Origin of the sequence: Azoarcus indigens (genome assembly GCF_004361735.1) — a bacterium.
Classification (GTDB): domain Bacteria; phylum Pseudomonadota; class Gammaproteobacteria; order Burkholderiales; family Rhodocyclaceae; genus Azoarcus; species Azoarcus indigens.
This window is the reverse complement of record NZ_SNVV01000002.1, coordinates 1-57,671: the sequence shown is the minus strand read 5'-3', so window position 1 is coordinate 57,671 and position 57,671 is coordinate 1. Positions and strand designations below refer to the sequence as shown.

Sequence of the window (57,671 nt, the reverse complement as noted above, 5' to 3'; positions counted from 1 at the left end):
TGGTGCCCAGCTTCAGCGTGCCGCCCTCGACCTTGTTTCCATCCTGCAGCGTCTTCGTCCAGTGCGGTTCCAGGTTCTTGCCGGTGGCGCCCTTGCGCAGCACGCCGTGACAGCCTGCGCAGCGTTCGAAGTAGATCTGCTTGGCCTGCGCGCGCTCCGCATCCGTCATTTCCGGCGCGGCATCCGCCCATGCAAAAGACATGGACGCCGGTAGCGCAGCCAACGCAAAAGTACCCACTAAGGTCTTCAATTTCATGCTTTTTCTCCCTCAAGACTGCTGCTGCAGGTTCATCAATCAAGCAGGGCGGACTCTGTACCCCTACAAAATTTAAGTCTTTAACTTCAGTCAATTTCAGCGGGTCGGCCCGGCTGCTAGAGTCGCCACCAAGCTCTTGCATGAGGGAATCATGGTGAATGCCCGATACCGCGACACCTGTAGCCAGATCTCCGTGCAGGAGACACTCGCCCGCCTCGCCTTCCGGCCGCCGGTCTGTATCCCGAAGGCATTTCCGCTGGCGCCGCCGGCAGCCGGCGGCCTGCCGCACGGCGGCGCCCGCTGCGGCTGGGTGAGCCTGGTCGGCGCCGGTCCGGGCGACCCGGAACTGTTGACGCTGCGTGCGGCGCGGCGCATCGCCGAGGCGGAGGTGGTGGTCTATGACAATCTGGTCGGCAGCGGCGTACTCGACCTCATCCCGGAGGATGCCCAGCGCATCTACGTCGGCAAGGAAGCCGGCCGGCATGCGCTGCCGCAGGGAGACATCAACCGCCTGCTGCTGCGGCTGGCGCGGCAAGGCTTGCGGGTGGTACGGCTGAAGGGCGGCGATCCCTTCATCTTCGGCCGTGGCGGCGAGGAGATGGAAACGCTGGCGGCGGCCGGCGTGGTGTGCGAGGTGGTGCCCGGCATCACCGCCGCCTCCGGCATGGCCGCTTGTACCGGCATTCCACTGACCCACCGGGAACATGCGCAGACGCTGGTGTTCGCCACCGGCCACTTGAAGGACGGCACGGTGAACCTGGACTGGACCGCCCTCGCCCGCCCGCAGCAGACGGTGGTGATCTACATGGGGCTGGGGGCGCTGGAGCTGATCTGCGACGCACTGATCGCCCACGGCCTGCCGGCGGATACGCCGGCGGCGGTGGTGCATGCCGCCTCCACCCCGCAGCAGCGCGTGGTCGGCCAGCCGCTGGCCACCCTGCCGGCGGCGGTGCGCGCGGCCGGGCTCGGCTCGCCCTCGCTGATCGTGATCGGCAGCGTCACCCGCCTGCACGAGGTGCTGCAGCCGGCGATGCCGCAACGGGCGCCGGCGCCGGCTGCGGCGGTTCCGGCCTGAGGGGCTTCAGCTGCGGTTGATGGAGACGCCGCCATCCACCAGCATCGCCGCGCCGGTCATGAAGGAGGATTGCGGCGAGGCGAGGAACAGCGCGGCCTGCGCCAGTTCCTCCGGCCGGGCGATGCGCTTGAGCGCATGCAGGGCAGCGACCGCGGCCATGGCTTCCGGCGTGGTGCTCATCTGCGCGCCCATCGGGGTGTCGGTACCGCCCGGCAGCAGGGCGTTCACTCGCAGGCCCTGCGGGCCGAACTCGGCGGCCAGGGTCTGCACCAGGCCGATCAGCCCGGCCTTGCTGGCCGCATAGGCGGCGGTGCCGGGAAAGCCGACCGTATGGCCGACGAAGGTGGAGGTGAAGATGAGGGAGCCGCCGCCGCGCGCCAGCATCGCCGGGATCTGGTGGCGGGCGCCCAGGAAGGCGCTGGTGAGATTGGTTTCCAGCGTGCGCCGCCAGCCTTCCAGCGAAACCCCGGTGGTCGGCCCCAGTTCGCCCAGCGTGCCGGCGTTGTTGAAGGCGATGTCCAGCCCGCCGTAGGTTTCCTGCGCCATGTCCACCGCCCGCCGTGCGGTGGCCTCCTCCGCCACGTCGCCCGCCAGCGCCACCGCGCGGCCGCCGGCGGCCGCGATCTCCGCCACCAGGGCGGCCAGCTCCGCCTCCCGGCGGGCAACCAGCACCAACGCCGCGCCCTCCCCGGCGAACAGCCGCGCCGCCGCCCGGCCTATGCCGGAACTCGCGCCGGTGATGATCGCCGTCTTGTCGCTCAGCTTGCCCATGTCTGCTTCTCCTTCGAATTCGGGGAGAAAGCAGTTTCGATGCTGGGGAAGGACGGGGGAAACCCGCTTCTTGCGGTCGAACTGGGAGCACGGAGAGCCCGCGCCGGCCGGGCTGGCCGTGGCCGCTGCCACAGGGGGGCAGCCCTCAGGCGCTGAGCGCCTCCAGCCTGCCGTCCACCGCCCACTCCTCCGGCGGCCGCGGCCGGCCATAGGCGTAGCCCTGCAGCAGCACGCAGCCCAGCTGACGCAGCAGCGCCGCCTGCTCGGCCGTCTCCACGCCCTCGGTGACCACCGCCAGCTCCAGGTCGGCGGCCATGGACACCACTGCGCGCACGATCTTCTGGTCCGAGCCGTTGGTGAGGATGTTGCGCACGAAGGAGCGGTCGATCTTGATGATGTTCACCATGTAGTTCGACAGGTAGCCCATGGAGGCGTAGCCGGTGCCGAAGTCGTCGATGGCGATGCGCACGCCCTGATCGCGCAGCCGCGCCAGCGCCTGAGTGACCGCATGCACGTCGCCCAGCAGCATGTCCTCGGTCACCTCCAGCACCAGCCGGTCCGGCGGCACGCCTTCGGCAGCGAGGATCTCGACCAGGCGGGTGGAGAACTCGTCCGCATAGATGTCGCTCACCGACACGTTCACCGCCAGGTAGGGCTGGCCGTGGGCGCACAGGTGCGGCACGAAGGCGCGGCAGGCGGCGCGCAGCACCAGTTGGGTGAGCTGGCCGATGCGGCCGGATTCGGTGGCGGCGCGAATGAACTCCACCGGCGGAATGGGGCCGAGGTCGGCATGGGTCCACCGCGCCAGCGCCTCGAAGCCGGCGGTGCGGCCGCTGTCGCTATCGACGATGGGCTGAAAATGCACCCCGATCTCGCCGCGCTCCAGCGCCAGTTGCAAGGCAGCCTCGATCTGGAACTGGCGCACCGCGCGTTCATGGATGCCGTTGTCGAACAACACCACCTGGGCGCGGCCGGAGCGCTTGGCCTCGTACATGGCGGTATCCGCCTCGCGCAGCAGGCGCTCATGCTCGTCGCTGCCGCCCGGGGCGATGCTCATGCCGAAGGCAGCAGAAACCGGGATGCGCCGGCCCTTGATCATGAAGGGCTCCACCAGCATCCTGCTGCAGCGCTCGCGCACGCCCTCCAGCGCGCCGTCGCTGTCGCAGCGGGTGACGATGACGAAGGCGTCGCCGCTGAAGCGCACCAGCAGCTCATCATTAATCAGCCACTGCTTCAGCCTCAGCGCCACCGCCGCCACCAGTTCATCGCCGAAGGAGTGGCCGTAGGTATCGTTCACCAGCTTGAAGCGGTTGAGATCCAGCATCACCAGCGCCAGGCTCCCGCCCTCCGGCGCGCGCGCCGCCAGGTGTTCCATCAACCAGCGCCGGTTGGGCAGGCCGGTGAGTTCGTCATGGGTGGCCTGGTAGCGCAAGGCGGCCTGGCGTTCCGCCTGCATGCGGCTGCGGAACAGCAGGGCGATCAAGGCCAGCAGCAGCAGCGCGACCACGGTGGAGAAGGCGATGAGCTGGCCGCGGTATTCCGGGTCGAAGAGCGAGGGCGGCGCATTGAGCAGCACGCGGCCTTCGGGCAGCTTGCGGGTGGGAATGCCCAGCCGGCGCAGCTCCTTGTAGTCGAAGACCAGCGCCAGCGGCGCGTCATAGACGTAGGGGATGGCCGCCGGGTCTTCCCCCTCCAGCACCCGGATGGCAAGGCCGGCGGTGACGCGGCCGGTTTCCAGCCCGCTGTTCATATAGCCGCCGACGGCGCCGAAGCCAACCGTGCGGTCGAGGTCGGAATACAGCGGCAGCGCGGTGCGCGCCCGCAGGTAGGCCACCACCTCCTCCGGCCCCAGCGTGCGACCGCCGGCGGTCTCCGGCATGGAGCCGAAGGCGAAGATCAGCGTCTTCTCCGGCAAGGCCTTCAGGCGGGGCGCGATCTGCGCCAGGTTGTCCACCACCCAGTGGTCCACCGGCAGCTCCACCTGCATCGCATCCAGCGCCCGGCGCAGCGTCTCCCGGATGCCGGCGCCGGTTTCGTCCGCCGCGGTGAGGAAAAGCAGCATGCCGGCGTCCTCGTGCAGCGCGCGCGCCAGCCTCAGGGTGCGTTCCAGGTCGAAGTGCTCCGCCACGCCGGTGACACCGGCCCGGCCACCGACGATGGGCACGGGATCGCCATTGACGCCGCAGAACACGATGGGCGTGCCGGCGAGGAGTTCGCTGTCGTGCAGGGCGAACTCCAGGGCGTTGTTGTCTACCGTGATGACGAGATCGAAGGGCTGGCCGCGGTACTTCTCGCGCAGATAGCCGGCGAAGCGTTCGCGCTGGGCGGCGTCGGGATAACGCCGGGAGTCCATCCATTCCACATGGAACACTGGCCGCTGGGCATTGCCCACGCCATGCCACTCATCTATCCCTTTCAGGATAGTGTCCTCCCAGCTGTGGCCGTGGTGGTACGACATGAGCACCAGCACATGGGCGCGTGGCGCCGTTCCTTCCACGCGTGCCGCCGGCACCGCCAGCGGCAGGGCCAGCAGCAGCCAGAATATTGCGAGGCGGCCGGCGAGGCGCGGAAAAAAACGAAAGAACACACCCGTCATGATGCCCCGCGAAGTGACCGTCATTGCGGCCATTCTTGCACAGGACAACGGCAAGAGGTTGTCGCGCCGCAGCAGATGCGCCGGGCGGAAACGCCGGGCGGCGGCGCCCGCTCTATCACCAGTGGCGGAGCGGGTGCAAGGCCGGATGCGGGGCGGCGGACCACTGCCGCCGTGGTGCCGCCGCCCTCGCCCCGGGCCCCTGTTTACAGGCCCAGTTCGCTCAACCCCGGGTGGTCGTCCGGCCGGCGGCCCTGGGGCCAGTGGAACTTGCGTTCGCTCTCCTTGATCGGCAGGTCGTTGATGGAGGCGTGGCGGCGGCGCATCAGGCCGGCGGCATCGAACTCCCAGTTTTCGTTGCCATAGGCGCGGAACCAGTTGCCAGCGTCATCCCGCCACTCGTAGGCGAAGCGCACCGCGATGCGCTCGCCCTCCGTCGCCCACAGTTCCTTGATCAGGCGGTAATCCAGTTCGCGGGCCCACTTGCGGCGCAGGAGTTCGACGATCTGCGCCCGACCGGTGACGAATTCCGCGCGATTGCGCCAGCGGCTGTCCTCGGTGTAGGCCAGCGCCACCCGCTCGGGATCGCGGGAATTCCAGGCGTCTTCGGCGAGGCGGACCTTCACGATGGCACTGTCGTGGGTGAAGGGCGGCAGGGGCGGGCGGCTTTGTTCGTTGGCGCTCATTTGGGAGACTCCTGGTCGTGGTGAGACCCGCGGGCGGGTCTGCGGCGGGGAACATGGAAGTGAAGCGGAAGTGGTACAGGCTGGCCGGGCCGAGGTACGATACAGACCTGTCTACACTCTTATGTAGACAGGTCTGTCTGTCAACGCCTTCAATGTTCAAGCCTGCCCGATGACCGCCGCCACCCCTGCCCTGCCCGCCCGCCAGCGCATCCTGGATACCGCCTGCCGCCTCTTCTATGGCGAGGGCCTGCGGGCGACCGGCATAGACCGCATCATCGCCGAGTCGGGCGTGGCCAAGATGTCCTTCTACCGCCACTTCCCGTCCAAGAACGACCTCATCCTCGCTTTCCTGCAGCTCCGCCACGAGGCCTGGATGGCGCGCTTCACCGCCGCGGTGGAGACGGCTTCCGCGACGCGCCCTGGCCTGGCGGCGCTGGCGGACGCGCTGGGAAACTGGTTCTCGGACGCCGACTACCGCGGCTGCGCCTTCATCAACGCGGTTGCCGAGAGCGGCGTGCCGGCGACACCGGAAGTCGGTGCCATCGCCGCCGGCCACAAGGCGGAATTGCGCGACTGGATCGCCGCCTATGCCGGCCGCTGCGATCTGCGGGAACCTCACCAAGCGGCCGACGAGGCGATGCTGGTGGTGGAAGGCATGATCGTGCGCTTCCAGATGACCCGGGACGCCGCCATACCGGCCCACGGCCGCCGGCTGCTGGAACTGATCGCCGCCGCGCACCGGGGCTGACCCCGCGGCCCCCCCCTGAGGCCACCCTCCGGCCACCCGCGGGCCGGAAATGAGGAAGCCGCCGGACTCCTCGAGTACCGGCGGCTTCATCGTGTGCGGCTGGCTGCGCTAGGGCCGCAGGTTGCTGGCGATGCGCAGCAGCACGTCGCGCAGTGTCTCCAGCTCGGCGGCCGGAATGCCCTCCAGCGCCGCCGCCTCTATCGTCAGCGCCCGCATCAGCACCAGGTCGAACACCGCCCTGCCCTCAGGCACCAGGAAGATGTTCACCGAGCGGTTGTCCTCCGGGCTGGGTTCGCGCCTGATGTAGCCGCGGTTCTCCAGGTTCATCAGCGCGCGCGACAAGGTGGACTGCTCGGTCACCGTCGCATCCGCCAGGGCACTGACGCTGAGCCCGTCCTGCTCGGCGAGGAAGGCCAGCACCCGCCAGTGGGTCAGCGTCAGGCCGTAGCCGTCCAGCACCTTCTGGAACTCGACGTTGAGGAAGCTGGTGACGCGGTTGATGAGATAGGGCAGGAAGTGGTGATGGCCGGGATAGGCCGGGTTCGGGGCGCGGTTCATCGATGGTTACCATGGCCGACCAGCAGGCGGTTGCGCACCGCCACCAGGGCGGCGTTGAGGAGCAGGCCGATGGTGGAGATGGTCACCAGCGGCACGAACATGTCCACGATACGGAAAGAACGCGCGGAGCGGATCAGCAAATGCCCCAGGCCGTCGGTGGAGGAGATCATCTCCGCCAGGAAGACGGTGACGCAGGAGATCAGCAGCGCGATCTTGCAGCCGGTGAGGATGGAGGGCAGCGCCGAGGGCAGCACCACGGTGAAGATGGTCGCCCGCCGGCTCGCCCCTGCCGCCCAGGCCGACCACAGCAGCTTGGGCTCCACCGACCGCGCACCGTGGAAGGTGGCGAGCAGGATGGGGAACACCGCGTCCGCCACCACCAGGGCGATCTTGGACGCATGGTCGAAACCGAAGATGAGCACGAAGGCGGGATACAGCGCGATCTTGGGAATCGGCGCCAGCACCCGTATCACCGGCTCCAGCAGCCCGCCGCCGCCACGGCTGGCGAGCAGGCCGATGGAAACGCCGGCCGCCAGCGCGATGGCAAAGCCGGACAGCAGCCGGATCATGGTCTGGGCAACGTGGTGCAGGAAATCCGGATCGGGCAGCAGCGCTATCCAGCGCAGCAGCACCACCGAAGGCGCCGGCAGCAGCGTGGGCGCCACCAGGCCGGCGCGGCACACCGCTTCCCAGGCCAGCAGGATCACGGCCAATGGCAGGACGGAGGCGGCGGTGCCGCGCAGCCGCTCGCCCGCGAAGATGTTGCTTGCGCTCATGACTCCCCCTTCACTGCGCGATCCGCCTCCCGCGGGCGGGAGAGCGCCGCCCGCGGAGGTACGTGCAGAAGCACTCATACTCCACCTCCCGGAACCATCGCGTCCTGGCGGGATTCCGCCCAGTGCACCAGGCGGCGGCGCACCCGCTCGAACACCCAGTCGAGCACGAAGCCGATGGCGGCGAGGATCACGATCATTGCATAGACGTCGCCGTACAAAGCCATGTCCAGCGCGTTGAACAGGAGGTCGCCGGCGCCGGACTGGCGGGCGATCATCTCCGAGCTGATCATCACGATCAGCGCCATCGCCAGGCCGACGCGGCAGCCCAGCAGCACGTCCGGCAGCGCCGAGGGCAGCACCACCTTGAACAGCCGCGCCACCGGTTTCATGCCCATGGCCATGGCGGACCACAGCAGCTTCTCGTCCACCGCGTGGGCGCCGTGGAAGCTGTGATAGATCAGCGGCAGGCTGACGCCGAGGAAGATCACCAGCACCTTGGACAGGTCGCCGACGCCGAACCACAGCATGATGATGGGCATCAGCGCCGCCTTCGGGATCGGGTAGGCGGCGGTGAGCACCGGGTTGAGGGCCTGGGCGATGCGCTTGTTGCGGCCCATCGCCAGCCCCACCGGCACGGCGAAGCACAGCGCCAGCGCGCCGCCGAGGAACATGCGCCACAGCGAGGCACCTATGCTGGCCAGGGATTCGCGCTCGCCGAGAATCAGCGGCACCTGCACCAGTGCCTCGGTGGCCGGCGGAAAACCGTCGATCTGCGCCAGCCGGGCGAGGATCTCCCACAGCACCAGCAGCGCGCCCAGCGACAGCACCGTGCTGGCGGCCGGGCCGAGCTTGCGTAGAGCGGACTTCATGCGCCGGCGGCCTCCAGGTGTACGTCCTCGATGAGCTGCTCCAGCTCGACGATGTACTCCTGGTAGCGCCGGTTCACCAGCAGCTCGGCGCGCACCCGCGGACGCGGCAGGTCTATCTCCACCACCTTCTTGATGCGGCCCGGCGCCCGCGTCATCACCACCACCCGGTCGGACAGGAACACCGCCTCGTCCACCCCGTGGGTGACGAACAGCACCGTCTTGCGGTCGCGCTCCCAGATGCCGAGCAGCTCGTTCTGCAGCACGGTGCGGGTATGGGCGTCCAGCGCGCCAAAGGGCTCGTCCATCAGCAGGATCTGCGGCTGATAGGCCAGCGTGCGGGCGATGGCCACCCGCTGGCGCATGCCGCCGGAGAGTTCCTTGGGATAGAAGTCGGCGAAGTCCTTGAGGTGCACCATGTCCAGCAGCGCGCGGGCGCGCGCCTCCGCTTCCGCCTTGGAGACGCCCTGCTGGCGCAGGCCGTACATCACGTTCTCCAGCACCGTTTTCCAGGGGAAAAGCGCGAACTCCTGGAACACCGGGCCGCGGTCCGGGCCGGGGCCGGTCACCGGCCGGCCCTGCACGGTGATGGCGCCGGAGGACGGCGCCACGAAGCCGCCCACCATGTACAGCAGGGTGGACTTGCCGCAGCCGGACGGGCCGAGGATGGAGACGAACTCACCCTCGGCCACTTCCACGTTCACATCGTCTATGGCCAGGTGCCTGCGGCCGTCGGCGGTGGAGAAACGCTTGGTGAGGCCCTGGATGGCAATCATCGGTTCTGACATGGTGCCGCTCTCCTGCCTGTCTGCTGTCTTACTTCACCGGCGCGACGACGTCGTCACGACGGAACTGGTCCACCTTCAGCGGCTTCTTGATCATGCCCAGCTCGGTGTACATGTCGAACATGGTCTGCACCGCGGCGAAGTCCGGCTTCATCGTCGGATCGTGGGCGAAATCGTTGGCCTTCAGCAGGTAGGGCTCCAGCGCGGCGGCCGGCGCACGGGTCACCTCGGAGACGACCTTGATGGTTTCATCGCGGTTGTCCAGCGCCATCTTCATCGCCGCCGTCATGTCGCGGGTGTAGAGCTTGGCGGTCTCGACGTTGGCATCCACCCAATCCTTCTTGCACACCTCCATCACGTGCACCGTGTTGGGCATGAGATCGGACAGCGCAAAGAGCTTGCGCACGCCGCCCTTGGCTTCGGCGCGGGAGGCGAAGGGCTGGACGAACACGCCGACGTCCACCCGGCCGCCGCGCAGCGCCGCTTCCGAGCCGGGGAAGCCGGTTTCGACCAGCTTGATGTCCTTCTCCGGGTCGATGCCGTTCTTCTTCAGCAGCATGGCCATGCCGCCATGCACGCCGGAGCCGTAGACGTTCACCCCCACCGTCTTGCCCTTGAGGTCGGCGATGGACTTGATCGGGGAATCTTCCGGCACCGCCCAGTACACCGAGAAGGAGCCCGGCTTCTCGCCCACGTGCTGGGCGAGGATGTAGGCCTTGAGATCGCTGGCCGCGGCGCCCTGCCCCAGCGACAGCGGCGCCTGCGAGGAGCAGTCCAGCGCGCCGGAGAGCATGGCCTGCACCATGGGCGCGGTGCCCTGGAACTGCACCCACTCGATCTTGTACTTCTTGCCCAGGTCCGGGAAAGCATCCGGCCGGCGCATCATCCAGTACTTGGCTTCCTCGGCAGGAATCGTCCAACCCACCCGGATGGTCGGCACGTCCGCCGTGGCAGGCAGCGAGGCCGCCAGCAGGCCGGCACACAGCAGGCGCTTGAAGGACCCGGAAAACGTCATCATGTTCGTCATCTCCATCGTTGAGGGGAACTGCGGGGACTACACGTTTCGTTTCTGTTCTGTACTGCGGCGTTGCGAAGGGAAATGCGCGTTCAGCCCCGCCTTTCGCCATCGGGCGGCAGCAGCTCGTTCATGCGCAGCAGCTCGGTGAGCCGCGCCAGCGCCTGGCGGCGGTAGGCGGGCTGGTCCACCTTGCGCCAGTCATAGAAGCCCTCGCCGGTCTTGAGGCCGATGTTGCCCTCGGCCATCTTGCGTTCGACGATGGGCGGGCAGGCGTAGCGGCTGTCGTCCAGCGCCTTGGCCAGGTAGCCGCTGGCGTAATAGAGGATGTCGGCGCCGCCGAAGTCGATGAACTCGACCACGCCCATGGCGGCGTAGCGGATGCCGAAGCCGTAGCGGGTGGCCTTGTCGATGTCCTCGGCGGTGGCCACGCCCTGCTCGATCATGCGGGCGGCCTCGTTCATGACCAACGATTGCAGGCGCGGCACGATGTAGCCGGGCTGGGCAGCGCACACCACCGGCACCTTGCCCACCGCTTCCAGCATCTCCGTCATGCGGCGGGTCGCATCCGGCGCGGTGCCGGGGTGCGGCGACAGTTCAACCAGCGGAATCAGGTAGGCCGGGTTCAGCCAGTGGGCGTTGAGGAAACGCTCCGGCCGCGTCACCAGCGCCGCCAGCTCGGTGGAGAGGATGGTGGACGAGGTGGAGGCCAGCAGCGCGTCTTCCGGCAGGAAGCGGCAGGCGTAGTCGAAGGCCTCGCGCTTGGCGTCCACCGTTTCCGGCACGCCTTCGAACACCAGGCCGAGGCGGCCCAGCCAGGCCGGCGCTTCGTCGCGGCCGACGATGCGCACCCGGCTCACCACCGCTTCCACCACCTCCGCCTTCACCACGCCCAGTTCCACCAGCGTGGCCAGGCTGGCGCGCAGTTCCGCCTCGGCTTCCGCCTTCAGCTTCGCCAGCGCCTCGCGTTCGCGCGGCTTGATGTCCAGCAGCACCGCCTCGCGCCCGGCCAGGGCGAAGGCGAGAACGATGCCGCGCCCCATGCGGCCGGCGCCCAGCGCGCCGACCAGGGCTTCCTGCGGCGCCCCGCTCATGCGGGCAATCCGTCATTCAGCAGCTTGGCCATCTCTTCGCGGCTGAGGCCGGCCAGGCCCAAGGCTTCCAGCGTGCGCGGGCCCTTGCGCAGATCCTTGCCGCAGACGCCGGAGGCGATCGCCAGCAGGCCGCTCGCGGTCAGCACCTTCACGCCGGCCCAGTCCGCCACCGACACCAGCAGGGCGAGGCCGTAGTGGATGTCCTCGGTCATGTAACGGTGGGCGGTGAGGTCGATGCGCTCGCGCCAGTCGCCGCTGTCCACCAGGCGCTTGTGGGCATCGCCATACATCCACTGGTCGTTCTCGTAGTGGTCGCTGAGCGGGAAGTGGGAGGGCTTGTAGCCCAGTGCCTCGCGCACCGCGATCCGCTCGTGGTCCAGCGCGGTGGTGACGCGGCGGATGGAGGGCTGGGTGCCTTCGTTGTGGATGTCCCAGGCCTCGAAGTGCTCCAGCGGGCCGGCGTTCATCATGATCAGCGGCGGGTGGATCACCGGGCCAGCGTTCATCAGCGCGCCGGACAGCGCATCCTCGATCGGCTCCACCGACGGGTAGGCGGCGCGCAGCACGCGGAAGGCATGCTCGCCGTTCTTGGCCGGGAACACGCCAGTGGGCAGGCGGGTGGCGCGTATGGTGATCGCCACCTCGGCCGGACCGTGCTTGCGGGTAAGGTGCGGCAGCGTGCCGGTCTCGCCGATGGTGATGTCGGCCTTGCAGCCGGCGGCACGGAAGGCCTTCATCATGGCGAAGCTGCCGAAGGTGCCCGGCGGCAGGAAGATGACCTGGCCGTCTTCCATATGGGGCGCCATGGCGCGGGCGATGTCCTCCTGCGCGAAAGCCGGCGTCGGGATCACGATCAGCTCGGCGCCGCGCACCGCTTCACCGATGTCGGTGGTCGGCTTGGCGATGGTCACCTCGCGCTTGCCGTCGATGTCCTTCACCGTGATCTTGCCGCTCTTCAGCACCGGCGCCAGACCTTGGGCATCCCGCCGCCAGAAGCGCACCTCGTGTCCGGCCTCCGAAAGATCGACCGCCGACGCATAGCACCCGTTACCCCCACCCAGCACTGCAATCCGCATGGTTTGCCTCCCGTTCAATTAAATGTATGAGCACGCATTTGCGCACGCAAATAAAGCGTGTCGATGGAAATGATCCGAGGCGGCATCAGCGATTTCGAGATGAAGCACCGCGCTCTGTTTTTCATTAATGCATGCACATGCATGTATGTCAACGGAGCCCAAGTCGATCAAATGGCGGAATTGCAAGAAGTGGATAAACGTCTGTTCAATCGCACGAAGATGGGGCGTCAATCCCCAAATTCGTGCGCACATCACTCTGAAACTAAAGCATTTTCACGCTCTAGGTGCATTACGCACCGGAATTGCGCAGGGTCATGCCGCGCTATTGCCGATGCTGCATTGCAAGATTCCTGCCGGTCCGGCGGCGGGGCGCTGTTGCGGCGCAAAGCGGGCAGCTGGAATTGGAATGGAGATTTGTACAATTCGTCTTAATTGCCTTCTCGAATTGATTCATTCAGCAATTCGAATTGGCCACTTTCCAGCCAGCGCAATACATTTGCGGCGGAGCCTGGTGCCCGCGACGGGAAGCAGTTCCCTGCTGCCTGCGGTCGGAGAAATACCATTGGCACGGGAGGCGAAGCCGGTATCGGGAGAGGGTGGAAGGGGCTGCCATCGCGCCGCATCAAGCGTGTTGCGCAAGCACATGCCCCACGGCGGTGCGCCAAGGCGGGAGCGCGGGGTGGCGTGCATGGTCGCGGTGCGGCGCGCGGGCAGCGCCGGGCGCGGGGGATGGATGGGGGGCTTGTCTGCCTTATGTCCTCGCAGCGATAGGCGGCTGCGCCTGGGTTCAACACGGGCACCCTGACGCGCCCCCCCCTCTCCCCCTCCCCCGCCAGGGGGAGGGGGAGAACCTGCGGGGCGGCTTGGCCGCCGGAACTCCCGCGCGTCGTTGATCTTGCCCTGCCGATCCTGTGCCGTTCAGCCTCCGCCACTGACCTTGCGCCACTGATCCTGCGCTGCGGCTCCTGCTCCTCAGGTCTTTCACACAGGTCCGTGCGCCCGCTTGCCCACACAGCCCGCCGCTATATGCCCCTGGACCCGCAGCGCGGCCGCCGTAAACGGCAACAGGCGCGGCCGACACCCGAGAGGTCGAACCGCGCCTGCGCCCTGCCCGGCTTCAATCCACCGGATAACCGTGCTGCTTCATCTCCGCCACCAGCTTCATCCGCACGTCGGCCGCGTTGGACAGCCAGTTGGCGCGCACCTCGGCGACTTCGGCTTCGGTGTAGGGCTGGTAGCCAGCCGGGCGTTCGGCGGGACTGAAGTTGTCCATCATCCAGTTCAGCACCCTGGCGGTGGCGGCATGGTCCAGCGGCGAATTGGCGGTGCCGGGCACGCGGATGAGGTAGTCGCGGCCCTCGGCGCTGCGGGCGAAGTAGCCCATGCGGCCGACCAGCGAGGGCACGCCGGCGTGCGGGGCGCCGCTGCCGTCGGGGCGGTGGCAGCCGGAGCAATGCAGCATGTAGTCCATGCGCGGATCAGCCTGGGCCGGCTGGGCCATGCCCAGCAGGGCGAGCAGCGCGGGGAGCGCTATGAGGTGGGCGCGGCGCATGGTCACTGCCCTGCCGCATCCAGCTGCGTGCGCAGCTTGCGGTTTTCCGCGCTGCTCGCCGGCTTGCCGCGCCAGGCAGCGAAGTCGGCGGCGGTGAGTGGCGCGAAGTCGGCCGCCAGCGTGTCCTTGTTCAGGGTGCCCAGCAGGTAGTGGCTGAGCGCCGCCAGTTGCTCATCGTGCAGTTGCGGGAAGGGCAGCATCATGCCGTTGAACTTCTCGCCGCCGGCGACGATGGCGCCGGACAGGCCGCCGAGCAGCACCCGCGGCAGGTACTCCCGCCCGCCGGGCGCGCTCACCCGCTTGCCCAGCAGCGAGGCCAGGGCCGGCGCCAGGCCGGGAGCGCCGACGCCGCCCGGCTGGTGACAGACCGCACAGTGCTGATTGAAGAGCGCCTCGCCCTCCTCCGCCGCCTGCGCGCCGCCGGCGCCTGCCACCAGCAGGGCCGACAGCGACAGCGCGGCAGCAATACCGCAACGCTTGCTGCCGCGCTTCCTCACGCTTCGCCCTCCGCCAGGCCGACCACCAGCGCGGTAGTGCAGTGGAACACCGAGGTGTCATTGGCCATGCACCAGTTGATGTCGTTGTGCAGGCCGAGACGGTAGCCCGGGCGCTCGCGCTCGCTGGTGGCGCACATGCAGCGGCCGCAGCTGGTCTTGCCGCAGCAGTCGTTGTAACTGATGAGGTAGTCCTTGCCGTCGTCCGGGTTGCGGCAGGTGCCCACCCAGGAGACCTTGGAGGCTTCGGTGCCCGGCGGGCAGGTGGTGGCGGAGCCGCCGCAGCAGGCGCACAGGTAGCCGTCCTGCGCGCAGTAGCGCCAGTAGTCGCAGCGGGTGTCGTCCTTGGTCTGCTTGCGTTTGGCGTCCTGCGCGGCGAAGGCCTGGCCGGTGCGGTCGAAGGGCAGCACCGGCAGCACGAAGGCGCTGGCGACGAAGAGCTTGCCGATGCGCACCAGCGCGCCGCGGCGGGAACTGCGCTGGGCGACCTGGCGGGTGCCGCGCTCGAACAGGCGGTCCAGCAGTTTGATGAAGAGTGTGAACACGGTTTTTCTCCAGCTAATCCTTGTTGAGGCGGCGGGCGCTCAGGCCTTCTGCTCGATGAACTGCTGCACCGAGCCCACCGCCAGTTCCTTGGCGGTGAACAGGCTCTCCAGCTGTTCACGGGAGTTGATCAGGCCCTTGGCGCCGATGCGGCCCTGTTCGTCGATCAGCACCGCGTAGGGCAGCTTGGCGATGTGGTAAGTCATGCCCAGCTCCTGCGACAGCAGGTAGGGGAAATCGCCCAGGCCGGCGCGCTGGATGAAGGCGCGGTGTTCCGGCTCTTCGCCGTCGGAGGCCAGCACGACACGCAGCCAGTCGCCTTCGGCCTTGCGCGCACGCTTGATGATGGGCAGCAGCTTCTTGCACACCGGGCAGGTGGGCGAGAGGAAGAACAGCAGGGTGCTGCGCGGCGCGGCGCCGCCGATCTCCACCTGGCCGCCGGTGAGGGTGGGCAGGGAGAAGATGGGGGCGACGTCGCCGGTCTTGGGGCCGGTGTCCATCATCAGCGCGCCCATGGGGGCGACGCGTTCGAACAGGATGCCGACCTGGCGGGCGAGCGCCAGCACGGCCAGGACCAGGGCCAGGATGACGACCCACGAGACGATGTTGGATACCAGCAGGGCTTCAGTCATTTTCTTAGCTCCGGAGTGCCTGATAACGGGGTTGGTTGGCGAGCAGCTGATTGGTGGCGGCATAGAGGCCGAGCAGCGCGAGGGCGAGCGCGACCACGGTGAGGTAGTCGATCCACACCAGTTCGCGGGCGCTCACGGCGAGGCCGGCGATGGCGGCGGCGAGCAGCAGCACCGCGTTGCGGCCCAGCAGCGCCCAGGACAGGCGCGGGTGGGAATCGCCGCCGCCGCAGCCGCAGTCGATGTTGCGGCGGCCGCGCAGCAGGTTGACCAGGATGCCGGCGCTGGCGAGCAGCAGCACCGCCACCGCGGCGGCCCCGCCGATGGCGCCCGGCGCCAGCAGCACCAGCGCGCCGGCGAGAATCTCCAGCAGCGGGAAGACGCGGGCGAACAGCGGCGCCAGCGCGCGCGGCAGCACCTCGTACAGCTCCACCACCGCCTCGAACACCGGCAGGTTGAAGAGCTTCTGGCCGCCGCCCACCAGCAGCAGCACCGCCACCGCGGCGGCGCAGCCGCGCGACAGCACCGGGTCGATCAGCAGGGCGTCCATTACTGCAGCTCCAGGTGGATGGGCGTGTTGCCGATGGCCGGCATGCGCTTGAACAGCTTCGGCTTGGCGCCGAGGTCGTAGGCGATGAGGTCGTTGTTGGTGGCGTCCAGCAGGTAGAGGCGCGGCTTCTCGCCCCGGCTGGTGGCCATGGACACCGCGTTGTGGCCGGGCATGCGGGCGATGCGCTTGTGGCTGGCGAGGTCGATCACCCAGATCTCCTTGGCCGGGTTCTTGTGCGAGCCCTCCTCGCCCTTGTCGTGCATGGCGACGTAGAGGCGACCGGCGGCGCGTTCGGTGGCGAGCAGCTGGTAGCCGCCCGGCCGCCAGCCAGCCTTGGCATCCGTGGCGCCGACCAGCGACCAGCCCGGCTCCACGCTCGCCATCTCGCCGGAGAGGTCGGCCTGGTAGACCTTGCCGTGGAAGGAGACGAAGACGAACTTGTCGCCGTTGCGGTCGTACATCGGGAAGACCGGATCGCTGTCCGGATCGAAGAAGGGCGCGCTCTGCTTGCGGGTGGCGACCTGGCCGGCCTCGTCCAGCGTCAGCGTCAGCATGGAACCGTTGCCGCACATGGCGGAGAAGCGGCTGGCCACCGTCGGCGAGGGATAGACGGCCCAGCAGCCCGGCGTCGGCACCTCGGCCAGCACCTTGCGGTTGCGCAGGTCCACCACCGTCACCGAGGTGGCCGGGGTGGCGTTCTGCACGTAGAGCAGGCTGCCGTCGAAGGAGGTCTGGATGAGGGTGCGGCTGGCGGTGCCCTGGGCATGGCGCGGCGGAATCACGATCTCTTCCTTGCGCGCCAGCGTGGTGGCGTCGTGGATGTCCACCACGTCGGTGCGCTCGCCGTGGTTGAGGCGGGCGTAGTAGGTGGTAGCCACGTACAGCTCGGAGCGGTCCGGCGACAGCGCGGACAGGCCGGAGAAGCCGGTGGAGACCATGCCGAGGTAGCGCATGTTCTGGCCGTCGATGACATGCATGCGGCCATCGACCAGGCTGCTGAAGTTGGGATCGGCGATATAGACGCGGTAAGCATCGGCCGGCGCCATCCTGGTCACCGTGAGCACATCCGGCTCCAGCGCATGCGCCTGCATGGCGAAACCGGCGCACAGCCCGAACAACAGGGATTTCACCCGGAAACTCTTTTTCACCTGGTTCTCCAGATTGATTGCGTTGGGTTGAATAGCGGTGGATTGCTGCGTGAATTGAAAGGCCACGGGCAATGGTCCGATTTGCGTAATTGCGATTGGCGCAGTGCTTTTCATTCGCCGCGGCAATTCGAATACGCGACAAATGGCAAAGCGGAATACCTTTATTTCCTGAATAGCTGAAAACGATTCTAGCGATCGTTCAAAAGCGGGCGTTATCCCAAAACGGCAAATCCGGCTGGCGATTCATTGTTGTTGCCATCCGCCACAAAAGCGCTGGAATGGCAGCCCTCCGGCGCAGCCGGGCCTGGCACGCATCCCGCGCCCCGCCTGGCAGAACCGAGGTGGCGAAAAAAGAAGGGAGGCCGGGCGGACCCGCCCTCCCTTTTCTCAAACACCACGCTCGGAACCCCCGCCCGCATTGCTGCGGGCGGTCACTGCGAATACGTCGCAACAGCTGCGCCGCATCGAGTTCATTTCAAGTGCCATTCACGGCGGCGATGGACGGAATCGGCAATTCATGTCCACGCCTTTGCGCCGCCGCCCTGCCCTTTTCCATCAATTCAAAGCACTCACTGCAGCGGCAATACGCCGCCGCGGGAAAACACCGCGACCTTGCCGCTGGCGGTGGCGACCGCGGCGGTGAGCGACAGGCGGTCTTCCCGCTGGCTGGCGTGGAAGCTGCGGCCCTGGTCGCTGCTCTCCAGCGTCACCCCGTCCAGCCCGACGGCGACCACCTTGCCGCCGGCCAGCACCAGGTCGGTGATGGAGCTGAAGGGCGTGCCTTCCACCTTGCTCCAGTGGGCGCCTTCGTCGCCGCTGCGATAGACGTTGCCGCGCAGGCCGGCCAGCAGCACGCTGCCGTCGTCCAGCGCCAGCCCGCTCCAGAAGGAGCCGCGATAGCCGGTCGGGCGGTAGTCCCAGCTCTGGCCGCCGTCGGCCGAACGCAGCAGGGTGCCGCGCTCGCCGGCGACGTAGAGCACGCCTTTCGGGCCGCCGAAGATGCGCATCAGGTTGGCGTCGGCCTGGCTCTCGCCCGGGGGCGCCGGCAGCGCCACTTCTTCCCAGCGCTGGCCGCCGTCGCGGGTTTCCAGCATCAGCGACCACAGGCCGACGGCGATGCCGTGGCTGGCGTCGAGGAAATGCACCGAGAACAGCGGCCTGTCCTCGCCGGTGTCCAGGCGCTGGCGGCTCCAGTTCTCGCCGCCGTCGCTGGTATGCAGCACCACGCCCCAGTGGCCGACCGCCCAGCCCTGCCTGGCATCAGCGAAGGAGACGCCGGTGAGCGTGGCCGCCACCGGCACGCTGGCGGCCTGGCGCCATTGCTTGCCGCCGTCGTCCGACAGCAGCACCACACCGCGCTCGCCCACCGCCACCAGGCGGTCGCCGGCGCGGGTGGCGTCCAGGATCATGCTGCGGGTGGCGTTGGCGCTGTGCGCCGCCGGCCGCAGGCTGAAGGTCTCCGCGCCGGCTTCGGCCTGGGCGTGGCAGAACAGCGGCGCCAGCGCGATCAGCCCGGCCAGCGCGTTCGCCAGCCGGGCGGAGAAGCGGCGGGCGCGGGAATGCGAGGAACGCGGAGCAGGCGTGTTCATGAGGTTTCCGATGAGCATGTTCATGTGCCGGATGAGTTGGCCAGTTCAGTGGGCCGGATCAGTGCGCCAGGATGCCCGGCGCCCGCACCGGCTTCCTTCGCGGGAAGAGTTTTTCCAGCCACACCGCGAAGGCGGGCAGCGCGGTCATCGCCATCACCATGTTCACCATGAACATGAAGGCCAGCAGCCGGCCCATGTCGGCCTGGAACTTGAGTTCGGAGAACATCCAGGTGGCCACGCCCACCGCCAGGGTGACGGCGGTGAAGATGGTGGCCATGCCCACCTCGAGGATGGCGTGCTCCAGCGCCTTGACGATGGGCTGGCCGTTGGCGAGGTGCAGCTGCAGCCGGTTGTAGATATAGAAGGCGTAATCCACGCCGATACCCACCGCCAGCACCATCACCGGCAGCGTCGCCACGGTGAGGCCGATCTGCAGCTCCTTCATGAACCAGTAGCCGATGAAGGTGCCGACTGTGAGCGGCAGGCAGCAGGCGATGACGGCGCGGAAGTCGCGGTATACCGCCGCCACCAGCACCACGATGGCGGCATAGACGTAGAGCAGCATCGGCATTTCGGAGCGATGCACCTCTTCGTTCACCGCCGCCTGCACGCCGGCGTTGCCGGAGGCGAGGCGGATATGCACGTCCGCCACCTGGTCGGCCTCGCGGAAGGCCTTCACCGCGGCGATGACGCCGTTGATGGTGGTGGCCTTGTGATCGGCGAGGAAGAGGTGGACCGCCGTCATGCTGCAGTCCTTGTTCATGAAACCGCGCACCCGGCCGACCTCGGCGGCGAGGCCGGCGTAGTTGCCGGCGTCGATGGGCACCACCGCCATCTTCGGGTTGCCCTCGTTGTAGCCCTCGTTGTAGGTGCGCAGCTGGCCGGAGAAGGACAGCGCCGAGAGCACGCCGGGCACGTACTGCATGGCGGCGACGAAGCGGTCCTGGTAGAGGCCGACTTCGACCCGCTCGCAGGAAGCCGGCGGCGCCTCGAAGATCACCGTGAGCCAGTCCAGGCCGGTGTCGTAGTTCTGCGAGATGGAAACCGCGTCGCGGTTGAAGCGGGCGTCGGCGCGCAGTTCGGGCGCGCCCGGCTCCACCGTGCCCACCACCCGGTCGGCGCTCTGCCACACAGCGAGGCCGAACACCACCAGCGTCACCGCGATGGTGATGGCGGCGTTGCGCGGCTCCGCCACCCGCGCCAGCGTGCGCAGCCAGGCCGAGCGCTTCTCGCGCTTGAGCACCGCCTTGTCGGCGTAGCTTTTGTCGAAGTGGAAGCAGGAGGCGGCCAGCGGCAGCATCACCAGGTTGGTGATGATCTTGTAGCCCACGCCCAGCGAGGCGGTGATCGCCAGCTCCCGCACCATCGGAATCGGGATCAGCGTCAGCGTGATGAAGGAGACGAAGGCGGTGATGAGCGCCAGCGTGCCGGGAATCAGCAGGCCGGAGAAGCTGGCGCGCGCCGCCTCCTCGGTACTGCGGCCGTGGGAGAGCTCGCGCACGATGAAGTTGATCTGCTGCACGCCGTGGGACACGCCGATGGCGAACACCAGGAAGGGCACCAGCACCGCCAGCGGGTCCAGGCCGTAGCCCAGCAGCTTCAGCGTGCCGAACTGCCACACCAGCGAGGTGAAGGAGCACACCACCGGCAGCAGGGTGAAGCGCAGCGAGTGGCAGTACCAGTACACCGCCAGCGCGGTGAGCAGCAGCGCGATGGCGCAGAACTCCAGCACCGCCGAGGCGCCGTCGGCGATGTCGCCGATCTGCTTGGCGAAGCCAATGATCTGGATTTCGTAATCGGCGTCCTCGAACTTGGCGCGCAGTGCTTCCAGCAGCTTGTTGTAGGCGACGTAGTCGATCTGGCGGCCGTCGCGGTCGCGCTCGGCCAACTCGGCGACGATCATCGCGCTGCTCTGGTCGCGCGACACCAGGGTGCCGACGAAGCCGCCCTGGCTGGCGGCGCGCTGGATGCCGGCGATGGTTTCATCGTCCAGGTCGGCCGGCGACACCGTGCCGGGGATCAGCGGATCGGCGCGGAAGCCGTCCTCGGTGATCTCGTTGACGAAGGAGTTGGGCGTCCACAACGACTGCACGCCCAGGCGATCGACGTTGGGCAGGAAGCCCACCGCCTGCGTCACTTCGTACAACCGGGTGAGCGCCGCCTTGTTCCAGATGCTGCCCTCGCGGACGCGCACCACGATGTTGAGGCGGTTGGCGCCGAGCACGTCGTCGCGGTACTGGTTGAAGGTCTGGATGTATTCGTGGCCCACCGGCATCTGCTTCTCGAAGCCGGCATCCATGCGCAGCTGCAGGGCGAACCAGCCCATGACGACGGTGAACAGCGCGAGCGCGACCAGGATGGCGCCGCGCAGGCGGAAGCAGAAATCCTCCAGGCGGCGCAGGTTGCGGGTCAGGAAGGTGTCGACCTGATCGACACTGAGGGGATTGAGCACGGTGTGACCTGAAGAATGGAGGGGCGGGCTGCGTGGGTGTTGCCGCCGGCCGCCGCGCAATCCGCGGCGGGCGGCTGAGGATCAAGCCGGCGGCGAGGCTTGCGCCCGCGCCGGCAAGCGCTGCATCAGAAGTTGCGCGACAGGAAGCCGCCGATGAAGTCCCTGTCCTCGTTGAGCGAGCTGGTGGGTGTGTCGCCGCCCCAGAACTTGGTGTAGTTGATGCCCGCCTGCCAGGTGGAGGGATTGCGGTTGAACAGCACGTAGAAGTTGGCCGACTTGGCGCCCTCCATCCAGTTCTGCATGAAATTGGGCGTGTTGCCGCGCACCGCGTGGGACACCGCCACGCCGGGGATCACCTGCCAGCCGGGGATCAGCGAGCCGTCGTAGGTCACGCTGAAGTCGAACATGTAGCCCCAGGAAAAACTGTCGCCCACGCCCACCGAGTTGCCGGCGCCGTCCAGGTAGGTCCAGTTGCCGGCGGCCACCTGCTGCTGGTAGGTCACGCCGTTGTTGCTGCGGGTATAGATCTTTCCGGAGTGCACATTGGGGTAGGAAATACCCACCACTTCGCCGAGGAAGGTGCCGGTCTGCGCGCCCACCGCGTCGAGGAACCAGCCGTGCTCGCTGGGGGTGAGGCTGAGGATGCCGGTGAGGTGGAGCTGGTAGCGCTCCTCGTCCACCGAGCCGCGGCATTCGGCGCCGGCGGCGATGCCGCTGCCATCGACGTTCACGCACGCACCCAGCGACACTGCGTCCTTCGGCCGGTAGGAGAGTTCCGCGCCCACCGCCCAGTTGCCCAGCGAGGTGTTGGCGCTGATGCCGTACAACTCGCGGTTCTCTTCGTAGTAGTAGCCGGTGTGGCCCATGCCGGCGGACCACAGCAGCACGTTGGGCGTCTTGTCGTGGTAGCGCTGGTAGTAGAGGCCGACGTCGGCATCCAGCGCATCGACGCGGAATTTCAGCGATACGCCGTACTGGCCGCCGCTGCGCGGCTTGTCGTCGTTCGCCACCGGGATGGCCTCGCCGGCGGCCAGCATGGCTTCGCGGGCGGCGGCCAGGCTCATGCCGTAGAGGGAGTCGCCCGGGGTGCGGATGCGGCTGGCGGCGTCGGCGGTGAAGTACATCAGGCGGTCGCGGCCGGCGCCGAAGGTGTCGCTCACCGAGAAGTAGGTGCCGGCCGGCGGAAAGGAATACGGCTTCCACTCGAACTGGTAGTAGGCCTCGGCGTTGATGCCGTTACCCAGGCTGGAGGCCAGGCTGAACATCGGCGCCGGCAGGTAGGCTTCCTTCAGCTGCACGCCCGGCGAGGACAGGCGCTGCATGTCCATCGCCACGTTGGAGTTGATGCCGCCGAACATGAACAGGCTCTCGCCCCAGCTCACCACCTGGTTGCCCAGGCGGGCACGGGCGCGCTGGCCGGCGATGTCGAATTCCTTGCTGACCCAGAAGTCGTACAGCCGCACGTAGTTGCCGACTTCGTTGGAGGCGCTGGCGCGCAGGTCGGTGCGGGCGGTGTCGTCGGCGGCGAAGTCGTGCAGCCAGCCGACCCGGCCCATGAACTTCCACTGGTCCGGCAGGTTCAGCAGCAGTTCGTGCGAACCCTTGATGTGGGCGGTGAAGAAATCGCCCTTGTCGTAATTGAGGTTGCCGTCGTCGCCGTTGCCCCATACCGCGGTATTGGCATTGCCGCCACAACTCGTGGAGACATCGCCGATGTGGTTGCAGCGCTGGTCTTCCACCCGCTGACCGAAACCGACGGTGAGCGTGGAGTCCAGCGAGCCGCTGAAGAATTCGTTCTCGAACTGGAAAGCCTGGGCCGCGGGCGTACCCAGCCCGGCGAGGGCGAGCGCCACCGCCAATTGCTTGAAGCGAATTGTCATTGTTATCTCCGGAGGGAAGGCGCCGCCGCGGCTGAGACGCGGCGGCGGAGAAGGTGCGGGCTTAGCGCTGGCTGATCGCGCGCAGGTTGTCGGGGGTGTAGAAGCTCTCCTGCAGCTTGGCGTCGTCCGGCTCCACCGACCACTTCAGGTCCTTGCCGGCGCCCACGCTGCCCTGGTCGTGCAGCACGCGGCCGGAGTTGAGGTCGTACTGGACGAAGGCCGGGTTGTCGCAGGAACCGGTTTCGGCCACCGGGATGACAAAGCTCTCGCGCACCTTCCACAGCTTGCCCTGGGCGTCGTAATCCTCCGCGCCCATCAGCGCCCAGGAGTCCTCATCCACATAGAAGCGGCGCTTGGGCGCGACGTGGCGCACGCCCTCCTTCACCGTGGCCTCGATCACCCACACCCGGTGCAGCTCGTAGCGGGTGGCGGCGGATTCGACGCCGTCCGGGGTGATGACCTTGTGGCGATCCACGTTCGGGTCATACATGCCGAAGGCGTTGTAGCCGACGTACATCTCCTTCTTGCCCACCAGCTTCCAGTCGAAGCGGTCCGGCGTGCCGTTGAACACCCGCGGCTCATCCACGGTGTACTGGTTCTCGAAACCCACCTGCGGCGCGTCGTAGGAATAGCTGGGCATGCGGCGCACGCGGCGCTGGCCGGGGAAGTAGTAGAAGGTGTCGCTGCCCTTGTTCAGGTAGGCGGTGGCGATCAGCGCCTGGCCGGCGAGCGCGGTCGGCGAGGTGTAGTCGAAATAGGTGTAGTACTCGACCTGCGGCAGGTCGGCGAGCTTGCTGCTGCCCTTCTTGCCCCAGGGGTAGAAATAGGTCTGGCTGGATTTGGCTTCGATCCAGTCGCCGCCGCTGGCGCGCGGCGACAGCATGATCCACAGCGCCGGCATGGTGAGGCCGACCCCGGCGTATTTCATCTTGGCATTCCACAATACCTCGATGCCGCTCTTGGGGAAGGGGAATGGAATGCCCGGCACGGTGGCTTCGGCAAGGCTCCATCCATCGCTGCCGATTTTCGCCGTACCGACGTTTGCCTTCGTATTCTGCTGCACGAAATCCGGCGCGGAACAATGACGGCGGCTGGGGTAGACCGCAATGCGGTAATTCTTGAAATTACGCAGCAGCGCGAGCTGACCTTCACTCAGCTTATTCGCATATTTATCGGCATTGGATGCGTCGATGGTGAATAGCGGCTTGTCATCCTTGAATTTGAAGAAATCGGCGCGCGGCTTGCCGGGCGCCCATCCGGAATTCAATGCGCCCGCCTGCCAGGCGGGAATGCTGCCATCTGCGTTGGCTGCGCTTTCGCCGCCCAGGGGCGTCAGATTGCGGCCCAGTGCGGCGGCATCGTCCGCCGCCAGCACGGGCTGCGCACCGAGGATTCCGACCGCCGCCAATACGGACGCCAATGGCCGCAGCCTTTCCGAAGCGAATTTACTCATTAACGACCCCTGAGAATTATTAATAGAAGCTGAATAGAAAAACCCCGACGTGACATGGAAAGGATCGCGGCCCTGGCGCTAAAACCTTCGTCGAGTCGGGGAAATTCTAGGAAGCACTTTCGGCGGGCCGTTATCCGAAATCAGCAATTCGCAATAAAAAACATCGCACCAGCCTTGTGCGCTGCAAATTGCAATGCACGCGCCGGGTGCCCCATGATGCGAATAAGGAGGAGGGAATTCCCGACAGAGAGAGGGAAGTCCCGACGGCATGGCTTTTGCTAAATGTTGAGGTGCATTCACCTCAATGACGCTTTGGGGCCAAACAATAAATGAACACGGATACGTGTATTGGCAAGGCTCCCGCCTTTGCCAGCGGCAGTACTTCGCATGTACGCATCACCCACCGGAACACCACCGAAGTGGGCGAAATGGCGGCTTACGTACAAGGCTGGGAGCAGATCTACGACCAGCTCACGCCCGGGCCCTTCGTCGGTGATTTCACCGAGGTGTGGTTCGACGGCATCCAGATCTTCCGCGAGCAGACCACCCAGTCGCTGCAGGAACACTGCAGGCCCTGGCAGGGCTGCCTCACCGTCGGCATCCCGCTGCGCATGGACGGGCGTGTGGTGTACGACGGCTGGGAGGTGGACGAGCACACCCAGATCACCATCAAGCCAGGCGAGGAGTCGCTGCTGCGTACCTCGCCGGCGCTGGACCTGATCGCGGTGGCGCTGCCGATGGACGAGCTGATGGAGTTCACCCGCATCCTGGAAGGCAACGACGCCGCCGAGGCGCTGGTGCGCGCGCCTGCCGCGCTGCGCGATCCGGTCGGCTCCACCAAACTGAAGGAATTCCTGTTCTCGGCGCTGTCCAGCATCATCTCGGCACCGCAGCTGCTGGAACATGAGCAACTGCGCCGGGCGATGAAGCACGCCATCTACGAGAGCACGGTAGCCAGTTTCGGCAAGGCGGCCGCCGCCAGCCAGTCCCCGCGCACCAGCTCGGGTCGCCGGCAGGTGGTGCATCGCGCGGTGGCTTACATGCGCGAGCATGTGAACGAACCGCTGTCGGTGGCCGACCTGTGTGCCGAGCTGGGCGTCTCCCGCCGCACGCTGCAATACTGCTTCGAGGAAGTGCTGCAGCTGAACCCGGTGGGCTACCTGCGCGCCATCCGGCTCAACGGCGTGCGCCGCGACCTGCTCAACAGCGATCCGGAAAAGACCATGATCCAGGACGTGGCCGCGCGCTGGGGCTTCTGGCATCTGTCGCGGCTGGCCACCGAATACCGCGCCATGTTCGGCGAACTGCCCTCCGCCACCCTGCGCGGCGCGGCTGCCCCGGCACGGCACCTGAACGCGTGAGCCTGAAGCCGGCCTGCCCCGCAGCGCCGGCCACCGCCCGGCTGCAGGCCTATATGGATGCCTGCCTGGACACGGTGGGCAGGGTGAGCGCCTGCGACCATCGCGCCTTCTACCTGGTCGGGGGCAATGGCGACATCGCCGGCTTTCCCCGCCCGGCCGCACTGCCCGAGGTGCAGGCCGCCTACAGCGCCCACTACTGGCGGCACGATCCGCTCTACCCGGCGCGCGGCCTGCGCTGCGGCGCGCCGGTGCAGAGCCTGCGCGGCCAGGCCGGCGGCAGCGCCATCTACCGCAATTTCCTCAGCGACCACGGCATAGGCGACATCGCCGAGATCTACCTGCGGCTGGACGATGGCCGCGCGGTGGCCGGCATCTCGCTGATACGCCGCAGCCACGGCCCGGCCTTCAGCAGCGGCGAGATCGACGTGCTGAAAGGGCTGATGCCACTGCTGGAATTCTCCGCCGCCAGCTCCGGCGCCTTCGCCCCCGCCGCGCCGGAAACCGCCGCGCTGACGCCGCGCGAGGGCGAGCTGGTCCGCCACCTGCGCCGCGGCCTCAGCAATGCGGAGATCGCCGATGCACTGGGCATCTCGCTGGCGACGGTGAAGACCCACGTCAAACATGTGCTGGACAAGGCGGGGGCCCGCAGCCGCACCGAGCTGCTGGCCAAGCTGTTCATCCACCCCGGCGCCTGAGCCTCCCCCCGTCTCGAACCTTCGCGCCGAGGCCGCCTCCCCCGCGGCGCCATCCCGGCTCCGCGAAGCCGCCGCCCATCATCCTTAGGGATGACGACAGCCCTTCTCCACCTCCCTAGCATGACCTGGCAGTCCACTACCGGCGGGCTGCATCCCCTCGTCATCCAGGAGCCTTCCCCATGGCAGAGACGCCGGATTCCAGCCCGAATCCATCCGCCAGCCTGAGCGCAAAGGAAAAGAGCGCGCTCGGCTTCGATACCCGCATCACCCGCCGCGATTTCCTCGGCGCCAGCCTGCTCGGCGCCGGCGGCGCCCTGCTCGGCATGGCGGCCCCCGGCCTGATGCGCAACGCCCAGGCGCAGACGGTGCCGGTGCCGCTCACCGGCCTGACGCGCGAATGGAGCGGCTGGCGCAGCGACGCCGGCATCGGCATCGGCGACTATGCCCGCGCCAACGGCAACACCTGGAACGTGGTGAACGACGCCAAGGCGGCGCTGCGCAACCGCGAGATGGATGGGCTGATCGCCGGCGCCGCCGACTCAGGCGAAAGCTACGACCTCATCGTCGTCGGCTGTGGCATCGCCGGCCTCTCCGCCGCCCACGTCTATCACAAGGAAAGGCCAGGCAGCAGCGTGCTGATGCTGGACCAGCACGCCATCTTCGGCGGCGAGGCCAAGCAGAACGAGATCGAGGTGGACGGCACCCGGCTGATCGGCCCGCAGGGCTCCACCGGCATGGTGTTCCCGCTGCAGCGGGCCAAGGCCTTCGGGTTCTACAGCGGCTTCTACGAGGAACTGGGCTTTCCCGAAGCCTTCGACTTCCAGGAGCCGCAGAACCTGCGCAGCGACATGCTGATTCCGCGCGACGTCTGGTCGCCGATGCACATCGGCTGGGAGCAGTCGGACATCGGCTATTTCTTCGAAGGCCAGGGCTTCGTCAAGAACGCCTGGCACAACGGCTGGAAGGACGCGCCGCTGCCGGAAGCGCAGAAGCAGGACCTCACCCGCCTGGAGCTCAGCCACACCGCGCCCCGCCGCACCGACTGGGCGCAATGGCTGGACTCCATGACCTACCGCGACTACCTGAGCAAGGTGATGGGCCTGGGGCCGGAGGTGAGCAAGTACATCGACCCGGTGGCGGCGGCCATGGGCTGCGGCCAGGGCGCGGACACCATCTCCGCCTTCTCCGCCTACAACTTCATGCAGCCCGGCGTGGTGAACTACAACCGCGATCCCGCCCAGGGCAAGGGCGATGGCACCGACGACCTCTACCTGGTGAGCTTCCCCGGCGGCAACGCCACCATCGCCCGCCGGCTGGTGAAGTACCTGATTCCGGATGCCTTCGCGGGCGAGCGCCTGAGCGAGCTCATCCTCGGCAAGCTCAACTGGAATGCGCTGGACCGCGCCAACCAGCCGGTGCGCATCCGGCTGTCATCCACCGTGGTCGCGGTAAGCCACGACGGCCCGGCGGACTCGGCCAAGGGCGTCACCGTCACCTGGCTGCGCGAAGGCAGGCTGTACAAGGCCCGCGCCCGGGCGGTGATCATGGCCGGCCAGCAGCACGCCAACAAATACGTCTGCCGCGATCTGCCGCGCGCCTATTACGAGGCCATGGCCACCTTCCACCACGCGCCCATGCTCACGGTGAACGTGGCCCTGCGCAACTGGCGCTTCCTCGACAAGCTCGGCATCGCCTCCGCGCGCTGGTTCGAGGGCTTCGGTTGGTGGACCAGCCTGCGCCGCAACGTGCTGGTGGACGGCCGCGAGACCATGCCGCTGGACCCGGACAAGCCGGCGATGATGGTGCAGTACAACCCCTTCATCGTGAATGGGCTGAACGATGTCGCCCAGACCTGCACCGCCGCCCGCATGCAGCTCTTCCACCTGCCCTACGCCGACATCGAGGCCGGCGTGCGCAGCCAGTTCCAGAAGATGTTCGGCGCCGCCGGCTTCGACGCCAGGCGCGACATCGCCGGCATCGTCGCCAACCGCTGGGGCCACGCCTACGTCACCGCGCAGCCGGGCTTCTTCTTCGGCAAGGACGGCCAGCCGGCGCCGCGCGAAATCATCCGCACCCGTTTCAACCGCATGGCCTTCTGCCACGCGGAACTCACCGGCGCCCAGATGTGGGAAACCGCCGCCGAAGAAGGCGACCGGGCCGCCAAGCAAATCCTGGAGATCATCTGATGAAGCACACGCTTTCCCGCGTTTTCCGCGTTTTCCACCCTCCCCGCCTCGTCGCCAGCCTGCTCGCGGCAGGCCTCCTCGCCACCGCGCTGCCGGCCGGCGCCGCGTCCGCCACCGCCACCGCCGCTCCCGCCCCAACGGCGAGTGCCGAACTGAAGGCCTTCAAGGCCGCCATCCGCTCGCTCTACGACCTGAAGGAAAAAGCCTTCGCCAGCCAGGATGCGGACGCCATCGTCGACCGCTTCTACGCCCCGGATGTGGTCTCCACCGGCGAGGAAACGCCGGTGAAGGTCGGCCGCGAGCAGTTGCGGCCGATGTACCGCGAGCTGGTGAAGTACGGCGATGTGCGCATCGAGTCGGTCTACACCAAGGTCAGCGGCAACATGGGCTGGGACTGGGCCAACTTCCATGTGACACCGCGCGACCCGGCGGAGAAGCCCTTCACCTTCCGCATCCTGTTCCTGTGGGAGAAGGTGAACGGCAAATGGATGTCCGCCGGCGACATGTATGTGCACGGCACCATGCAGGACCGCCCCTGACAGCGGAGCGGGCCCGGCCGGCCGCGCCTCAGAGCAGCGCCGGCCGGCGCGCCTGCACCCAGCGGGTGGCCTGCTCGTAGGCATGGCCCAGCTGCAGCACGGCGAGGTCCGCCTGGGCCTTGCCCATCACTTGCACGCCCATCGGCAGGCCCTGGGCATTGAAGCCCACCGGCACGTTAAGGATGGGCAGGCCGGCCAGGGTGCCGCCCGTCACCACCTCCATCCAGCGGTGGTAGGTGTCCATGCGGCGGCCGGCGATCTCTGCGGGCCAGTGCTGACCGGCATCGAAGGGGAAGACCTGGGCCGAGGGCAGCACCAGGTAGTCGTAGCGCTCGAACAGCTTGCGCAGCGCCTCGTACCACTTGCTGCGCTGGGCGGTGGCGCGCCAGACGTCGGCACCGGTGAGATTGAGGCCGCCCTCTATCTCCCACACCGCCTCCGGCTTCAGCAGCGCGCGCTTGGCCGGGTCGTTGTAGAGCGGCGTGGCAAGCCCGGCGACCAGCCAGTGGCGCAGCGTGAGCCAGGTCTGCCACAGCTGCTCCATCGGGTAATCCGGCATCGCCTCTTCCACCGTGCAGCCCACGGCCTCGAAGCCCCTCAGCCCCTGGCGGCACAGCTCCAGCACGCCGGCCTCCATCGGCAGGTAGCCGCGGAAGTCGCCCAGCCAGCCGATGCGGGTGCCGCGGAAATCCCGCTGCAGCGGGCCGGCGAATACCGCCGGGTCTTCGCTGAGGGACATCGGCAGCCGGGCGTCGTGGCCGGCCTGCACCGACAGCAGCATCGCCAGATCCCGCACCGTGCGCCCCATCGGCCCCTCGTAGCCGAGTTGCTGGAAGAAGACCTCGCCGCTGGGGCCGAAAGGCACCCGGCCCTGCGACGGCCGGAAGCCGAATACGTTGTTCCAGGCCGCCGGATTGCGCAGCGAGCCCATCATGTCGCTGCCATCGGCTACCGGCAGCATGCGGGTGGCCAGCGCCACCGCCGCGCCGCCGCTGCTGCCGCCGGCATGGCGGCTGGGGTCGTAGGCGTTCAGCGTGGTGCCGAAGACGGCGTTGTAGGTAGCCGAGCCGAGGCCGAACTCCGGCGTGTTGCTCTTGCCGATGAGAATGGCGCCTTGCCGGCGCACCCGCTCGACGATGATGGAGTCCTGTCGCGGCACATAGTCCTTGAACAGCGGCGAGCCCTGGGTGGTGGGAATGCCGGCGGTGGCGGTGAGGTCCTTGGGCGCCTGCGGCATGCCGTGCATCCAGCCGAGATATTCGCCACGGGCGAGCTGGGCGTCGCGCTCGTCCGCCTGCCGTAGCAGGTCACCACGCTCCTGCAGCGACACCAGCGCATTCACCTTGGGGTTGATGCGCTCGATATGGTCGAGGAAGGCGCTCATGACTTCACGACAGGAGACCTTGCGCGCCTTGATCCAGGCCGACAGCGCCACCGCGTCCGCCATCACGATGTCGGACGGCGGCTGGGCGGCCATTGCATTGCCGGCCACGCCCAGGCCGCCGGGCAACAGCGCCGCCGCGCCCAGCAGGCCGGCATTGCGCAGGAAATCGCGCCGGCTGCCGGCGGCCGGGTCATGGGGCTGGTTTTCAGGCTGGGGAAAACTCTCGGGAAACAGCTCGTCGCGCGTCTGCATTTTGTTTTGGTCTCACCGGATTGGGGTGAGGACGATTCTAGGAAAGCGCCCGCGCAGGCGTTAGCCGAAAACAGCAAGGCGGGGAAAGAGGTTCGGCGTGGTGGGTTGGCGCGGTGCCTGGCGTGCGTTTCCCGGCCTTGCTGGATAGTTGATTCAGGAGCAGGTGCGGGCGCGGGGGGACAGGAATGCTCCTGCTTCCCTTCCATCGCCTGAAGCCTGCAGGTGGAGACACGGTCCTTCCTTCGCGCAGTGGATTGGTCAGCGGGGCGGAAGGCCAGCGCCCGAAGCCTGGAGGGGTGATCTGATCCATCAGTGCCCTTGCGGGCGCCTCCCCTCCTCCCCAGCCCTCCCTTGCCAGGGGAAGGGGCGAAACCCGTCGCGTAATAACGAACGGCCCGCGGGGAAAACCGCTGCATATGCACCATCGGCCACCTACCACCTGCCACAAGTCCACGCCCCGGGCCCCCCAACCGCCTGGCCGGATTCGGCAAGCCCTTCCACCCAGCCACAGAAATCCCAGCCCCCCTCCCGCCGTCCGCTCCACCCCGACACCACCAGATATCCGCCCTCATCCGGGGCACCACAACAGCGCCAAGCACCGTTTGAGGGCGCCGCAGCTCCCCGTTCAACGCCTCCCAACCAAGGGCAACAAACCTCCGCTCAGCCTCAATCCCGCACGAACACGCGCTTTCCGGCCGCCCTCACCAGACAGGCCAGCAATTGGCACAGCTTCTGCTAATACCGATCTGACTGGTCAGACCAGTCCGAACTGTCAGACCGCAAACGAAGGCCCCCATGCCCAGCATCTCAGCCATTGCCGCCCAGGCGCTGCAGCGCCGCATCGCCGAGGGAGAATTCCCCAGCGGCTCGGCCCTGCCCTCGCAACGCGAGCTGTCGGACCAACTGGCGATCAGCCGCGCCTCGCTGCGCGAAGCCATCTCCACGCTGGAGGCGCTGGGGCTGGTGCGTTCGCAGCCGGGCAAGGGCGTGTTCGTGACCGCCGGCAGCCGGCCGGACCCGGCGCGGCCGCTGCCCGGAGCCGGCTCGATGACGCCGCAGGCGCTGATCGAATTCCGCCTGGCGCTGGAGCCGGCCTGGGCGGCGCTCGCCACCCGCCACATGAACGCCGAGGGCCGCCAGGCGCTGGAAGACATCCAGCGCGGCATGGAAGACGCGCTGCGGGTGGGCGACCTGGTGATGGCGGCGGACTGGGATCTGCAGTTCCACCTGCAGCTGGCCGAGTCCTCCACCAACCCGGGCTTGATCACCATTGCCCACCAGTTCCGCGAGCAGATCGGCCACAGCCTGCGCCTGCCCTTCTCCAACCCGGGCGGCATCTGGGAACCGGCCGACGAACACCGCGAAATTCTCGCCGCCATCGATGCCGGCGATGCCGCCGCCACCGCCGCCGCGATGCGCCGCCACCTCGCCGCCGCCGCGCGGCGAGTCGGCCTGGAATTGCAGATCGAATGAGTCTTTGAAGAAGCACACCGTACTCAGCAGACCGAACCGCAGACCGCAGCACAGCCCGCAATAACCCACCTCTACCCACTTCCTCCCGGAGATCCGCCATGACCACTACCCGCCGCCCCTTCCTCCGCAGCCTCTGCGCCCTCGCCGCCGGCCTTGCCGCCAGCGCCACCCTGGGCCTGGCCAGCGCCCACGCCGACGTACTCGCCAACGTGCACAAGAACGGCACGCTGCGCGTCGCCGTGCCGCAGGATTTCCCGCCGTTCGGCAGCGTGGGCACCGACCTGAAGCCGCGCGGCTACGACATCGACATGGCCAACCTCATCGGCAAGGAACTGGGCGTGAAGGTGGAGCTGATCCCGGTGACCAGCACCAACCGCGTGCCCTTCCTCACCACCGGCAAGGCCGACCTGGTGATCTCCAGCCTAGGCAAGAACGCCGAGCGCGAAGCGGTGATCGACTTCTCCACCGCCTACGCGCCCTTCTTCAACGGCGTGTTCGGCCCCACCGACGTCAAGCTGGCGCAGGCCGGCGAACTGGCCGGCAAGACGGTGGGCGTGACCCGCGGCGCGGTGGAAGACCTGGAGCTGACCAAGATCGCCCCGGCCAGCACCACCATCAAGCGCTTCGAAGACAACAACGCCACCATCTCCGCCTACCTCACCGGCCAGGTGCAGTTCATCGCCACCGGCAACGTCGTCGCCGCCGCGGTGAATGACATGACCAAGCTGCGCCGCCTGGACGCCAAGTTCCTGATCAAGAACTCGCCCTGCTACGTCGGCATCGCCAAGGGCGAAACCGCGCTGACCGCCAAGGTGAACGAGATCATCGCCAAGGCGAAGCAGGACGGCAGCCTGGACGCCATCGCCCAGCGCTGGCTGAACGCGCCGCTGCCGAAGGACCTGTAAGCGCTACCGCCCCGCCGCCGCCCTCGGCGACCGCGGCGGGGCAGCCGCCTTGCATTCCTGACGCCCTGCTCGCCCCGACCCGACGCCCGCGCGAAGGCAACACCGCACCGGCGCGCCCCCTCCCCACAGCGCCCCGCGCAGCCACGAGCCGCCCCGGCGCCGGCCATGGAGACCCTGGATGGCCTATCAGTTCGACTTCGCCCCGGTACTGCAGCACAGCGACCTGCTGCTCACGGGCGCCGCCTTCACCCTGGCGCTGACCGCCGTCGGCGCGGTGCTGGGCATCGGCCTCGGCATCGTCGGCGCGCTCTGCCGCGCCTGGAAGATCAGCCCCTTCGACCGCCTGTTCGGGCTGTACGTGGAGGTGATCCGCAACACGCCCTTCCTGGTGCAGCTCTTCTTCATCTTCTTCGGCCTGCCCTCGCTGGGCGTGAAGATGACCGAGTGGCACGCGGCGGTGCTGGCCATGGTGATCAACCTCGGCGCCTATTCCACCGAGATCATCCGCGCCGGCATCCAGGCCACCCCGCGCGGCCAGATCGAAGCCGCCTCCTCGCTGGCGCTCACCCGGCTGCAGACCTTCCGCCACGTCGTGCTGCGCCCGGCGCTGACCCGCGTGTGGCCGGCGCTGGTGAGCCAGGTGATCATCGTCATGCTGGGCTCCTCGGTCTGTTCCCAGATCGCCGCGGAGGAACTCACCTTCGCCGCCAACTTCATCCAGTCGCGCAACTTCCGCGCCTTCGAAACCTACTTCGTCACCACGGCGATGTACTTCGTCATGGCCCTGCTGATCCGCCAGCTGCTGATGCGGCTGGGCCAGCGCTTCATCGTCGGGAGGCCGCGCTGATGTTCGTCCAATTCACCACTTGGGACATCGTCCGCAACCTGCTGGAAGCCGGCAGATGGACGCTGGCGCTGTCGCTGATCGCCTTCGTGCTCGGCGGCCTCGTCGGCCTCGCCATCCTGTTCGCCCGCATCTCCAAGAACCGCCTGCTGCAGGCGCTCACCAAGGGCTACATCGAGGTCTTCCAGGGCACGCCGCTGCTGATGCAGCTCTTCATCGTCTTCTTCGGCCTGTCGCTGCTCGGCGTGGATGTGTCGCCCTGGATCGCCGCCGCCGTCGGCCTCACCCTCTTCACCAGCGCCTACCTCGCCGAGATCTGGCGCGGCTGCGTGGAGTCGGTGCCGCGCGGCCAGTGGGAGGCCTCCGCCAGCCTGGCGCTGTCCTACACCCAGCAGATGCGCTACGTGGTGCTGCCGCAGGCGCTGCGCATCGCCATCGCCCCCACCGTCGGCTTCTCGGTGCAGGTGGTCAAAGGCACCGCGGTGACGTCCATCATCGGCTTCGCCGAACTCACCAAGACCGGTTCCATGCTGGCCAACGCCACCTTCCAGCCCTTCCTGGTGTTCGGCCTGGTCGCCGCCGGCTACTTCATCCTTTGCTACCCGCTCTCGCTGTACGCCAAAAGCCTGGAGAGGAAATTCCATGTCGCTCGTTAAGATCACCGGCCTGCACAAGCACTTCGGCGCCAACCACGTCCTCAAGGGCATAGACCTGGAAGTCGCCCAGGGCGACGTCGTCGCCCTCATCGGCCGCAGCGGCTCCGGCAAGAGCACCCTGCTGCGCACCATCAACGGCCTGGAAACCATAGACAAGGGCGAGCTGGTGGTGGATGGCGCCGCGCTGCACGACGGCAAGGGCGACCTGCGCGCCCTGCGTCAAAAGGTCGGCATGGTGTTCCAGCAGTTCAACCTCTTCCCCCACCTCACCGCCGGCCAGAACGTCATGCTCGCGCCCACCGTGGTCAAGAGCACCTCCAAGCGCGAGGCCGAAGACATCGCCAAGGAAATGCTGCTGAAGGTCGGCCTCTCCGACAAATTCAACAGCTTCCCCGACCAGCTCTCCGGCGGCCAGCAGCAACGCGTCGCCATCGCCCGCGCCCTGGCGATGAAGCCCAAGGTGCTGCTGTGCGACGAGATCACCTCGGCGCTGGACCCGGAACTGGTCAACGAAGTCCTCGCCGTCGTCCGCCAGCTCGCCAGCGAAGGCATGACGCTGATCATGGTCACCCACGAAATGCGCTTCGCCCGCGACGTCGGCAACAAGCTGATCTTCATGCACCAGGGCCGGATACATGAAAGCGGCGATCCGAAAACGGTATTCGCCGCGCCGCAGACACCGGAACTGGCGGGCTTCATCGGCGCGGTGCAGGAAGCCTGAAGGCAGTTGTTCCGCTGAATGCAGATCGGGCCGCGGCGAGGAAACTCGCCCCGGCCCGATTGCTATTGAAGAACGCCAGCCGGTATCCCAGCGCCCCGAGATTGATCAGTCCCTCATTTCGCCTGCGACATCGGATAAATCAGGTAGCGACAAAAAACGTCAGTACAACTCGCGATCAGCGTGGTGAACAAGAAAACCCGGGAAGCTTCAGTAGATGAGCCTAATGAGCGCCAGGATCGCTGAGGGGGACCGGAACCCAGTTTTCATTCGGTTGCTGGACGGACAGTCAGGTGGAGCCAAAAGGCTCTTCAAAAACCGGTTAAGCATAGCCCATATAGCTATCCTCCCGAGATGGATCACGGCGCGAGCCTGCCGCTGGGCGGTGTCGGACGATGCAGCCGAATTGCGGACATGAAAAACGGGCCTTTCGGCCCGTCCGCGTTCAAGCACCCGCTTCATCACAGCCGCCCCCATCGGGGGTCGCCACGTCTTTCAGCCCAGGTCCAGCAAGCGCCCCAGGTTGTCCAGCGAGAACATCTGCGCGTACAGCCGGCCCAGGGTGCCGGTGCGGATGAGCATGCGCAGGTCGTCGGCGCGCAGCTTGTCCAGGCGGCCTTCGTCGCCGCGGAACAGGCCGGTGATGTTCATGGTGTCGCCGCTCTTGCTCACCGCCTGGGCGGAGAACGGTACCAGCAGGCCGAACTTGCTCAGGGTGTCGCACATGCGGGCGGTGCGCAGCAGGTCGGCCTCGAATTCCTGGGTGAGCTTGAGGCGCTCTTCCCACCAGGCTTGCGGCTTGCCGGATTCGTCTTCCAGCGCGCGGCCGCCGTCGCCTTCGGCCAGCGCGCCGCGTTCCACGCACACCACGCGCTCATCGCGCTGCTGGCCGTTGTCGGTGACGGAGGCCATGCAGAAGGGGTAGCGGCGGACGTAGGCGGGCACATACCAGCCTTCGCGCCAGCGGCCGGCGTCGTCCACCAGGCGGTTTTCGCCCTGGCGCAGGCCGAGCAGCGCGATGACGCCGAAGCGCTTGCCATCCGGCGTACCGCTGAAGGCGATGGGGTAGTCGCGCGCGGCGCGGCCCATTTCGCTCATGGAAATCGGCACCGCCTGCACCTTGCGCAGCGCGGGTGCGACGATGCCGTCCTCGACCGCCACGCGGTGCTGCTTCAGCAGCGGCACGATTTCGCCGTAGGCGAAGGGCGGCGTGACCTTGACGCCGCCGCTGGCGGCCTGGGTTTCACTCATTGTTCATCTCCTCGAAAAAAAGACCGCCCCGTTGCCGGGGCGGTCCTGCTGCGACTTGCGGGCCGACGCTCAGTTCTGGCCGCGGTTGCGACGGTTCTCGTCGTCGTCCGCGTTGGCGCCACCACCCTGCTCACCGCCACCGTTCGCGCCGCTACCACTGCCCGCGCCGTTCTGGCCGGCACCGGCAGCGCCGCCATAGACGCCCATGTTCACACCGTCGCCCGCGAGGAACAAGTTGCCGCCCAGCGGCGTGGTGCCTTCCGGCGGGATGCCGGTGGTGACGAGCGCCAGCGTGGTGTCCGGCGCCCTGCTGACGGTATGCAGCGAGTTGTCGGTGCGATCCACGTAGCGGTCGATGCTCACCTTCTCCGCACGCGGCACGTAGATCGCGGTGCGGCCGTTCGGCACGCTCCACGGGCTCATACCCTGGTCGTGGTAGTAGGTGATGCCGGTGGTGTCGAACACCATGGCGGTGCTGGCCAGCACGATGTTGCTGGAACCGGCGACGTGGATGTCGGCGGTGTGCTGGGTCACATCGGTCCAGTTCGCCATGTCCGGGATGCACCAGTCGGAGCCGTTCGCCCAGTTGCTGCGGTCGAAGCTGCCGCCGATGCGGATCTCGGCGCCGTAGCCGGCGAACTTGTTCAGCGTGCCGGTGGTGTAGTTCACCCCGATGATGGCGTCGTGGTCGCGGGCGGAGTTCACCCCGATGATCTTATTGGTGCTGAACGGCGCCAGCTGCACGCGGCCGTTGCCCTGCGACAGCTCGGCGGTGCCGCTGTAGTTGAGCTTGTCGGAGACCAGCACGATGTGGGCTTCCTCGTTGGCCGAGTCGGCCTTGGACACGAGCTTGCCGGTGACGATGAGGTCGCCCGCGGTGGCGAGGCCGATGCCGGCGCTGCCGCCGACGGAGTGGGCGGTGGTAACGCCGTTCACCGCGATCCTGCCGGCATAGGCAGCCAGGGTGGCGTCGCCGTTGCCAGCGGTGCTGGCAGTGACATTGCCGTCCAGTTGGACCTGCGCCTTGCAGCAGTCGCCCGCCTTCATGTAGATGTCCGCGTCACCCGCGTTGCTGCCCAGGCTTTCCGCCACAACCGTGGCGCCGGAGGCCACCTTGATGTGGGCGGTTTCGCCGATGGTGATGAGTTGGACATGGGAGTTGCCGCCGTTGGCGCGGGCCAGGACATTGCCGCTGACTTCGATTCCGGACTGGGCAGCCATGCTCAGCGCGGCAGTACCGCTGCCGGCAAGCGCTGCGGCATTACCCAGCAGCACGGAACCAGCCACTGCGCCGAACCCGACTTCAGCCGCGCCGGTGCCGCTGTTGGTCGCGCTGAGGTTGGCGCTACGGGTATCGACATTGCCGGTGTAGGCGACGCCGCGAATCGCGCCCTCCTGCCCCTGGGCAATCACCACGCCAGTCCCGTTGAACACCAGGCCATTGGACGCCAGCGCCGAGACACGGGCGGAGGCGCCCAGGCTGCGGACGTCGAAGTTGGCCACACGAACCTGTCCGCCAGTAACGTTCAGCGTCGCGTCGTACTGCGTGGCCAGCAGCGTCTGGGAGCCGCCCAGGTCGATGCCGGCGAGAGTGCCGCTGCCATCGATGATGAGTTCGGCACTCCGGCCGGTAACGCCGATGGTGCCGTTGGCGCCTTGGGTGAGCGAAGTGACGATGTCGTCGATGCTGACCTTGGCCTGGGAGCCTTGCGAGGAGGCTTGCACCGCGCCGTTGAGCGTCAGCCGGTTGGCATCGTCCAGCGTCACGAATGCACCGCCGGTGGAAGAAGTGGCGAGCAGCTGGCCACCCTGGGCGACCGTGATGTCGCCGCCCTGCGGCACCAGAGTCACCTCGGCGCTGCCCGACAGTGCCGCCGCCTTGACCAGGCCGGCAACCTGCACACCGGCACCGCTGAGGGTCACAGAGCCGATGTCGCCGTCGGCGACGATGCTGCTGGCGGCGCCCTGCGCCACCCCCGTGGTGCCAGTGATGCTTACCTCCGCGCTGGCGAGGGCATTCGCCTCTACATCGCCATTGATGGTGGCGTTGCCACCGGCGGCCAGCGTCACCGAAGCATTGCCGGTGGGCGCGCTGGCGCTGATCCCGGCGCCGTTGCCAACCAGCAGGTTGCCGGCGGCGGTGACTTCTACCACCGTGTTGCTGGCGGTACCGTTACCGGTGACATTGACTTCATCGACGAAGCTGACGTTGCCGGCGTTGCTGATGACCGTGAGCTCGGCGAGGCCGTTGGCGCCAGCGGCAGCCAGATCCACCTGCCCCAGCGCGACGTTGCCATTCGCATCCACCGCCATGCTCACACCCGCACCATTGCTGGTGCCGGTGTTGGCGACGTTCAGCGTGGCGGCGCTGGCGTCGAGCGCGCCCACGGTGGCGATCGACAGCAGGGCGCCGGTGCTGCTGGCGCTGTTGCCGCTCACCGTGCCGGAACCATCCAGCACCAGCGTGCCGGCGGCATTGTTGCCGCTGATGAAGGCGGAAGCAGTGCCGGAAGCGCTGCTGACTTCGAAGCCGCCCACGCTGCCGGAAGCGCCGATCAGGTCCAGCGTGGCGGAGCCGCTGGCGGCCACCGCCCGGAGCGTGCCATTCAGATCGAGCACGCTGTCGCCGGCGTGCACCTCCAGCAGGCTAACGGTGGCGCTTTCGGCGCGCAGCGCGCCGGCCGCGCCCTGCGAAAGCGTGCCGCCATCCGCTTCGACCGAGAGCAGGGCGCCGTTGTTGGTCGAGTTCGCCCACAGCACGCCATCGAGCACGCCGCCCGTGGCCGAGCCGCTGGACAGGGAAGCAAAGCCGTGGCTGTTGGCCAGCACCAGTGCATCCGCGAGCACGTTCACGCTGCCGTCGGCGGAGCCGAGGGAGACGGTGGCGGTGCCGCCGGTGGCGAGCGAGGTGGCGGTCACTTCGCCGCTCACCGTCAGTCCATCCGCGCCGGACAGGTTGACGGTGACGGCGCCGTTCGTGCCGTCACTGCTAACGCTGAGGTCGCTGATGGTTGCGGTGCCGGTGGCGGCCAGCGTTGCGTTCGCATGGGCGGACGACAGCGTGCTCTGGTTACGCACCTCCAGGGAAGCCGCGGAGGTGTCGAGGTCGCCGGCCACGCTGGCGGACAGCCCGGCGAAGGTACCCACGCCGTTGCCGTAGACGCGGCCGATGCCATTCAGCGTCAGATCGCCACTGGTGGTGGTGAAGCTGGCCGAGGCCGCGCCATGGTCGGAGCTGACGGTGAAGTCGGTCACCGTGGCATCGCCGGCGCTCAGGATGAGGCCGGCGGTGGAGCCGGAGCCGGTGGCGCCCGCGGTCGTCACCGTGATGTCGTCCAGGGTCACAGAGCCGCCGGCCGTGATCTGGGCCCGGGCGGCGGTGCTCGCCGTGGTCGAATTGTTGCTGACGGCGATGACGGCGCTGGAGGCATCCAGACCACCGGCAGCATTCACCACCAGCGCGGCGCTTTCGCCGGCGGTAGTCCTGTTGCCGGTCACCGTCAGGGAATCGGCCAGGGTCAGCGTGCCATCGGCGTCCTGGGTGGTCAGCGTGGCAGTGGCGGTGCCCGCGGAGGCGGTGCTGGTGAGGACGTCCACCGTGCCGGAGCCCACGTTCATCGCCAGGTTGGCACTGGTGCCGCCCAGCGCCTGCACGCTGCGCAGATCCACCGAGCCGGTCGCCGCGGTGTTCACGTTGGCGGTCGCGGAGGCAGCCTGGGCGCGCGCCGTCTTGCCGGCGAGTTGCACGATCTCGCCGCCGGCATTGGTGCTGTTCAGCGTGACGGTGGCGGCGGACACGCCGGTCGCCAGCACGTCTTCATTCAGCGTCAGCAGGTTGCCGCCGCCCACCACGGTGGTGGCGCTGGCCTGGTTGGTGATGCTGGTCGCATCGCTGCGGACCACCGCGTTGATCTCGGTGGCGCCGTCGCTGGAGAGCTGGACGGAGGCGCTGGTGCTGCCGAAATTGTCGCCACCGACAGCGGTCGCGTTGCTGGTGCTGCCGGAGGTGGCGCTGATGACGTCGTTGACGGTGAGGTTGCCGTCGCTGCTGATGGTGATGCTGGTGGTGGCGTTGCCGGTGTAGGCGCCGTTGGAGGTGCCGTTGTAGCCGACGCTGTTCGCCGTCGCCGTCACCGTGTTGTTCAGCAGGAGGTCGCCGCCGCTCGACATCTGGATGACGCCACTGGTGATGGTGGTGTAGGGGTAGTTGTAGTACGGGTAGTAGGGGCCGAGATGCCCGTAGCTGGCGGCATCCACATCCACGGTGGTGGTGCCGTTGATGGTCATGTCGCCGCCGCTGGCGAAGGTGATGGAGGCGTTGGTGCTGGACCAGTCGCTGGTGTTGCCGGCGCCGTCCGCCACCGCGCTGGTCGCGCCGTTGACGGTGAGGTCACGCCCCGCATCGACATCGATCACCGCGGACACAGCCGACTCGGAGCGCACCGCGTCTTCCAGCGTGATGTCGCCATCGGTCGTCTGCAGTGCAATGCGGCTCAGCGAGTTGTTGGTGCCGGCGGCTTCATGGGCGGTCAGCGTGCCGGCCACGGTGATGTCGTCCAGCGCGGTACCGGTGAGCTGTGCATTGTGGCCGGCGGCGACGCTGATGCTCTGCAGCAGCAGGCTGCCGGCGGAGGCTTCCAGCGTGGCATCGGCATCGCCGGCGGTGTAGCTGTTGTTCACCGTGATGCTGGTACCGGGGGCCTGCACGACGTTGCCGTCCAGACTGGTCAGGGTGAGCGCCACCGGATTGGTGCTGTCGCCGCCGCTCACCGTCACGTTGCCGTTGACGTTGATGTTGCCGCTACCGCTGTTGCCGCCGTTCTGGCCGGCAGTGACGGTCATGGTGGCGCCGGCCAGCGCGGTGTTCAGCGGAGTGAACTCGGTGAAGCTGGCGGAGGTGTTGCTGTTGCCGTTCAGCGTCACCGCCTGGTTGTCGCCGGAGCTGATGGTGGTGGTGGCGGTGGAACGGGCGGCGGCCCAGCTCCTGCTGAAGCTGTCGCTGTAATTGACCTCGCGCGCGCCGCTGACGGTCGCGCCGACGTTGCTGGAGTCCTGGTGGCCCCAGTTGGCGTCGGAGTACGAGGTGGAGCCGGTGCTGGAGCGATTGACGATGGCGACGTCCAGGCCGTTGGTGGTGACGCTGCCGCCCGCGTTCACATTCAGCGACGCGGTAACGCCCGTCTGCCCGCTGTAGCCGAGCTGGGTGGAGGCACTGTCGCCATGGCTGTCGGTCTGGTTATTGGGATACGGCGAGTAGCTGGCGTTCAGCGGAGGATCGTTGTAATTGAAGCTCCATACGTACTGCCCGGTCGCAGAACCTTTTACGTTGTTGATCGTGGTGTCGTAAGAAGTGCAAGTGGGGTTGCAACCGGTGGAGACGGTCTGGGTGCGCGTGGTGTAGTTGTACTGCAACACCATGTCGTTCCAGGACTCGACCTCGCCGTAGGAGGCGGTGGCGTAGCCGTCGGCCTTCACCGTGGTCAGGCCACCCAGGCTGACGTCGCCGCCGGCGGTCACGTTGGCGGTGGCGGTGGCCGCCGTCGGGCGCCAGAAGTTGTGCGTGGTCGAGGTCGCGGTCTGGAAGTAGCCGCCTGCGTTGCCGCCGGTGAAAGCGGTGTTGTTGTCGGTGGCCGTCACCGTGGTGGTGCCGCCGACGCTCAGGTTACCGCCCGCCGCCACGTTGAGGGAGCTCTCGATCTTGTGATCGCCCTGGTCGACCAGGGTCCAGGGATCGCTGCGGTCGGCATAGGTGCTGTAGTAGCTGGTGGCCGCGCTGCCCGGGGTCGTGTAGTTGTAGTGGTAGTAGCCCACGCCGGTGGCGCTGGAAACCAGGTTGCCGGTGATGTTCACCGCGCCGGCGGCCTGCAGGTCCACCGAGGTCTTGACGCCCGCGGCGGATGTATTGCTGACGATCAGGGAAACGTCGCCATCCACCGTCAGGTCGCCGGTGGTGGCGTCGGCGTTGATCGCGTAGGCAGCGTTGCTGCCGTTCGCCGCGCTGTTGGCGACGGTCAGGTTGCGGGTGGCGATGCTGCCGGCGGTGAGGTCGATGTTGCTCTTCGACGTCAGATTGCCGACGTCGATGGTGCCGACGCCAGCGCCCGCGCCCACGGCGTTGCCATCGGTGACGGACAGCACCAGGTCGCCGCCGATGTTGATGGTGTCGCTCTTGTTCTGGAAGGTGATGCTGCCGGTGGCGCCGTTCTGCGCATTCACCGCCAGCGTCAGGCCAGCGGTGCCGGTGCCGGTGAGTTCGCCGTCGCTCAGCGCTTCCATGGTGATGGAGGCGGTGTTGCCGGCGCCGGTGTTGCTGGCCTGCAGCACCACGTTGCTGGTGCCCGCCAGCGCGGACTCCAGGTCGGTTTCGTAGAAGGTTGCAGCGTCGCCGGTGCCGCTGCCGCTCTTGATAGTGATCTCGGTCGGATCGACCAGCAGCCAGCCGGCGGTGCCCGCCACCGCGGTCAGATCCAGCAGGCCGCGGTAGACCACCTTGTTGCCGGACAGCTCGACGAAGCCGCCATTGCCGCCTTCCGCACCGCCCTTGCCGACGATGGTCGCGCCACTGTTGAAACGGTTGGTGCCGTCGGCCCAGGTGTAGACGCTGCCGGCGCTGGAGTTGCCGGTGGCGGCGCCGCTGATGTCGATCACGCTGCCGGCGGCATGCACGATGTCGCCATCGGCCACGATGTCTACATGGCCGCCCTTGGCGCCGGCCTGGGCGGAGACGTCCACCTTGCCGGCGTTGGCCACGCTGCCGCCCTCGCCCACCAAGTAGACGATGCCGTCGCGCTCGACGGTGCTCTGGGCCTGCACCAGGCCGGTGTTGTTCACCACCATGGAGGCGAGGTCGCCCGCCACCTTGGCGGTCATGATCACCCGGCCGCCGTTGGCGAGGATGCTGCCGGCGTTGTCCACGCCGGCGAGGTGGGCCACGGTGGCTTCATCCACCGCGTAGCGCACCAGGCTGTTGCCTTCCAGCTCCAGCGTCAGCGCGTTGCCGGAGGCCAGCAGTGCGGTGCCCAGCTGGGCATCGACCACGCCGCCGCTGGCGTTGGAGACATAGTCGCCGGCCAGTACCACGTAGCCGCCGTTGCCGGCGTTGATGGTGCCGGCGTTGACTACTTTGGCATCGGTGCCGCCCTTGACGAAGCGGTAGTTGCCGGCGAGGAAGTCGGCGTCGCTGATATTCAGCGTGGTGGCAACGATGCCGGCCACGTTAACCACCGCGCCAGCGCCGAAGAAAATGCCGTTGGGGTTCACCAGGAAGACCTGGCCGTTGGCGGACAGGTTGCCCAGGATGGAGGACGGATCGGCGCCCACCACCCGGTTCAGCGCGATGGCGCTGCTGCCCGGCTGGATGAACTGCACGTAGCCGTTCTGGCCGATGGAGAAGCTGTCCCAGTTGATGATGGCCTTGCCGGTCGTCTGCTGGATGACGGTATGGTTGGCGTCCGGCGCGGTGATGGTGGCACCGCCGGAGACGACGTTGCCGCCGGTGGGCATCTGCGCGAAGGCAAGCGCCGGGATGGCGGCGGCGACGCCGGCCAGGGCCTGGGTCACCGGGTTCAGGCGAAAGACGCGGACGGCCGGGTGGGTTTCTTTTTGCATGTTTGTGCTCATTGCGGAATTCCTTGCGGTCGTGCGCGCGTCAGAACGCGCCGTTGAGGCTCACCCAGAGACGACCGTAGTTGCGGTCGTCACCCGGGTCGGTCGACGTGACGGGCACGGCGGCCATGATCTGGGCGTTGAAATGCTCGCTCGGCTGGATGGTGAAGCCGACGCCGACGCTGGCGAGGTTGCGGGCTTCGGCAGTGCCGGCGGCGGCGTACTTGCGCGCGGTGCGGCCGCCATCGACGAAGGCGGAGACGAAGCCGGGGGCGGTGCCCAGGCTCACCCGGTAGCGCGCTTCCACGCTGCCGAAGATGCCGCGGTCGCCGAGCACGTCGGCGGCCGGGTAGCCGCGCACCGAGGTCGGGCCGCCGAGGCTGAACTTCTCGGCGTCGATCAGCGCATCCGGCGACCACAAGCCGGCCCCGGTCAGCTTCAAGTCCCAGTTGGTGGCGAGGGGCATCAGGTGGGTGGCCTCGCCCTCGATCTTGAATTTGTGGGCGTCGTTGCGGGTGCCCTTGTCGCTGTCGCGGAAGTTGCTGCTCACCCGCATGCTGGCGGCGGAGTAGCTGAAGTCGTCGTGGATGCGGTTCCAGGCCACGCCCAGTTCCAGCACGGTGACTTCGCTGTCGGACAGGCGCAGGTCGTCGGTGTATTGGCGGCCGGAGAAGCTGCGTACCGCCACGGTGCCGAACAGGTTCTCGCGCTGGCTGCGCAGGAAGGGGTGCAGCACGGTGGCGGAGGCGATCTCGCTCTTGCCGTTGAGGTCGAGGTCGCGCAGATCGCCGCCGATGCGGTAATCCACCGTGGTGTAGCTGAGCGCCAGGCGGGTGCCGTAGATGTTCAGCGGCAGGCTGTAGCTGGCGCCGTACAGGCGCAGCAGGCCGCCGTCGGAGTAGCTGGTGCGCACGCCGATCTGGTCGCCGATGCCGAAGGGGTTGTTCAGCGCCAGGTTGGCGTCGATACGGCCCTCGCCCACTTCCTTGCGGCCGTAGTTGTTCAGGCTGACCTGGCCTTCCACCGGCTTGTCGTCCACCTGCACCGCCAGGTTGGTGCCGCCGTAGAGGGCGCCCTGGGTGAGCACCGCGGAGGCGCTCACGCCCGGCAGGTCGTCGATGGCGAGCATGCGCTCTTCCACCGCGTCCAGCTTCACCGGCTTGCCGATCAGCGGCGCGGCCCAGCGTTGCAGCAGGGATTCGCTGTAGGTTTCGTTGCCTTCGAAGGTGACCGAATCGGCACGGCCTTCGATGATCTCTATGGTCACCGCGCCGCCTTCCACCTTCTGCGCCGGCAGCACCGCGCGGGCGACCGGGTAGCCGCGCTGGCGGTAGTAGGCGGTCAGTTCGTCGGCCACCTTCTGCAGTTCGAAGAGGTTGTAGGACTTGCCGACGCGCTCGGCGATCACGCCCTGGAGTTCGGCGGCGTCGATGGCGGAGTTGCCGGTGATCCTGAAGCTGTTCACCGCGAAGCGCGGCGCGTTCGGATCGAGGTTGCGGGCGCCTTCGGCCGGCGTCACCTGCACCGGCGCATCGCGTCGCGGCTGGGGAATCTGCGGCGCCTCCTTGGGCACCGTTTCCATGATCGCGCCGGGCGTCAGCGTCGTTTGCGCCTGCGCCAGGCCAGCTCCCAGGCTACCGAGCGCCGCAGCCAGCACACCCAGGCGACATCCCACACTCCTCGACTTTTGCTTCACAACGAACCTCTCGCCCTTTCCCGATCCGCCGGGCAAGAGGCAGGATTCAGGAGATTGTTAACAAACGGTGGGCGATTGTAGGAAGCGGGTCGGGGCGAAAAGCTGTCAACTCCTTACATGAGGCGTGCTAAATCGAGCAGCAACGTAAACAAAGTGGGAGGGGGAGATCCGCCTTCAAACGCTTTCGATGAGTTCGGCGGTGAGATAGCCGCGGCCGTGCTCGGTGCGGATGGGCAGTTCGTGGCCGGCCTCCTCGCGGCAGCGGCGGCGCAGGCGGCTCACCAGGGTGTCGAGGCGGCGCAGGTCGTAGGAGAACCAGTCCTCGCCGAAGGCTTCCACCACTTCGCGGCGGGTCACCACACGGCTGCCGCCGCGGGCGAGCAGCGCGAGGAAATCGAATTCGCGGTTGGAGAGCACCAGCTTGGCGTTGTCCGGCGCGTACAGGCAACATTCGTGCGCCACCAGCCGCCAGCCGGCCGGCAGGCGGCGCAGCAGCGCAGCCACGTGGGCGCTCAGTTCCGGCAGCTTCACCGGCTTCACCAGGTAGTGGTCCGCTCCGCCCTGCAGGCCGGCGATCTTGTCGTCCACCGAGCCGCGGGCGGTGAGCAGGATGATGCCGGTGGTGGGCGAGTTGCGGCGCAGGGATTCGGCCACGGCAATGCCGTCGCCGTCGGGCAGCCCGCGATCGATGATCGCGATGTCCAGCCGGGCGCCGGCAGCCGCCAGCTCGAAGTCGGCAATGGAGCCGGCAGTGAGCACGGTGTGGCCGGAAGCGGACAAATGGGCCTCGAGCTCTTCACGGAGATCGGTTTCGTCCTCCAGCAGCGCAAGCAAAGCCATGGGCAGGTGTCTTCCTTGTAGTAATCGTGGTTTCTCGGCCGATAATACCTGCCCTGCGGCGACGGACGGCCATTCCGCCCGGCCACCGCGCGCCTTCGGCGTCCTTCCCGGCTCCTTTTCCCCGTCTTCTTTCGTCCCCTACCACCGTCGCGCACCCCGCCCTCCACCGACGATGCCCTCCGCCCTGCTCCGTTTCCTGATGCTGTTCTGCCTGCTCGCCACCCTGCCCGGCGGCGCCAGCCTCGCGGCGCCGGGGGAACGCGCCGGGCAGATCCCGCTGGACGGGCATATCGAGATCCTGCGTGACCCCACCGGCCAACTCAGCGTGGAGGAAGTGGCGCGCCAGCCTGCCGCGCTGCGCCCCACCTCGCCCACCTTCAACCTTGGCTACATCCCGGACGCGGTGTGGCTGCGCCTGCGCCTGGACGGCATAGAGGAACTGCCCCGGCTGCTGCTGCTGGAGGTGGATTTCCCGCTGGTGGACGACGCCCGCCTCTACCTGCCGCTGGCGGAAGGCGGCTTCCGCGAGCTGCGCCGGGGCGAGAACGTGCCGGCGGATGAATATCCCTACCGCCTGCGCAACCCGGTGTTCCAGATCGAACTGGAAGACGGCCTGCTCGACGGTGCGCCACCCACGCTCTACCTGCGGCTGGCCTCGCGCAATTCGCTGGCGGTGCATCTGCGGCTATGGGAGCCGCTGGCGCTGCTGGACTCCAGCAGCACCATCTCCGGCCTGCTGGGCACCTTCGTCGGCATCGCGCTGGCGCTGTGCCTGGCCGCCAGCTTCGTCTGGTATTACACCCGCAACCCGGCCATCGGCTGGTACCTGGCTTATGCGCTGCCCAGCGCGTATTCGGTGATCCACAGCCTGGGGCTGTCCACCCCCTTCTTCCGGGTAGACCTGGCGGACACCGGCGACGCCCTGCTGGGCATCTCCATCGCCCTCTCGCTCGCCGCCGGCGCCTCCTTCGGCGTGCGTCTGCTCAACATGCGCAACTACTTCCCCAATGCCGCGCGCATCTACGAGTACAGCTCCTGGACCGCGGCGGCGCTGGGCTGCATTGGCTTCGCCCTCGGCGAGTTCGGCCGGGTCATGCCGGTGATACAGGCCGGCGCGGTGCTCAGCATCACCTTCATGCTGAGCGCGGCGGTGCGGCTGGCGGTGCGGCGGGTACCGATGGCCGGGCTCTATCTCTTCGCCTTCGCCATCCTCTACGGCGCCATCTACGGCCGCCTGCTGATGAACCTCGGCCTGCTGCCCAGCCATCCGCTGTTGGAGCATGGCTACATCGTCGGCGCCGCCATCCACCTGCTGCTGCTCAGCATCGGCTTCGCCAAGCGCTTCCACGACCTCCAGGTGGAACACAGGGAAGCGCAGCGCGCAGCGCTGGAGGCGGCGCTGTCGGCGGAGGCGACGCTGGAGCGCCGGGTGCGGGTGCGCACCCGCGAGCTGAACGAGGAAATCGCCCACCGCCTGGCTACCGAGCAGGCGCTGCGCGAGAGCAAGAACCGGGTGGAAACCGCGCTGCAGGTGGAGCGCCAGGCGCGCGAGGAACAGCATGAGTTCCTGATGATGGTGTCGCACGAGTTCCGCACCCCGCTCGCCATCATCGACGCCAGCAGCTACATGCTGCGCGGCACCCAGGCTAACCTCTCGCCGGACAACCTGCGCCGGGTGGACAAGATCCAGGCCGCCTCCGACCGCATGGCCGACCTCATCGAACGCTTCCTCAGCAACGAACGCATCCTGATGGAGGAGCGCGAGCTGCAGCCCAGCACCTTCCCGGTGGACCGCTTCGTCGCCGACTCGCTGGACGCCATCGACCCGCAGCGCGAGCGGGTGGAGGTGGAACTCGCCGGCGCGCCGGAAACCCTCACCAGCGACCGCAGCTACCTGCGCATCGTGGTGGACAACCTAGTCACCAACGCCCTCAAGTATTCACCGGCCGGCGCCAAGGTGGGCCTGCGCATCGCCAATGGCGACAGCACGGTGGAGATCAGCGTCACCGATGCCGGCCCCGGCATCCCGGAAGCTGAGCAGGCCAACGTCTTCCTCAAGTTCGTGCGCGGCCGCAACGCCGGCGGCACCGCCGGCGCCGGGCTGGGGCTGTACCTGGTGAAGCGCATCGTCGGCCGGCTGGGCGGCAGCATCACCCTGGAAAGCCAGCCCGGCGCCGGCACCACCTTCACCCTGCGGCTGCCGCTGGCCGCGCCGGCCGCGCACTGAGCCGCGCCGGGAACCTCACGCCGGGGTGGCGCGGTCTATCGAACGCCGCCGGCCCTTCCCCGCCGGCGCCTCCTCCCCCACAGCCCCCAACGGAAAACGATGCTACGCAACCTCAAGGAACTCTTCGCCAGCCTCACCGAAACGCCTGCCCGCGACCAGGGCGGCCCCTCCGAGCACACCCTGCAACTGGCCACCGCAGTGCTGCTGATCGAGGTGATGCGCACCGACGCCACCATAGACCGCGCCGAGCGCGAGACCACCGTGGCGGTGCTGCGCGAGCAGTTCGGCCTCAGCGACGACGAACTCGAACGCCTGCTGGAGCTGGCCGGCGAGAAGGCCAGCGAGGCGCCGGATTTCTACGCCTTCACCTCCCAGCTCAACAAGGGCTACGACGCCGCCGAGAAGGTGCGCATCGTCGAATACCTGTGGCGGGTGGCCTTCGCCGATGGCCACCTCAGCCACCACGAGCAGCACCTGCTGCGCAAGATCGCCGACCTGCTCTACCTCAAGCACGGCGACTACATCGCCGCCAAACAGCGCGCCCGCGAGGCGCTGGGCATGCCGCCGGCGCAATGAGGGCGGCGTCCCCCGCGGCTCAAAACAAATCCATTACAAACCCGCTTGACACAGGCGCGCCAGCGAGCCGGTAAGAAACCGCCCCTGTCCACGCCCGACCACATCCCCGTCGTGGGCGACGATCCCGCGATCCGCGAGCTGCTGTCCGACTACCTCGGCGCCGCCGGACACCACACCCACACCGCCACCAACGGCGAGGAAGTGATGCGCATCGCCGAAGGCTGCCGCATCGACCTCATTGTGCTCGATCTGATGCTGCCCGGCGAAGACGGCCTCACCCTTGCCGCGACCTGCGGGTGCGCAGCAACGGCCGGCCATCATGCTGAGCGCCCGCGGCGCGCTGCTGGACCGCATCGTCGGCCTCGGGATGGGCGCGGACGACTGCCTGCCCAAGCCCTTCGACCCGCGCGAACTGCCATCGCGCATCAAGGTCATCCTGCGGCGGGCGCGCAGCATGCCGGTGAGCGGCGAGCTGGACAGCCCCCCATTCCGCGCTTCGCCGGCTGGCGGCTCGGCACCCACTCCGCCAGCTGCACCTGCCCGCCGGCCCGGTGATAGGCCCCGGCGGCTCGGACCACCGGGTGCTGCACACCGTGCTGCCCCCAACCGCACCCTGTCGCGCGACCTCCCGGTGGATCGTGTCTAGGGCAAGGAGCGCAGCCCCTTCGACCGCGCCATTGACATCCGCGTCAGCCGCTTGTGCACGCACCTCGAAGATGACGGCCCGCCGTTTGGCCATCACCGGCCCGGTGGAAGTGCGCACGACCGCCAGCCTTCAACCTCATGCAGCAGCGCCTGCTGGCGGACATCGAGGAATCCGGCGGCCAGGTCAGCACGCCGGCCACACCCGCGCTCCAGTGCGCGGCCACGCCGGCAGCCCGCCTGCCCGTGCCCCGAAACCCTGGCGCAACGCTGACCCGGACTCACAAGCGCCGCAGTCTTCTCTCCCTCCCCAGGGAGGGGAATCGGGGGGAAGGGAGCGGGGCCTTCGGAGCCCACGCCCAGCCGCCCCTGAGGGGGCACCCCCTCTCCCCCTCTCCCGCGAGGGGAGAAGGAGAAACCCAGGGAACCTTCACACGGGCGTCCTTTGCAGGCCCCTCTGCTCAAGCCTCTCCCGCAAAAGGAAAGGGGCGCGTGGCTGCGACCATGCCCGCTTTCGAGGCCAGCGATGATCCCGGCCCCGAATGGCGGCACTCGGTTCTTTCCTCTTTCCCCGGCAACCGGCCTGCGTCGCCCGATACTCGAGAAACCGGAAAAGCGCCTTCACCGGCCCACCCCGTCGCGCTCCGCTTGCCGCAGCGCCGCATAGTCCCTAGATTCGGCCTTCCCCCAACACGCTGCAGGCCGCACACCCGCGGCTCGCGCACGAAAAGAACATGTCCCTGCAGCGCCTCACCCTCGAACGCCGGCAAGTCTGGCTCTACCTGCTGGCCATCGCCGCCGGCCTCGCCCTCGGCAGTGTTTTCCCTGCCGCCGCGGGCGGCTTCGAATCCCTGCTCTGGCCGGTGCTGGCCGTGCTGCTGTACGCCACCTTCGTGCAGGTGCCGCTGCTGGAACTGCCGGCTGCCTTCCGCGACCACCGCTTCACCGCCGCCGCCCTGCTCGGCAACTTCGTGCTGATGCCGCTGGCGGCCTGGGCGCTGGCCCAGTGGCTGCCCCCGGAACCGGCGCTGCGGCTGGGCGTGCTGCTGGTGCTGCTGATGCCCTGCACCGACTGGTTCATCACTTTCACCCAGCTCGGCCGCGGCGACGCCAGCCGCGCCATCGCCATCACGCCGGCCAACCTGCTGCTGCAGTTGATGCTGCTGCCCTTCTACCTGTGGCTGATGCTGGCTGGCGAGACAGCCGCCGCGCTGGGCGGAAGCGCGGTGCCGGCGACCGCGCTGCTGTTGATCGTGGCGCCGCTGGCGCTGGCGGCCTTCACCGAACGCTGGGCGCAGGCGCGGCCGACGGGTGCGGCACTGCGCGATCGCCTCGCCTGGTTCCCGGTGCCACTGCTGGCGCTGGTGCTGCTGTTGATCGCGGCGGCCCAGGTGGGCGCGGTGCGCAGCGCCCTGCCGCTGCTGCCGGTGGTGCTGCCGGTGTTCCTCGCCTATCTGGCGCTGGCGCTGCTGGCCGCCGCCGTGATCGGCCGCGCCTTCAGCCTGCCGGCCACGCGGCGGCGCACGCTGGCCTTCGGCTTCGGCACCCGCAATTCCTTCGTCGTGCTGCCGCTGGCCCTGGCGCTGCCGGCCGGCTACGAGGCGGCGGTGGTGGTGATCGTGTTCCAGTCGCTGGTGGAGCTGTTCGGCATGGTCGCCTTCCTGCACTGGGTGCCACGCTTGTTTACCGGGGATGAAGCCGCACGCGCGCCTTCCTGAGGCTCACCCGCCCCGGCCCGCGAAATCCGCCCAAGCCTGGGGCCTCGCAGCCCCCCTTGCGGCTCAGGCCTCCGCCTCCGGCGGAAACACGAACACCCCGTCCGGATACAGCCCCACGGGGAGATGGCCGCTCGCCGCCGGGCAAGCCGCGCTGGGCATCTGCGCCTGCCAGCACACCGTGCCGCCCCTTCCATCCGGCAAGGCCAGCGTCAGCTGGGAGTAGGCGCCCAGCATGTGGGCCTCCACCACCTCGGCGACAAACCCGCCAGGTGCGCCGGCCGCAAGCGGATGGATGGCCTCCGGCCGCAGCAGCACTTCGGCCGGGGCGCCTTCCGCCAGGCCGGGCGCGGCGATCTCGCCCAGCGGCGTGGCCACCCGGCCGCCGCGCACGCTGCCGCGGTAGCGATTCACCTCGCCGAAGAACTCAGCGGCGAAGGGCGTGGCCGGCTGGCGGTACAGTTCCGCCGGCGAGCCGGCCTGCAGGATGCGGCCGGCGCGCATCAGGGCGATGCGGTCGGCCATGAACATCGCCTCGTCCGGGTCGTGGGTCACCATCACGCTGGCGACGCCGCCCTCCTTCAACAAATGCCGGGTTTCGGCGCGCAGGTGGTGGCGCAGGCGCACGTCCAGATTGGAGAAGGGCTCGTCCAGCAGCATCAGCCGTGGTTGCGGCGCCAGCGCGCGGGCCAGGGCGACGCGCTGCTGCTGGCCGCCGGACAGCGCATGCGGCGCGTCCTGCGCGCGCTCGGCCAGGCCGACCCGCGCCAGCATCTCCAGCGCCCGCGCGCGGCGCTGCGCCGCCGGCCGGCCGGCGAGCCCGAAGGCGACGTTGTCCACCAGGCTGAGGTGGGGAAACAGGGCGAAATCCTGGAACACCATGCCCACGCCACGCTTCTCCGGCAGCACATGACGGCGAGCGTCGGCGATCACCTCGCCATCCAGGGCGATGCTGCCGCGCTGCACCTGCTCCAGCCCGGCCAGCAGCCGCAGCAGGGTGCTCTTGCCGCAGCCGGAGGGGCCCACCAGGCAGAGGATTTCGCCGGGCGCGAGGCTGAGCGAGACGTCGCGCAGCACGCCGGCATCGCCGAAGCTGTGCCACAGGCCGTCGGCGGCAAGCCGGTAGCCATCGCCGGCGCGTGCGGTGGCGGAAGACGGACGAGCGCTGAAAGGAAGATCGGGCATGTTCATCGGGAGAGTCTCATACCGAGGGCACCGCCGCCGCGGCGCCGGCCTGAGGCGCGGTGGCGCTGCCCTGCCCCACCCGCGCCAGCAGCACGATGGGCAGCAGCCCGGCGAGCACGATGAGCAGCGCAGCGATGGCGCCGCTCTCGTAGGTGCCGCGGGCGGCCTCGCCATAGAGGTGGGTGGCCAGGGTTTCGAAGTTGAGCGGCCGCAGCAGCAGCGTGGCCGGCAGTTCCTTCATGCAGTCGACGAAGATGAGCAGCATGGCCGCCGCAATCGCCGGCCAGCCCAGCGGCAGATGCACCCGCCACGCCACCCGGCCGGCGCTGGCGCCCAGCGAGCGCGCGGCATCGTCCATGGAATGCGGAATCTTGCTGAAGCCGGCCTCGATGCCACCGCTGCCCACCGCCAGGAAGCGCGCCACATAGGCATAGGCCAGCGCCGCGCCGGAGCCGGACAGCAACAGGCCGGTGGAAAGACCGAAGAGGCGGGTCGAAGCGGAGTCGATGAGGGCATCGAACCACGCCAGCGGCGCCAGCAGACCGATGGCCAGCACCGTGCCGGGTACGGCGTATCCCAGGCTGGCGCAGCGCACCAGCGCGTTGGCAAAGGGCGTGCGCGCCAGCCGCAGGGTGTAGGCCAGCAGGAAGGCCAGCGCAGTGGCCGCCAGCGTGGCGATGGCGGAGATCAGCACGGTGTTGAAGGTTTCGCGCAGGATGGTCTGCTCCAGCCCGGCGTAGCGAAAGCGCCTGGCCGCCTCCACCACCAGGTAGCCCGCCGGCACCAGGAAACCCAGCAACACCGGCAGCGCACACACCGCCATCACCAGCAGGCCGCTTCCGGCGGACAGCCGCCGCGGCGCCAGCCGGGCCGCCTGCCGGGCGCCGGCGGCGTAGCGCTGGCGCCGCCGCGCCCAACGCTCCAGCGCGATCAGCGACAGCACCACCGCCAGCATCACCAGCGCGATCTGCGCCGCGCCAGCGAGGCTGGAGCGATTCACCCAGGTCGAATAGATGGAGACGGTGAAGGTGCGCACGCCGAGGAATTCGGCGGCGCCGATGTCATTCAGCGCCTCCATCAGCGCCAGGCTGGCACCCACCGCGATGGCCGGCCGCGCCAGCGGCAGCGCAACGCCGAAAAAGCAGCGGAAGGGGCCGGCGCCCAGGGTGCGCGAGGCGTCTATCAGCCCGCTGGCCTGCATCTGGAACAGCGCCCGCGCCGGCAGATAGACGTAGGGATAGAGCACGAAACCCAGCAGCAGGACGCAGCCCCACATGGAGCGGATGTCCGGCAGGCGGAAATCCCGCGGGTTGCTGTAGCCCAGCAGCTCGCGCAGGCCGGTCTGCAGCGCGCCCACCGGGTGCCACAAGTCCAGGTAGGCGAAGGCGACGATGTAGGTCGGCACCGCCAGCGGCAGCAGCAGCGCCCAGCCCAGCACCCGGCGGCCGGGAAAATCGTAGCCGGTGACCAGCCAGGCGGTGCCGCTGCCCACCAGCACCACCAGCACGCCCACGCCGGCAAGCAGGACCAGGCTGTCGCGCAGCGCCTGCGGCAACACATAGGCCAGCAGATGCGGCCACAGCTCACCGGAGCCCTGCAGCGCGTGGCCAGCCAACGACAGCATCGGCAGCAGCACCAGCGCCGCCACCAGCGCGCAAATCAGCAGCCAGCCGGCGCCCGCACCGCCGGCACGGAAGAAAAAAACGCCGCGCCGCGAGGGCACCACGCTTTCACGGGCCACGGCGGCTTGCCCCGCCGTGGCCAGCGCCTCAGTTGTCGAAGCCAACCTTGTCCACCAGCAGGCTGGCCGCCTTGCGATGCTTGGCGATCTCCACCAGCGGCAGCGCATCCACCTTCAGCGTGCCGATCTTGCCGATGATGGGATCGACCGCCGCGCCCTGCTTCACCGGGTACTCGAAGTTGGCCTTGGCGTAGATGGCCTGGGCCTCGTCGGACACCAGGAACTCCAGCAGCTTCACCGCCTGCTCCTTGTTGGGCGCGTGCTTGGCAACGGCGGCGCCGGACACATTCACGTGGGTGCCGCCATTCTTGAAGGTGGGCAGCACCACGTCGATGGCCTCGCCCCACTTCTGCTGCTCCGGCCCGCCCGCGCCACTGCGCATCAGGCCGACGTAATAGGAATTGGCGAGGCCGAAGTCGCACAGCCCGCCCATGATGTCGCGCGCCACCTCGCGGTCGCCGCCGCCCGCCTTGCGCGCCAGGTTGGCCTTCACGCCGCGCAGCCAGTTCTCCGCCGCCGCCTCGCCGTCACGCGCGATCAGGTGGGCGATCAACGCGGTGTTGTAGGGATGCTGGCCGGAGCGCAGGCAGACCTTGCCCTTGTACTTCGGCTCCGCCAGTTCCTCGTAGGTGAAGCTCGAAGGCCCGCCCTTCACCTCGTACAGCGTGCGCGCACGCATAGACAGCGCAAACCAGTTGCCCGCCGGGTCGCGCAGATTCGCCGGCACCGCCGCCTCCAGCGCGGCGGACTTCACCGGCTGGGTCACGCCCTTCTCGGTCATGTCCACCAACGCATTCACATCCACCGCCATCAACACATCCGCCGGCGACCGCGCCCCCTCGCTGGCCACCCGCTCCGGCAGCCCATCCTTCATGAACACCGTATTCACCTTCACCCCGGTCTTCGCGGTGTAAGCCTGCAACAACGGCTGAACCAGCCCCGGCTCGCGGGTGGTGTAAAGGTTGATCTCCTCGGCCACGGCCGCTCCGGAGAAGAAGGCACTGACGCAGACGGCGCCCAGCGTGGCGCGACGGAACAGTTGCACGGCTTTCATCAAGGTGTCTCCAACGTTGTGCGGGAAGCGGAAGCTCAAAGGCCGCCATCAGACCGAGCGGAACGCGAAAGTTCAACTTAATGATAATTGTTGTTAAGTATATTGACAGGGTTGGTGACGAAGGTGAGTCGTCATCCGGACAGCGGAGCACCCATCTGCCGTGCGGAAACAGGACCGTCGGCCGCTGTTACACTCCATCCGTTCAGCATGGAGGCTCTGGGCGCGCCAACCCGGCGATGCTCACTTGCCGGGTTTCACTCCAGATTTAGCGCTGTGTATAAATTCGGGAATGGATAAAACCATCTATATACCAAGGCCTTACGCTCGCGGGGCTGGCTGGGTTATACCGCAAGCTTAAAGATGAGCCCGCGGGTTTGCGGGCTAAAACACGTTGGGCGTCATAGGTTAAGGGAAGATGAACATGCCTGATGAGCTCCGAGGTAGTTGGGTATCCTGCATATGGAACTTTGACGCAGGGCAAGGGCATCCGCATCCCGGAAGTGCAGGTAATTTTCCGGTCGAGTGGGCGGGCGGATGTGTTGCAGAGTGCGTAGATCAAGATGGCGATTACCTCGTTCTCGCGCATCAATCAGGGCCGGTGCGGGTTGTTCCCTTCTCGGCAAAGAAACTGCCGTATGCTCCGCTCTTCAGCGTGGGTCAAAAACTGGCTGTCAGGGCCGGGAGCAAGCACTCTTTTCATACTGCGTCCCTAAAGTCCCTGAGCTGGCATTTCAAAGAAGGAGCCTACGGTTACATTCTGCATGGGAAGAGCACGCGTTATCAGGGATCAGAACTCGAATCAGTGGAGTGATAAATGCCCAACAACTCAATGAAGCCGACGCCGGTAAGCGCTGGAGCCTTTTCGTGCCGTTGTGGCGGCGCGGCTTATCGAGAACGTTAGGTGGCTATGGAACATTTTCGAAAACTACTTCTGGTTGTGGCGTTCGCCGTCGCAACGCTCACTCCCCATCTTCTTCGAGCTCAAGAAATGGAATTATCGGACGCGGTTTACGAACGAATCACTCAACTCTCCAAGGAGGGCGACGACCTTGCGGACAACGGCCGCTTCCGCGAGGCCGTAGAGAGGTACCTGCAAGCGCTCGAACTCGTGCCAGACCCGAAGACTGACTGGGAGGCTAGTACGTGGCTTCTTGCAGCTATTGGCGACGCAAACTTCAATTCGAAGAACTACGAACACGCTAGCGCCGCGCTAAATGACGCCATGCATTGCCCAGGAGCAATCGGCAATCCGTTTATTCACCTTCGCCTTGGCCAGTCACAGTTTGAGCTTGGCAATATAGATCGGGCAAACGATGAGCTTGCCCGCGCCTATATGGGTGCAGGCAAAGAAATATTCGCGAATGAAGACCCCAAGTACTTTGCGCACCTCAAGACGGTGCTTCGTCCGCCAGCGAATGGCGAGTGGTAGCCACCTAACCATTCATATATGGCCTCCCCCATGAATCAAGACAGATCGTGTTTTTGACTTTCCGGGTTGAATCACCTGCAGTCGTATATCCGGCATCTGTGGTGGGTT

General features: G+C 67.7%; 45 protein-coding genes and 1 pseudogene (1 of these 46 running past the window's edge). 17 read left to right on the top strand and 29 right to left on the bottom strand.

What is annotated here, in order from left to right; all coding sequences use genetic code 11:
• Positions 1-256, bottom strand: partial view of a cytochrome D1 domain-containing protein gene (locus C7389_RS03130; RefSeq protein WP_133588295.1) — the start only. 1,424 nt of this gene lie to the left of the window's left edge; only the first 256 of its 1,680 coding nucleotides appear in the window; the start codon lies at positions 254-256; its stop codon lies beyond the left edge, outside the window.
• A 151-nt stretch (positions 257-407) separates the two neighbouring features.
• On the opposite strand from C7389_RS03130, the gene cobA reads away from it, so the two are divergent.
• A complete protein-coding gene (cobA, locus tag C7389_RS03125; protein WP_133588293.1) occupies positions 408-1,331 on the top strand; it encodes a uroporphyrinogen-III C-methyltransferase in 924 nt (307 codons plus the stop codon).
• A gap of 6 nt (positions 1,332-1,337) precedes the next feature.
• On the opposite strand, the gene C7389_RS03120 is transcribed toward cobA, so the two are convergent.
• The 3 genes from C7389_RS03120 to C7389_RS03110 all read right to left on the bottom strand — a co-directional run bounded on the left by C7389_RS03120 (position 1,338) and on the right by C7389_RS03110 (position 5,381).
• Positions 1,338-2,102, bottom strand: coding sequence for an SDR family oxidoreductase (locus tag C7389_RS03120; RefSeq protein WP_133588292.1), 765 nt, complete (start codon positions 2,100-2,102; stop codon positions 1,338-1,340).
• A gap of 145 nt (positions 2,103-2,247) precedes the next feature.
• Complete coding sequence (locus C7389_RS03115) at positions 2,248-4,722, bottom strand: putative bifunctional diguanylate cyclase/phosphodiesterase (RefSeq protein WP_162851647.1); 2,475 nt, start codon at positions 4,720-4,722, stop codon at positions 2,248-2,250.
• A gap of 179 nt (positions 4,723-4,901) precedes the next feature.
• A complete protein-coding gene (locus C7389_RS03110; RefSeq protein ID WP_133588288.1) occupies positions 4,902-5,381 on the bottom strand; it encodes a nuclear transport factor 2 family protein in 480 nt (159 codons plus the stop codon).
• Positions 5,382-5,550: 169 nt separating this feature from the next.
• Here C7389_RS03110 and C7389_RS03105 point away from each other — a divergent pair, with 169 nt between their 5' ends.
• Positions 5,551-6,129 carry a TetR/AcrR family transcriptional regulator gene (locus tag C7389_RS03105; RefSeq protein WP_133588286.1) on the top strand — a complete coding sequence of 193 codons (579 nt, stop codon included), beginning with the start codon at positions 5,551-5,553 and terminating at the stop codon, positions 6,127-6,129.
• Between the two features lie 108 nt (positions 6,130-6,237).
• Here the strand turns inward: C7389_RS03105 and C7389_RS03100 are convergent, their stop codons facing one another.
• The 17 genes from C7389_RS03100 to C7389_RS03020 form a co-directional block, all read right to left on the bottom strand.
• Positions 6,238-6,687 (bottom strand): MarR family winged helix-turn-helix transcriptional regulator, encoded by a 450-nt coding sequence (locus C7389_RS03100; RefSeq protein WP_133588284.1) that lies wholly within the window; start codon positions 6,685-6,687, stop codon positions 6,238-6,240.
• Entirely contained in the window at positions 6,684-7,463 is a 780-nt protein-coding gene (locus tag C7389_RS03095) for an ABC transporter permease (protein WP_133588282.1), read from the bottom strand. The genes C7389_RS03100 and C7389_RS03095 overlap by 4 nt, the downstream gene beginning before the upstream one ends.
• Before the next feature lie 74 nt (positions 7,464-7,537).
• Positions 7,538-8,332, bottom strand: coding sequence for an ABC transporter permease (locus tag C7389_RS03090; RefSeq protein WP_133588280.1), 795 nt, complete (start codon positions 8,330-8,332; stop codon positions 7,538-7,540).
• A complete protein-coding gene (locus C7389_RS03085) occupies positions 8,329-9,117 on the bottom strand; it encodes an ABC transporter ATP-binding protein (protein WP_133588278.1) in 789 nt (262 codons plus the stop codon). The genes C7389_RS03090 and C7389_RS03085 overlap by 4 nt, the downstream gene beginning before the upstream one ends.
• Positions 9,118-9,145: 28 nt before the next feature.
• A complete protein-coding gene (locus C7389_RS03080; protein ID WP_133588276.1) occupies positions 9,146-10,132 on the bottom strand; it encodes an ABC transporter substrate-binding protein in 987 nt (328 codons plus the stop codon).
• Between the two features lie 89 nt (positions 10,133-10,221).
• Positions 10,222-11,223, bottom strand: a complete 1,002-nt coding sequence (locus C7389_RS03075; protein WP_133588274.1) for a 3-hydroxybutyryl-CoA dehydrogenase — start codon at positions 11,221-11,223, stop codon at positions 10,222-10,224.
• Entirely contained in the window at positions 11,220-12,299 is a 1,080-nt protein-coding gene (locus C7389_RS03070; protein ID WP_133588272.1) for an NAD/NADP-dependent octopine/nopaline dehydrogenase family protein, read from the bottom strand. Before C7389_RS03070 ends, C7389_RS03075 begins: the two co-directional genes overlap by 4 nt.
• Before the next feature lie 1,117 nt (positions 12,300-13,416).
• The gene (locus C7389_RS03065) at positions 13,417-13,851 is read right to left on the bottom strand and encodes a cytochrome c family protein (RefSeq protein WP_133588270.1); all 435 of its coding nucleotides are present in this window, start codon (positions 13,849-13,851) and stop codon (positions 13,417-13,419) included.
• A 2-nt stretch (positions 13,852-13,853) separates the two neighbouring features.
• Complete coding sequence (locus C7389_RS03060; RefSeq protein ID WP_162851646.1) at positions 13,854-14,348, bottom strand: c-type cytochrome; 495 nt, start codon at positions 14,346-14,348, stop codon at positions 13,854-13,856.
• Positions 14,345-14,890 carry a methylamine dehydrogenase light chain gene (locus C7389_RS03055; protein WP_246034604.1) on the bottom strand — a complete coding sequence of 182 codons (546 nt, stop codon included), beginning with the start codon at positions 14,888-14,890 and terminating at the stop codon, positions 14,345-14,347. The genes C7389_RS03060 and C7389_RS03055 overlap by 4 nt, the downstream gene beginning before the upstream one ends.
• Positions 14,891-14,929: 39 nt before the next feature.
• On the bottom strand, positions 14,930-15,520 hold the full coding sequence (gene mauD / locus C7389_RS03050; RefSeq protein ID WP_133588266.1) for a methylamine dehydrogenase accessory protein MauD: 591 nt from the start codon (positions 15,518-15,520) through the stop codon (positions 14,930-14,932).
• A gap of 4 nt (positions 15,521-15,524) precedes the next feature.
• On the bottom strand, positions 15,525-16,067 hold the full coding sequence (locus C7389_RS03045; protein ID WP_133588264.1) for a MauE/DoxX family redox-associated membrane protein: 543 nt from the start codon (positions 16,065-16,067) through the stop codon (positions 15,525-15,527).
• The gene (locus C7389_RS03040) at positions 16,067-17,215 is read right to left on the bottom strand and encodes an amine dehydrogenase large subunit (protein WP_162851645.1); all 1,149 of its coding nucleotides are present in this window, start codon (positions 17,213-17,215) and stop codon (positions 16,067-16,069) included. Before C7389_RS03040 ends, C7389_RS03045 begins: the two co-directional genes overlap by 1 nt.
• Before the next feature lie 569 nt (positions 17,216-17,784).
• A complete protein-coding gene (locus tag C7389_RS03035; RefSeq protein ID WP_133588260.1) occupies positions 17,785-18,804 on the bottom strand; it encodes a WD40/YVTN/BNR-like repeat-containing protein in 1,020 nt (339 codons plus the stop codon).
• A 58-nt stretch (positions 18,805-18,862) separates the two neighbouring features.
• On the bottom strand, positions 18,863-21,256 hold the full coding sequence (locus tag C7389_RS03030; RefSeq protein ID WP_133588258.1) for an efflux RND transporter permease subunit: 2,394 nt from the start codon (positions 21,254-21,256) through the stop codon (positions 18,863-18,865).
• A 125-nt stretch (positions 21,257-21,381) separates the two neighbouring features.
• Positions 21,382-23,136 (bottom strand): DUF1302 domain-containing protein, encoded by a 1,755-nt coding sequence (locus tag C7389_RS03025; RefSeq protein ID WP_133588256.1) that lies wholly within the window; start codon positions 23,134-23,136, stop codon positions 21,382-21,384.
• A 61-nt stretch (positions 23,137-23,197) separates the two neighbouring features.
• Complete coding sequence (locus tag C7389_RS03020) at positions 23,198-24,589, bottom strand: DUF1329 domain-containing protein (RefSeq protein ID WP_133588254.1); 1,392 nt, start codon at positions 24,587-24,589, stop codon at positions 23,198-23,200.
• Between the two features lie 329 nt (positions 24,590-24,918).
• Here C7389_RS03020 and C7389_RS03015 point away from each other — a divergent pair, with 329 nt between their 5' ends.
• The 4 genes from C7389_RS03015 to C7389_RS03000 all read left to right on the top strand — a co-directional run bounded on the left by C7389_RS03015 (position 24,919) and on the right by C7389_RS03000 (position 29,370).
• Positions 24,919-25,950, top strand: coding sequence for a helix-turn-helix domain-containing protein (locus C7389_RS03015; protein ID WP_133588252.1), 1,032 nt, complete (start codon positions 24,919-24,921; stop codon positions 25,948-25,950).
• Positions 25,947-26,645, top strand: coding sequence for a helix-turn-helix transcriptional regulator (locus C7389_RS03010; RefSeq protein ID WP_133588250.1), 699 nt, complete (start codon positions 25,947-25,949; stop codon positions 26,643-26,645). The genes C7389_RS03015 and C7389_RS03010 overlap by 4 nt, the downstream gene beginning before the upstream one ends.
• A 179-nt stretch (positions 26,646-26,824) precedes the next feature.
• Positions 26,825-28,831: an NAD(P)/FAD-dependent oxidoreductase gene (locus C7389_RS03005; RefSeq protein ID WP_133588248.1), complete on the top strand. Its 2,007-nt coding sequence runs from the start codon at positions 26,825-26,827 to the stop codon at positions 28,829-28,831.
• Positions 28,831-29,370, top strand: coding sequence for a YybH family protein (locus tag C7389_RS03000; protein WP_133588246.1), 540 nt, complete (start codon positions 28,831-28,833; stop codon positions 29,368-29,370). Before C7389_RS03005 ends, C7389_RS03000 begins: the two co-directional genes overlap by 1 nt.
• A gap of 28 nt (positions 29,371-29,398) precedes the next feature.
• On the opposite strand, the gene C7389_RS02995 is transcribed toward C7389_RS03000, so the two are convergent.
• Positions 29,399-31,006, bottom strand: coding sequence for an amidase (locus tag C7389_RS02995; protein ID WP_211168495.1), 1,608 nt, complete (start codon positions 31,004-31,006; stop codon positions 29,399-29,401).
• 795 nt (positions 31,007-31,801) lie between these two features.
• On the opposite strand from C7389_RS02995, the gene C7389_RS02990 reads away from it, so the two are divergent.
• From C7389_RS02990 to C7389_RS02970, 5 genes are all read left to right on the top strand, one after another.
• Complete coding sequence (locus C7389_RS02990; RefSeq protein ID WP_133588244.1) at positions 31,802-32,479, top strand: FadR/GntR family transcriptional regulator; 678 nt, start codon at positions 31,802-31,804, stop codon at positions 32,477-32,479.
• 98 nt (positions 32,480-32,577) lie between these two features.
• The gene (locus tag C7389_RS02985) at positions 32,578-33,384 is read left to right on the top strand and encodes a transporter substrate-binding domain-containing protein (protein WP_133588242.1); all 807 of its coding nucleotides are present in this window, start codon (positions 32,578-32,580) and stop codon (positions 33,382-33,384) included.
• 178 nt (positions 33,385-33,562) lie between these two features.
• Positions 33,563-34,231, top strand: a complete 669-nt coding sequence (locus C7389_RS02980) for an amino acid ABC transporter permease (protein ID WP_133588240.1) — start codon at positions 33,563-33,565, stop codon at positions 34,229-34,231.
• Positions 34,231-34,884 (top strand): amino acid ABC transporter permease, encoded by a 654-nt coding sequence (locus C7389_RS02975; protein ID WP_133588238.1) that lies wholly within the window; start codon positions 34,231-34,233, stop codon positions 34,882-34,884. Before C7389_RS02980 ends, C7389_RS02975 begins: the two co-directional genes overlap by 1 nt.
• Positions 34,871-35,605: an amino acid ABC transporter ATP-binding protein gene (locus C7389_RS02970; protein ID WP_133588236.1), complete on the top strand. Its 735-nt coding sequence runs from the start codon at positions 34,871-34,873 to the stop codon at positions 35,603-35,605. The genes C7389_RS02975 and C7389_RS02970 overlap by 14 nt, the downstream gene beginning before the upstream one ends.
• Before the next feature lie 492 nt (positions 35,606-36,097).
• Here C7389_RS02970 and C7389_RS02965 read toward each other — a convergent pair whose 3' ends face one another.
• The 4 genes from C7389_RS02965 to C7389_RS02950 all read right to left on the bottom strand — a co-directional run bounded on the left by C7389_RS02965 (position 36,098) and on the right by C7389_RS02950 (position 46,994).
• On the bottom strand, positions 36,098-36,853 hold the full coding sequence (locus tag C7389_RS02965) for a SapC family protein (protein ID WP_133588234.1): 756 nt from the start codon (positions 36,851-36,853) through the stop codon (positions 36,098-36,100).
• 69 nt (positions 36,854-36,922) lie between these two features.
• Positions 36,923-44,473, bottom strand: a complete 7,551-nt coding sequence (locus C7389_RS02960; RefSeq protein WP_133588232.1) for a two-partner secretion domain-containing protein — start codon at positions 44,471-44,473, stop codon at positions 36,923-36,925.
• 28 nt (positions 44,474-44,501) lie between these two features.
• A complete protein-coding gene (locus C7389_RS02955) occupies positions 44,502-46,040 on the bottom strand; it encodes a ShlB/FhaC/HecB family hemolysin secretion/activation protein (protein WP_133588230.1) in 1,539 nt (512 codons plus the stop codon).
• Positions 46,041-46,328: 288 nt separating this feature from the next.
• Positions 46,329-46,994 carry a response regulator transcription factor gene (locus C7389_RS02950; protein WP_168977688.1) on the bottom strand — a complete coding sequence of 222 codons (666 nt, stop codon included), beginning with the start codon at positions 46,992-46,994 and terminating at the stop codon, positions 46,329-46,331.
• 172 nt (positions 46,995-47,166) lie between these two features.
• Here C7389_RS02950 and C7389_RS02945 point away from each other — a divergent pair, with 172 nt between their 5' ends.
• The 5 genes and pseudogenes from C7389_RS02945 to C7389_RS02930 all read left to right on the top strand — a co-directional run bounded on the left by C7389_RS02945 (position 47,167) and on the right by C7389_RS02930 (position 52,157).
• Positions 47,167-49,221 carry a sensor histidine kinase gene (locus C7389_RS02945; protein ID WP_211168494.1) on the top strand — a complete coding sequence of 685 codons (2,055 nt, stop codon included), beginning with the start codon at positions 47,167-47,169 and terminating at the stop codon, positions 49,219-49,221.
• A 99-nt stretch (positions 49,222-49,320) separates the two neighbouring features.
• The gene (locus C7389_RS02940) at positions 49,321-49,797 is read left to right on the top strand and encodes a tellurite resistance TerB family protein (RefSeq protein ID WP_133588228.1); all 477 of its coding nucleotides are present in this window, start codon (positions 49,321-49,323) and stop codon (positions 49,795-49,797) included.
• Positions 49,798-49,908: 111 nt separating this feature from the next.
• Positions 49,909-50,022: pseudogene (locus tag C7389_RS25835) on the top strand (hypothetical protein); the annotation flags it as partial.
• Between the two features lie 94 nt (positions 50,023-50,116).
• Complete coding sequence (locus C7389_RS25290; protein ID WP_246034602.1) at positions 50,117-50,443, top strand: response regulator; 327 nt, start codon at positions 50,117-50,119, stop codon at positions 50,441-50,443.
• 730 nt (positions 50,444-51,173) lie between these two features.
• Entirely contained in the window at positions 51,174-52,157 is a 984-nt protein-coding gene (locus C7389_RS02930) for an arsenic resistance protein (RefSeq protein ID WP_133588227.1), read from the top strand.
• A 63-nt stretch (positions 52,158-52,220) separates the two neighbouring features.
• Here the strand turns inward: C7389_RS02930 and C7389_RS02925 are convergent, their stop codons facing one another.
• The 3 genes from C7389_RS02925 to C7389_RS02915 are packed head-to-tail and all read right to left on the bottom strand — an operon-like array spanning position 52,221 to position 56,134.
• Positions 52,221-53,345 carry an ABC transporter ATP-binding protein gene (locus tag C7389_RS02925; RefSeq protein WP_211168492.1) on the bottom strand — a complete coding sequence of 375 codons (1,125 nt, stop codon included), beginning with the start codon at positions 53,343-53,345 and terminating at the stop codon, positions 52,221-52,223.
• Between the two features lie 10 nt (positions 53,346-53,355).
• Positions 53,356-55,080, bottom strand: coding sequence for an ABC transporter permease (locus C7389_RS02920; RefSeq protein WP_211168491.1), 1,725 nt, complete (start codon positions 55,078-55,080; stop codon positions 53,356-53,358).
• Positions 55,081-55,108: 28 nt separating this feature from the next.
• Entirely contained in the window at positions 55,109-56,134 is a 1,026-nt protein-coding gene (locus tag C7389_RS02915) for an extracellular solute-binding protein (RefSeq protein ID WP_133588223.1), read from the bottom strand.
• Positions 56,135-57,035: 901 nt separating this feature from the next.
• Here C7389_RS02915 and C7389_RS02910 point away from each other — a divergent pair.
• Entirely contained in the window at positions 57,036-57,563 is a 528-nt protein-coding gene (locus C7389_RS02910; RefSeq protein WP_211168490.1) for a tetratricopeptide repeat protein, read from the top strand.
• Positions 57,564-57,671 lie beyond the last annotated feature (108 nt).

What these genes read in the sequence shown, in the direction of transcription:
- C7389_RS03025 (WP_133588256.1), bottom strand. Translation starts at nt 23,136, where the DNA reads ATGACAATTCGCTTCAAGCAATTGGCGGTGGCGCTCGCCCTCGCCGGG.
- C7389_RS03020 (WP_133588254.1), bottom strand. Translation starts at nt 24,589, where the DNA reads ATGAGTAAATTCGCTTCGGAAAGGCTGCGGCCATTGGCGTCCGTATTG.
- C7389_RS02990 (WP_133588244.1), top strand. Translation starts at nt 31,802, where the DNA reads ATGCCCAGCATCTCAGCCATTGCCGCCCAGGCGCTGCAGCGCCGCATC.
- C7389_RS02955 (WP_133588230.1), bottom strand. Translation starts at nt 46,040, where the DNA reads ATGGAAACGGTGCCCAAGGAGGCGCCGCAGATTCCCCAGCCGCGACGC.
- C7389_RS03015 (WP_133588252.1), top strand. Translation starts at nt 24,919, where the DNA reads ATGAACACGGATACGTGTATTGGCAAGGCTCCCGCCTTTGCCAGCGGC.
- C7389_RS03085 (WP_133588278.1), bottom strand. Translation starts at nt 9,117, where the DNA reads ATGTCAGAACCGATGATTGCCATCCAGGGCCTCACCAAGCGTTTCTCC.
- C7389_RS03110 (WP_133588288.1), bottom strand. Translation starts at nt 5,381, where the DNA reads ATGAGCGCCAACGAACAAAGCCGCCCGCCCCTGCCGCCCTTCACCCAC.
- C7389_RS03045 (WP_133588264.1), bottom strand. Translation starts at nt 16,067, where the DNA reads ATGGACGCCCTGCTGATCGACCCGGTGCTGTCGCGCGGCTGCGCCGCC.
- C7389_RS02975 (WP_133588238.1), top strand. Translation starts at nt 34,231, where the DNA reads ATGTTCGTCCAATTCACCACTTGGGACATCGTCCGCAACCTGCTGGAA.
- C7389_RS03005 (WP_133588248.1), top strand. Translation starts at nt 26,825, where the DNA reads ATGGCAGAGACGCCGGATTCCAGCCCGAATCCATCCGCCAGCCTGAGC.
- C7389_RS03100 (WP_133588284.1), bottom strand. Translation starts at nt 6,687, where the DNA reads ATGAACCGCGCCCCGAACCCGGCCTATCCCGGCCATCACCACTTCCTG.
- C7389_RS02925 (WP_211168492.1), bottom strand. Translation starts at nt 53,345, where the DNA reads ATGAACATGCCCGATCTTCCTTTCAGCGCTCGTCCGTCTTCCGCCACC.
- C7389_RS02995 (WP_211168495.1), bottom strand. Translation starts at nt 31,006, where the DNA reads ATGCAGACGCGCGACGAGCTGTTTCCCGAGAGTTTTCCCCAGCCTGAA.
- C7389_RS02970 (WP_133588236.1), top strand. Translation starts at nt 34,871, where the DNA reads ATGTCGCTCGTTAAGATCACCGGCCTGCACAAGCACTTCGGCGCCAAC.
- C7389_RS02930 (WP_133588227.1), top strand. Translation starts at nt 51,174, where the DNA reads ATGTCCCTGCAGCGCCTCACCCTCGAACGCCGGCAAGTCTGGCTCTAC.
- C7389_RS02945 (WP_211168494.1), top strand. Translation starts at nt 47,167, where the DNA reads ATGCCCTCCGCCCTGCTCCGTTTCCTGATGCTGTTCTGCCTGCTCGCC.
- C7389_RS02965 (WP_133588234.1), bottom strand. Translation starts at nt 36,853, where the DNA reads ATGAGTGAAACCCAGGCCGCCAGCGGCGGCGTCAAGGTCACGCCGCCC.
- C7389_RS02980 (WP_133588240.1), top strand. Translation starts at nt 33,563, where the DNA reads ATGGCCTATCAGTTCGACTTCGCCCCGGTACTGCAGCACAGCGACCTG.
- C7389_RS03095 (WP_133588282.1), bottom strand. Translation starts at nt 7,463, where the DNA reads ATGAGCGCAAGCAACATCTTCGCGGGCGAGCGGCTGCGCGGCACCGCC.
- C7389_RS25290 (WP_246034602.1), top strand. Translation starts at nt 50,117, where the DNA reads ATGCTGAGCGCCCGCGGCGCGCTGCTGGACCGCATCGTCGGCCTCGGG.
- C7389_RS02985 (WP_133588242.1), top strand. Translation starts at nt 32,578, where the DNA reads ATGACCACTACCCGCCGCCCCTTCCTCCGCAGCCTCTGCGCCCTCGCC.
- C7389_RS03090 (WP_133588280.1), bottom strand. Translation starts at nt 8,332, where the DNA reads ATGAAGTCCGCTCTACGCAAGCTCGGCCCGGCCGCCAGCACGGTGCTG.
- C7389_RS03000 (WP_133588246.1), top strand. Translation starts at nt 28,831, where the DNA reads ATGAAGCACACGCTTTCCCGCGTTTTCCGCGTTTTCCACCCTCCCCGC.
- C7389_RS03105 (WP_133588286.1), top strand. Translation starts at nt 5,551, where the DNA reads ATGACCGCCGCCACCCCTGCCCTGCCCGCCCGCCAGCGCATCCTGGAT.
- C7389_RS02960 (WP_133588232.1), bottom strand. Translation starts at nt 44,473, where the DNA reads ATGAGCACAAACATGCAAAAAGAAACCCACCCGGCCGTCCGCGTCTTT.
- mauD (WP_133588266.1), bottom strand. Translation starts at nt 15,520, where the DNA reads ATGACTGAAGCCCTGCTGGTATCCAACATCGTCTCGTGGGTCGTCATC.
- C7389_RS03075 (WP_133588274.1), bottom strand. Translation starts at nt 11,223, where the DNA reads ATGAGCGGGGCGCCGCAGGAAGCCCTGGTCGGCGCGCTGGGCGCCGGC.
- C7389_RS03070 (WP_133588272.1), bottom strand. Translation starts at nt 12,299, where the DNA reads ATGCGGATTGCAGTGCTGGGTGGGGGTAACGGGTGCTATGCGTCGGCG.
- cobA (WP_133588293.1), top strand. Translation starts at nt 408, where the DNA reads ATGGTGAATGCCCGATACCGCGACACCTGTAGCCAGATCTCCGTGCAG.
- C7389_RS03080 (WP_133588276.1), bottom strand. Translation starts at nt 10,132, where the DNA reads ATGATGACGTTTTCCGGGTCCTTCAAGCGCCTGCTGTGTGCCGGCCTG.
- C7389_RS02915 (WP_133588223.1), bottom strand. Translation starts at nt 56,134, where the DNA reads ATGAAAGCCGTGCAACTGTTCCGTCGCGCCACGCTGGGCGCCGTCTGC.
- C7389_RS02940 (WP_133588228.1), top strand. Translation starts at nt 49,321, where the DNA reads ATGCTACGCAACCTCAAGGAACTCTTCGCCAGCCTCACCGAAACGCCT.
- C7389_RS03115 (WP_162851647.1), bottom strand. Translation starts at nt 4,722, where the DNA reads ATGACGGTCACTTCGCGGGGCATCATGACGGGTGTGTTCTTTCGTTTT.
- C7389_RS02950 (WP_168977688.1), bottom strand. Translation starts at nt 46,994, where the DNA reads ATGGCTTTGCTTGCGCTGCTGGAGGACGAAACCGATCTCCGTGAAGAG.
- C7389_RS03120 (WP_133588292.1), bottom strand. Translation starts at nt 2,102, where the DNA reads ATGGGCAAGCTGAGCGACAAGACGGCGATCATCACCGGCGCGAGTTCC.
- C7389_RS03035 (WP_133588260.1), bottom strand. Translation starts at nt 18,804, where the DNA reads ATGAACACGCCTGCTCCGCGTTCCTCGCATTCCCGCGCCCGCCGCTTC.
- C7389_RS03065 (WP_133588270.1), bottom strand. Translation starts at nt 13,851, where the DNA reads ATGCGCCGCGCCCACCTCATAGCGCTCCCCGCGCTGCTCGCCCTGCTG.